Consider the following 54812-nt stretch of genomic DNA (forward strand, 5'->3'; position numbering starts at 1 on the left):
AAGGTCGTGGGTGGCTGGTGGCCCTCGCTGGGGGTGGCCAGGCCGAGCCTCGGCCCCGGGCCCCGCTGGGTGCTGGCGATCGGGTCGGACGCCCGCCCCGGGCAACCGCTCGAACGCACCCGCGCCGACGTGCTGCAGGTCATCGGCGTCGACGGCAAGGGCGGCGGAGGCGTGATGGGCATGGCCCGCGACCTCTACGTCCCGCTCTCGACCGGCGGCAGGGGAAAGATCAACTCCGCCATGGTGTTCGGTGGACCGAAGGCCGAGGTGCGCACCGTGCGCAACGTCACCGGCCTGCCGATCGAGGGCTACGTCGTCCTTGGGTTCACGGGCTTCACGAAGATCGTCGACGAGCAGGGCGGCATCCCCATCGTCGTCCCGAAGACCGTCGTCGCCTCGCACGCCCGCAACCTCGTCATCAAGGCCGGTCCTCAGACCCTCACCGGCAAGCAGGCACTGGCGTACGCCCGTGAGCGGAAGACCTTGCCCGACGGCGACTTCGGCCGGTCACGCCACCAGGGCGAGGTGATCCTGGCCGCCGCGGTGAAGGCCAAGCTCGCCGGGCCGATTGCGATCCCATCGGCGCTCACGAGCTTCAGCAAGGTCGGCACGAGCAACCTCACCGCCGAGCAGATCCTCACCTTCACGGCCGGCCTGCACCAGGTGAGCCCGCTCAAGGTGGGCCTGGGTGTGGCCAAGGGGTCCTTCGGCACGGCCGGCGCGCAGTCCATCGTCGTCCTCGGCAACGAGGCCCGACGCCTCTTCGCACAGTTCCGCGACGGGAACCTGTCATGAGCGACGCGACGAACGGGCAGAGGACGCACGCTGCCACGCCCGTCATCCGCCGGGCGCGCACCTCGGACGTACGCGACATCCGCGCTCTCGTGGCCCCGCTCGCCGAGCGTCGGGTGCTCGTCAGCAAGGAGGCCGTCACCTACTTCGAGAGCCTCCAGGAGTTCCGGGTCGCCGAGCTCGGGGGCCGCGTCGTCGGTTGCGGCGCACTCCACGTCATGTGGGAGGACCTCGCCGAGATCCGCACCCTCGCGGTCGCCCCCGAGATGCTCGGCACCGGACTAGGCGGCCGGTTGCTCGAGGCCCTCGTCGAGGACGCCCGCGAGATCGGGGTCGAGCGGCTCTTCTGCCTCACCTTCGAGACGGACTTCTTCGTGCGGCACGGGTTCGAGGCCATCGAGGGCCAGGCCGTGCCGATGGACGTCTACGCCGAGCTGCTGCGCTCCTACGACGAAGGTGTCGCCGAGTTCCTCGACCTCGAAAGGGTCAAGCCGAACACCCTCGGCAACACCCGGATGCTCCGCACGCTCTGACCACCGGTCGCCCGCAGCCCCGTCAGGTGCGGCCGGACGCGGCGTAGATGCGGCGCACGACGTCCTCGATGTCGGGCTCCTCGATGGTCAGGTCGCGCACCTCGTGCCGGGCCGAGACCTGCGCCAGCACCGCTGCGGCCGTCGTCGCCTCGGAGTCGAAGGCGAGCCGCTGGCGCAGCCCGTCGGACTCGCTGTCGAGCAGGCGCGTGCGAGCGATGTCGTCGAGGGCGGGCGTCGGTTGCGCCAGGTCGATGACGAGGACGCGCTGCGCGCCCACCGTGGCGGCCAGCCCGGTCAGGGTGCCGTCGAACGCGAGCCGCCCCCGGTCGACGACGAGCACGCGGTCGCACAGCCGCTCGATGTCGCCCATGTCGTGCGTCGTCAGCAGCAGCGTGGTGCCGCGCTCCCGCCGCTCGGCCACGAGGAACTCGCGCAGGCGCTGCTTGGAGAGCACGTCCAGGCCGATCGTCGGCTCGTCGAGGACGAGCAGGTCGGGCGAGTGCAGCAGTGCCGCGGCGATCTCGGCACGCATGCGCTGGCCCAGCGAGAGCGATCGCACGGGAGTGGCGAGCTGGGGCCCCATCTCGAGCTGCTCGACGAGCGTGTCGGTGCGCGCCCGGGTCGCCTGCTCGCCGAGGCCGTGGATGGCCGCGAGGATGGCGAACGAGTCGCGCAGGGGCAGGTCCCACCAGAGCTGCGACCGCTGTCCGAAGACGACGCCGACGCGTCGGGCGACGGCGACTCGCTCACGCATCGGGTCGAGGCCGCAGGTGCGCACGTGCCCCGAGGTCGGCTTGAGGATGCCGGTCAGCATCTTGATCGTCGTCGACTTGCCGGCGCCGTTCGCCCCGATGTAGCCGACCGACTCTCCGGGCTCGACCGAGAAGGTCATCCGGTCGACGGCCCGGGTCTTCTTGAAGTCGCGCACGAGGTCGCGGGTCTCGATGATGCTCATCCGCCGGCTCCTTGGTAGTGACGGGTCCCGGACCTCCAGCACAGCCCGGCGATACCCCACGCGAGCAGCGCGGCGAGGGGCGTGCACCAGGCGAGCCAGTGGGGCGCGAGGTGGTCTCCGGGCAGGTCGAGGATGGCGACCGCGGGGAGGTAGGCGACGAAAGCGGTCGGCACGACGAACGTCCAGAAGATCCGCAGCGGTCCCGGGAAGACCTGCTGGCTCTGCTGGGCGGCATACTGCCCGCCGTAGGTGAAGGCGTTGGTGAACTCAGAGCCGTCCACGAGGAAGAACTGGAGCCCGCCCGCGGCCGTGAAGAGCGCGGCGAAGATCGCGGTGCCACTCACGATCGTCACCGCGATGAGGAGCACCTTGGCCGGTGACCACTGGACGGTGCCGGTCGTCAGTGCGACCACGAGGGCGACGACGGCGACGGACAGTCGACCGATGCGGCGCATCGACAGCTCGCTCGTCATGAGCTGCGCCAGCAGCGGCAGCGGCCTGACGTAGAAGGCGTCGACCTGTCCCGCCCGGATGTAGACGGGCAGCTGGTCGAGGTGGCCGACGAACATGTCGGCCAGCGAGAAGGCGAGGTTGGACAGGGCGAAGACGAGCAGCGCCCCGTGGAAGTCGAGCCCGCCGAGCAGCTTGACGTTGTGGAAGATGACCCACACCTCGGCGAACTCGGCCAGGCCCACCCCGACGGTGCCGAGGATGTCGGTGACGAAGGACGCGCGGTACTGCATCTGCGCGCGGGCGCGGGAGGCGAGCAGCACCCGGTAGGGGCGCAGCCGCCGGCTCAGCGAGGACGTCGAGTCAGCCACCCTGCACCTCCAGCCGTCGACGGCCGGCCCGCAGCACGACCTGGCCGAGCACGATGAGCAGGGCCGCCCAGAAGGCCTGCACCGCAACGGCCGACGCGATGTCGATGCCGACGACGCGTCCGGCGAGGATGTCGATCGGGTTCTGCAGCATCGACGGGAAGGGCGACCACTGTGCGATCGTGCGCAGCCAGTCGGGGAACCACGGCACCGGGAGGTAGAGCCCGCACAGCAGTCCGCCCGTGATCATCCAGAGCAGCGTGATGCCGCGGATCTCGACGAGCCAGAACGCGAGCAGGTTGATGACGAAGTTGCCGGAGAAGGCGACGACGACGGCCAGTGCCACCGACACGGCACCGACGACCCAGCTGGTCACGGACGGCGGCCACGCCATGTCGAAGAGCAGGGCACCGAGCAGCAGTGCCGGGAGCCCCCGGCCGAGCAGGTTGATGCCCGCACGACCGAGGTCGCCTGCGAGATAGGTGAACTGGGGGTTGATGGGTCGCAGGAAGTCGACCGCGATGTCGCCCGACCGCACCCGGTCCTTGACCTCGGAGAACCCCCACAGGTTGACGGTGCCCAGAAGCGCCTGGCCCCACCACACGAAGGCGATCGTCGTCGGCTTGTCGTAGCCACCGATGGAGGCGTTCGCGGAGGTCAGGGCAGCCAGCAGGATCGAGGCCCGGATGACGCCGAAGACGGAGTTCGTCGTCATGCCGGCCAGCAGGGCCAGGCGGTAGGTCGAGTGCCTCCTGAAACCCGCCCGCACGAGCACCCAGAAGGTCCTCACGACGGTCTGGGGGCGGAGGGCACAAAGGGCGACACTACCCACGAGCCGACGCCTGATCAACGGGGCGTGCAGACCCCTGCCTCCTCGCCTGACAGACTCGCGCCATGGCAAACCCACCCGGCGACCTCTCCCCCGAGGCGCTCGAGTTCCTCACCGTCCGGCACCTGGCGACCCTGACGACCCTGCGGCCCGACGGCCGTCCGCACGTCGTGCCGGTGGGCTTCACGTGGGACCTTGCCACCTCGACCGCCCGCGTCATCACGAGCCGCGGCAGCCGCAAGGCCCGCAATGCGACCGCCGGCTGCCCCGCGGTGCTCTGCCAGGTCGACGGCAGGCACTGGCTCTCGCTCGAGGGCACGGCGCGGGTCGTCGACGACGCGGCCGCCGTCACCGACGCCGAGCAGCGGTATGCCGCCCGCTACCGTCAGCCGCGCCCCAACCCCGAGCGCGTGGTCCTCGCGATCGCCGTCGCGAGCGTCCTCGGCAACCTCTGAACGTCGTCAGGCCGGAAGTCGGTAACGGCTGCGCGACAGCGGCTCGACGAGGCCGTCGGCCACGAGCGAGTCGAGGCAGCGCATGACCTGCACCCGGTCGTCGGCGGAGTCCTCCAGGCCCGAGAGCGGCACCGCGTGGTGCGCCTCCCTCAGGCGCCGCAGCAGCTCGCCGCGGACCTGCCGGTCGGTGCCGTGCCAGGCCTGGCCCCGGCGCGGTGGCCCGTCGTAGGCCGGCCGGCCCGCGACGTTCCAGGCACACAGGTCGGCGACCGGGCAGTCGTCGCAGCGGGGGCCGCGGGCGACGCAGACGAGCGCGCCGAGCTCCATGACGGCGACGTTCCACGTGTTGGCGGTGTCGCGATCGGCCGGCATCGACTCGGCGGCAAGCACCATCTCGGCGCGGTTGAGGGTCGGGTTCGGGAACGCCTTGCCCTCGAGGGTGCGCGCGAGCACGCGCCGCACGTTCGTGTCGACGACGACCTCCGGAATGCCGAACGCGAAGCACGACACCGCGGCCGCCGTGTAGGCGCCGACCCCCGGCAGGGCGAGGAGCTCCTCGGGCGTGCTCGGCACCTCACCCCCGTGGCGCTGCACCATCACTGTCGCCGCCTCGTGGAGCCGCAGTGCCCGACGCGGGTAGCCGAGACGGCCCCAGGCCCGCACCGCGTCGCCCGGCGGTGCAGCGGCGAGGTCGGCCGGCGTGGGCCAGCGGCGCATCCACTCACGCCAGGCGGGTTCCACCCGGCTGAGCGGCGTCTGCTGCGACATCACCTCGGAGAGGAACACACCCCACGCGCTGCAGTCGGGCTCACGCCAGGGCAGGTGGGTGCGACCGGCCTCGGCGTACCAGCCGCTGACCCGCTCGTGCAGCAACGGGAGCGGTGGCAGGGAGACGGGGGCGGACGGCATACGCGAGGAGTGCAGGACGCGAGCGTCAGACGTAGCGCTCGAGGATGCTCGACTCGGCGAGGCGCGACAGGCCCTCGCGCACGGCGCGGGCACGGCCCTCGCCGACGCCGTCGACGAGCATGAGGTCCTCGATGCCGGCGGCCAGGAGGCGCTGCAGCGACTCGAAGTGGTTGACGAGGCGGTCGACGATCGCGGTGGGCAGGCGCGGCACCTTGGTGAGCAGCCGGTAGCCCAGCGGCGACACGGGCGCGTCGAGGCTGTCGCCGACGACCGAGAAACCGACGGCGCGAGCCCCGGCCGCGAGGTCGAGCAGCTCGACCGCGTTGAGCGTCTGGAGGTTGTCGAGGGCCTCGGGCAGGTCGAGCCCCGACTTCGTGGCCGGCAGGTAGTCGCGGATGACGAGCTCGCGGTCGTTGCCGAGCCCGCCGACGAGCTCCTCGAGCTGGAGGCTGAGGAGGCGGCCGTCGGTGCCGAGCTCGACGACGTAGTCCTGGATCTCGGCGGAGATGCGGCGCACCATCTCGAGGCGCTGCAGCACGGCCGTGACGTCACGGATCGTGACGAGGTCCTCGATCTCGAGGGCCGACAGCGTGCCAGTGACCTCGTCGAGGCGGGCCTTGTAGCGCTCGAGGGTCTGCAGCGCCTGGTCGGCCCGCGACAGCGTGGTCGGGGACCCCTCGATGACGTGCCGCAGGTCGCCGACGTAGAGCGCGACGACACCCATCGACTGGCTCACCGAGATGACGGGGTAGCCCGTCTGCTTGGCCACCCGCTCGGCGGTGCGGTGGCGCGTGCCGGACTCGGTGGTCTCGATGCTCGAGTCGGGCACGAGCTGGGTGGCGGCGCGCAGGATGCGGGTGCCCTCACGGTCGAGCACGACGGCGCCGTCCATCTTGGCCAGCTCGCGCAGGCGGGTGGCGGAGAACTCGACGTCGAGCGTGAACCCGCCGGTGCACAGCGACTCGACCACACGGTCGAAGCCGAGCACGATGAGCGCCCCGGTGCGACCGCGCAGGATGCGTTCGAGGCTGTCGCGCAGCTCCGTTCCCGGGGCTACCGCGGCGAGGGCCGCGCGCAGCAGCAGCTCGTCGTTCCGGTCCATCACTTCCCTGTTCGCAATGGGGGGCGCCGAGCGGGTCCGACCCGGTCGGTCGCAGTCTAGACGGTGCCGACGGCCGGCGCCGTCGATGGTCGGCCACCGGCGAGGCGGCCCATCGCCTCGATGGCCCTCGCGACGTCGGACACCTCGACCGCCCGGATGCCCTCGGGCACCGACGAGTCGGCGAGACTGCCCGCCGGCACGAGGGCATGGCGGAACCCCAGCCGCGCGGCCTCGGAGAGGCGCCGGTCGAGACCGGTCACCCGCCGCACCTCGCCCGCGAGCCCCACCTCGCCGAACGCGACGACGTCGGTGGCGAGCGGCTGGTCGACGACGGAGGACGCGAGCGCGCAGACGATCGCGAGGTCGGCGGCCGGCTCGGTGATGCGCACGCCGCCGACGGTGGCCGCGAAGATGTCGCGCGAGCCGACCGGGGCGCCCGCACGCTTGTCGAGGACGGCGATGACCATCGCGAGCCGTGAGGCGTCGAGCCCGCTCGACGTGCGCCGCGGCGAAGGCAGGGTGGACGGTGCGACGAGGGCCTGGACCTCGGCGACCAGCGGCCGGCGGCCCTCGAGCGTCACGGTCACGCAGGTGCCCGGCACCGCGTGGTCGCGGCTGGACAGGAAGAGCCCGCTGGGGTCGGGCAGGCCGGTGATGCCGACGTCGGACAGGTCGAAGCAGCCCACCTCGTCGGTGGGACCGAAGCGGTTCTTGACGGCGCGGACGAGGCGCAGCCGCGAGTGACGGTCGCCCTCGAACTGGATGACGACGTCGACGAGGTGCTCGAGGACGCGGGGCCCCGCGATGGAGCCGTCCTTGGTGACGTGTCCGACGAGCAGGACCGCGACCCCGCGTGCCTTCGCAGCCTGGATGAGGCTGCCCGCGACCTCGCGGACCTGCGAGACGTTGCCGGCCTGGCCCTCCACGTCGGCGCTGGCGATGGTCTGGACCGAGTCGACGACGAGCAGTGCGGGCGACCGGGACTCGACGTGGCCGAGAACGGTGGCGAGGTCGGTCTCGGCGGCGAGGTAGAGCGTGTCGGCCATCGCGGAGATGCGCTCGGCCCGGGTGCGTACCTGGGCCGCGGACTCCTCGCCGCTGACGTAGAGGACGTCGGCCCCCGAGCGGGCGGTGCGCGCGGCGACGTCGAGCAGCAGCGTGGACTTGCCGACACCGGGCTCGCCCGCGACGAGCACGACACCACCGGGCACGAGACCGCCGCCGAGCACCCGGTCGAACTCCGCGACGCCGGTCGGGCGGGCGGCCGCACGCGTCACGTCGACGTCGGCGATGCGCTGCGCGGGGGTGACCACGGAGGCCGCGGCGGTGCGCGCGGCTGTGGCTGCACCGGTCTCGGCGACGGTGCCCCACGCCTGGCACTCGCCGCACCGTCCGACCCACTTGACGGTGGTCCACCCGCACTCGCCGCAGCGGAATCCGGGAGTGCGGCGGGTCGTCGTCCTCGTAGCCATGGCATGACCGTACGGGCCGGGTCGGACAGCGCCCGGGACGGCCTGCCGCGACGACATGAGAAAATGGCACCCATGGAATCGGTTCTGCCCTATGTGCTCGCCATCGTGCCGACGATCGGTGTGGGCACGCTCTTCTACTTCGTGATCAAGAGCATCCTCGAGGGCGACCGACGCGAGCGGCTGGCGCAGGCGCGCTGGGAGGCCACGCACGACCGCGCCGACGCCGCGCACGACCATTCCGGTGACGCCGAGGACCCCGCCCGGGGCAGCTCGTCGAACGGCCGCTGAAAGCCGCCGACAAAGGCAGACGAACGGTCACGCGCCGGCAATTCACCGCACTCCGGCCGTGACCAAGATCAATTGCACACGGCCGTGCAGATGAATGTGTTTGGAGGAAATGCATTCCCGCGCGTTTACCTGTAAATTGATGCTGCCGCGGGGTCATGTATTCGCGGTTTTCCCCTCCCAGACCGACAACTTCAGATGGAGAAACATGGCTCAGCGTGTCGAAGTGGTACTGATCGACGACGTCGACGGCGGAAACGCCGAGGAGACCGTCACCTTCGCCCTCGATGGTGTGACCTACGAGATCGACCTGTCCGGCAAGAACGCCAAGAAGCTGCGTGACGACCTCGCGACCTGGACCGGGCACGCGCGTCGCGCCGGGGCCGCCAAGGCCGCCTCGCGTCGCCGGGCTGCCGGCTCCGCGAAGCGCGGCGACCTGACCGCCGTCCGCGAGTGGGCGCGCGCCAACGGTCACGCCGTCTCGGACCGCGGTCGCATCTCGGCCGAGATCCAGTCCGCCTACGACAAGGCGCACTGACAGCACGTCCCGAACCAAGGGCCCGGTATCCGCACGGATGCCGGGCCCTTCGTGGTGCGACAGTGCAGTCACGCCCCCGGGTCACCGACCGGTGATCCCGGCGGCCAGGTCACCGTCGCGGGCGACCCGGTCGAGCACCTCGTCGGCCGTCAGCTGGACGAGGTCCTCGTCACCCGACGCCCCTGCCTCGATCTCGTCCCACGACCTCGGCGCCGCCACGGTGGGCCGGTCGCGGCCACGCAGCGAGTACGGGCACACGGTCGTCTTTGCCGCGACGTTCTGGCTCCAGTCGAGGAAGATCTTGCCGGGCCGCAGCTCCTTCGCCATCTTCCAGACGATGAGGTCGGGATGCTGCTTCGTCAGCTCCTGCGCGAGCTGCTGCACCGTGTCGCGGATCTGGTCGCTCGTGTGGGTGCCGGGCAGGACGGCATACAGCTGGAGTCCCTTGCTACCACTGGTGACCGGCACGGTGTCGAGGCCGATGCCACCGAGCCGTTCGCGCACGATGAGCGCCACGCGGGCGCACTCGTGCAGGCCGGTGCCGGGCCCGGGGTCGAGGTCGATGACGAGGCGGTCCGGCCCGAGGGGCACGGCGTCGCGCCCGTCACCGTCGAAGCGCCACTGCGGCACGTGCAGCTCGAGCGAGTTGAGGTTGGCGAAGAAGGTGAGCCCGGCCAGGTCGTCGATGAACGGGAAGACGGGGTCGCGCCCCGCCCTCCGGATCCACGGTGGCGTGCCCGACGGGATGTTCTTCTCGAAGAACTGCATGTCACCGACCCCGTGCGGGAAGCGGATTCGTGTGACGGCCCGGTCGCGAAGGTGCGGCAGGATGACCGGTGCGATGCGCGCGTAGTAGTCGATGACCTGCGCCTTGGTGGTGCCCGCCCTCGGGTACATGACCTTCTCGAGGCTCGACAGCTTCATCCGTCGGCCGTCGACCTCGACGGTCACCTTCGGTGCCTCGTAGGGCATCACTCACCGTCCCCGTGGTCGTCGACATCACCCGGGGTGAGGTCGCTGCGCAGGCCCTTGTATGCCGGTTGGCGCAGCCTGCCCTGCCCGCTCAGTCCCAGCGACTGCACGTCGGCGACGAGCACGGGGTGCACCCACGTGGCACCGTTGGAGTCCTCTGCCGGAACGGCTGTGGCAAAAGGGGATTCGACCGAACTGAGCGCCTCGAGGTCTCGCATGAGCGCCTGCCCGGTCTTGCCTGCGAGACCTGAGCCGACGCGCCCGAGGTAGCGCAGGCCGCCGGGTCCCGGCACGCCGACGAGCACCGCACCGAGCCGACGGGACACGGTGCCGGTGGACTCGGGGCGCCACCCGCCGATGACGACCGAGACGGTGCCGCGGTGAGGAGACTTGAGCCAGTGGGGCGACCGCAGGCCGGGCACGTAGGTCGAGTCGACGCGTTTCGAGACGATGCCCTCGAGGCCCTGTTCCTTCGTCGCGGCGTGCAGCGTCGCGCCGTCGGAGAAGGTCGGCGGCGTCTGCCAGCGCGGCCCGGCGAGCTCGAGACGTTCGAGCGTGGACCGACGGTCGGTCCACTTGCGGCCCAGCAGGTCGACCCCGTAGAGGCGCAGCAGGTCGAACGTCATCAACGTCACCGGCGCCTGCTCGGCCAGCAGCGTCGCCCGCCGCGCGTCCGTGACGTGGAACCGCTCGGCCATCGCGGCGAAGGAGGGCACGCCGTCGCGCATCGACACGATCTCGCCGTCGAGCAGCATGTCGGCGTACTCGTCGACCAGGGCACGCAGCTCCGGGAACGCCACGGTGACGTCGCGCTCGGTGCGGGTGAACAGGCGCATCTCGCCGTCGCGCACGTCGGCCAGGACGCGCATGCCGTCCCACTTGACCTCGTGCTGCCAGCGGTCGTCGGCCGGAATGGTCGACGCGGGCGTCGCGAGCATGGGGCGCATGGGTGCATTCTTGTTCTCATGCGAGCCATCTGGAAAGGCGCCGTGTCGTTCGGCCTGGTCAATGTGCCGGTCCGACTCTTTTCGGCAACCGAGAACCACGACGTGCAGTTCCGCCAGGTCCACGAGAAGGACGGGGGCCGCATCAAGTACCAACGCGTGTGCTCGATCGACGGCGAGGAGGTGCCCTACTCCGACATCGCCAAGGGCTACGAGGCCGCCGACGGCCAGATGGTCGTGTTGACCGACGAGGACCTCAAGAGCCTGCCCTCGCGGTCGTCGAAGGAGATCTCGATCGAGAAGTTCGTGCCGTCGGAGCAGATCGACCCGCTCCTGTTCGACAAGAGCTACTACCTCGAGCCCGACAAGACCGGCCTCAAGCCGTACGTGCTGCTGCGCGACGCCCTGGAGAAGGCCGACCGGATGGCGCTGGTCACCGTGTCGGTGCGCACCCGCATGACGCTCGCCGTGCTCCGGGTGCGCGACGGCGTCATCGTGCTGCAGACGCTGCTCTGGGCGGACGAGGTGCGCACGCCCGAGTTCGAGTCGCTCTCGGAGGACACCCACGCAACGGCCAAGGAGCTCGCGATGGCGGCCTCGCTGGTCGACTCGCTGTCGGGTGACTACGAGCCCGACGAGTTCGAGGACGACTACTCCGAGGCCGTCACCCAGCTCGTCGCGACGAAGATCGAGGGCGGTGACATCACCGAGACGCCCGAGGCCAAGGGTGAGGAGACCGAGGTCGTCGACCTGCTCGCTGCGCTGCAGCGCAGCGTCGACAAGGCCAAGGCCGCCAAGTCGGGCGGCTCGAGCGGTTCGGCCGCAGCCGCGGGCGACGCCGACGACAGCGACGACAGCGACGACAGCGCCGAGAAGTCCACCGCCAAGAAGTCGACCACGAAGAAGGCGGCCACGAAGAAGGCCGCTGCGAAGTCCACCGCTGCGAAGTCCACCGCCAAGAAGTCGACGACCAAGAAGGCGGCCACGAAGAAGGCCAGCTGAGCGCTCCTCGTCACGTCACGAGCTCCACCGCGGCGCGACGGCAACGACGGCGTGCTCGAGGCTGTCGGGGGGCGTATGCCGTCGGGCCCGTCGGGCACGCCCCCCGCCGGCTCGTAGGGTGGCCCGCATGAGCGAGCATCGCCCCCAGCCCTCCCGCCCTGTGGCCGTGGTGACCGGCGCAACCCGCGGCATCGGCCTGGCCGTCGCCGAGGACCTCGCCGACACCCACCACGTCGTGGTCGGCGGTCGCAGTGCCGGGTCGGTCGCGTCGGTCGTCGACCGGCTGCCGTCCGCGGAAGGGTTGGTCGCCGACCTCGCCGACTGCTCCCCCGGCGGGTCTCTCGAGAGCGCGCTGGAGGCGCTCGTGCCGAGGCTGGACCGGGTCGACGTGCTCGTGCACTCGGCAGGGGTGCTGCGCAGCGGGACCGTCGCCGACTCGCCGGTGTCGGACTGGGCCGAGTCCCTGACGGTCAACGTCACCGCCGTCGCCGCCGTGACGAGGGCGCTGCTGCCGGCGCTGCGCCGGGCCCACGGTCTGGTGATCACGGTGAACTCCGGGTCGGGTCTCACGGCGTCGCCCGCGTCGGGCGCCTACTGCGCGTCGAAGTTCGCGCTTCGGGCCCTCACCGACTCGCTGCGCCAGGAGGAGCGCGAGCACGGTGTGCGGGTGACGTCGCTGCACCCGGGCCGTGTCGACACGGACATGCAGCACGAGCTCGTCGCGTTCGAGGGCGCCGAGTACGACGCCTCGGCCTACCTCGACGTGCGTTCCGTCGTGCGGGCCGCCCGCCTCGCCATCGACGCGGGTGAGGACGCGAGCGTCGACATGGTCTCGGTGCGTCCGCGCGGCTGGCGCCCGCGAACGTCCGCCTGAGACCCCGGCGTCCCGGTCGTCCGATCGGCGCCGGGTCAGATGCGGCTGGAGCCGCGCGTGGGCATGAGCGCCAGACGCGCGAACGCGAGCGAGGCCGCGAGGTCGACCTCGCGCTGCTCGCGGTCACCCTTGCGGGTCGAGACCTCGACGACGACCTCTCCCGACCAGTCGCTGTCGGCGAGGTGCTCGAGCACGTCTGCGCACGGCTGCGTGCCGCGCCCGGGCACGAGGTGCTCGTCGAGGAAGGACCCGAGCCCGTCGGCAAGGTGCAGGTGGGCCAGCCGCGAGCCCAGCCGGTGTGCCATCTCGAGCGCGTCGGAACCCGCGGTCGCCGTGTGCGACAGGTCGAGCGTCACGTGGTCGTAGGGCTGTTCGACGGGATCCCAGTGCGGCAGGTAGGCCATGACCTCGCGACGCGCGGTCCGCCACGGGTACATGTTCTCGACGGCGAGCCTGATGCCGTGGTCGTGCTCGCGGAGGGCGATCCCGTCGACGAACCCGGCGGCGTACTCCTTCTGCCAGCGGAACGGTGGGTGGAGCACGACCGTGCCCGCCCCCACCTCGAGCGCGAGCTCGATCGACCGGTCGACCTTGCCCCACGGGTCGGCGCCCCAGATGCGCTGGGTCAGCAGCAGCGTCGGGGCGTGGACCGACACGACGGGCAGCCCGTGCAGCTCGGACAGGGCACGCAGGGCCCCGGCCTCCTGGGTCACCGGGTCGGTCCAGACCATGACCTCGATCGCGTCGTAGCCGAGCCGCGCGGCGGTCGCGAAGGCGGTCGCCGCGTTGTCGGGGTAGAGCGAGGCGGTCGACAGGCCGACCCGGATCGTCATGCGGCCATTGTCCGGCACGGCGTCCGGGCGGTCGCACGGCGGTGCCCGGTCAGGAGCGTCACGAGGTCAGGTGGTCGAGTCTTCGGAGGATGAGCCCCTCGCGCAGTGCCCACGGGCAGATGTCGAGACGCTCGACCTGCAGGAGGTCGAGGGCGGCCTCGGCGACGAGGGCACCGGCGTACAGCTGGCGGGCACGACCCTCGGAGACCCCGGGGAGCTGCGCACGAGCCGCCGAGTCGAGGCCGGCGAGCCGCCGGACGATGCCGCGAAGGTCGTTGCGCGACAGGGTGCGTGGCACGAAGGGGCCATCGTCGCGCGGGGCGGCCCCGGCGATGCGGGCGAGCGACCGCATCGTCTTGGACGTTCCGACCGCACGGTCCGGTGCTCCGGCAGCCAGCAGCGGGCGTACGCGCTCGGCGAGGCTGGCACGCACGTGGGCGCGGAGGTCTCGGGCGTCGGACTCGCTGGGTGGGTCACCGGGAAGCCGCTCGCGCGTCAGGCGTCCCGCGCCGAGCGGCAGGCTGAACGCGACGTCGGGCTCCTCGTCGAGGCCGCCCGCGAGCTCGAGCGAGCCGCCCCCGATGTCGACGACGAGCAGCCGCCCGCTCGACCAGCCGAACCAGCGGCGCACGGCGAGGAACGTCATCCGCGACTCGTCGGTGCCACTGAGGGCCTCGAGCTCGACGCCGGTCTCGTGCCGCACCCGCTCGATGACGGCCTCGCCGTTCGGCGACTCCCGGAGCGCTGACGTGGCGAAGGCGAACAGGTCGCTGACGCCCTGGTCCTCGGCGACGACGAGGCACTCGCGGATGAACGACACGAGGCGGTCGGCCGTGGCGTCGCTGACGCGTCCGTCGGGGTCGAGGCTCTCGGAGAGGCGCAGCTCGGTCTTGTGCGAGAAGGCCGGGAGCGGCTGGGCGCCGGGGTGCGCGTCGACGACGAGGAGGTGGACCGTGTTGGACCCGATGTCGATGACGCCAAGGCGCATGCCCCGACCCTATCGCCCGCCTGCCAGCCGCTTGTCCCGCCGCCGTGTGCCGCCGCCGCGGCGTGCCGTCAGGCCTCCGGAGGCCGTCACGCCGAGCGGCGGCTCAGGGTGAGCGAGCCGAGGGCCAGGGCCCCGGCGATGAAGGCCGCCATGATGCCGAGGTCGGTGAGCACGGCGGTGACCGGGTCGGCATTGCGCGCGATCTCCTTCATCGCGTCGACGGCGTACGACAGGGGCAGCACGTCGGAGATCCACTGGAGGACGGTGGGCAGCTGGTCTCGCGCGATGAGCAGACCGCAGAGCAGGAACTGGGGCAGCACGAAGGCCGGCATGAACTGCACCGCCTGGAACTCGGTGCGCGCGAAGCCGCTGGCGAGCAGGCCCAGGGCGGTGCCGAGCACGGCGTCGAAGACGGCCACGACGATGAGCAGCCAGAGCGGTCCGGCGACGTCGAGGTCACACACCCAGACGGCGAATCCCGTTGCCACCAGGGCCTGCACGACGGCGAGCGCTCCGAAGGCGGCGGCATAGCCGAGCATGAAGTCGCCCTTGCCCATCGGGGTCGTGAGCAGCCGCTCCAGCGTGCCCGACTGCCGCTCGCGAAGCGTGGCGACCGAGGTGACGATGAACATGACGATCATCGGGAAGACGCCGAGCAGCGCGGGGCCGATGGCGTCGAAGACCGGCGTGCCGTCGTAGATCCAGGCGAGCAGCCCCAGCAGGACGCACGGGACGACGAGGATCAGTGCGATGGTGCGGTGGTCGGTGCGGACCTGGCGCAGCACGCGGCCCGAGGTGGCTGTGGTGAGTCCGGCGTTCACGATGCGCTCCTGTCGGAGGACGGCGACGATGCCCCGGCGCGGGCGGTCTCGGCGTCGATGAGGGCGAGGAAGGCGGCGTCGGCATCGGCCGCGCCGGTGCGGGCGAGCAGCTCGTCGGGTGTGACGTCGGCGAGCACCTGGCCCTCGCGGAGCAGCACCAGACGGTCGCAGCGGGCCGCCTCGTCCATGACGTGGCTCGACACGATGAGCGAGTGCCCCTGCTCGGCGAGGTGGCGGAAGAGGTCCCACAGGTCTCGGCGCAGCACCGGGTCGAGACCCACGGTGGGCTCGTCGAGGACGAGGAGGGTGGGCCTCCCGACGAGGGCGGCCGCGAGCGAGACCCGCGACTCCTGGCCGCCGGAGAGGTCCTGCACGAGCTGGTCTGCGTGCGACACGAGGTCGACCTCGGCGAGCGTGCGGTCGACGGCGTCGCGCAGGGCCTGGCCTCGGAGACCGACCGCACGCCCGAAGTAGGCGACGTTGTCGCGGACGGTGAGGTCGGCATACACGCTCGGGCTCTGGGTGACGTAGCCGACCTCGTCGCGCAGGACGGGCGAGCCGCCCGGGTGACCGAGCACGGTGACCGTGCCGGCCTCGATGATCTGGACGCCGACGATGCACCGGATCAGTGTCGACTTGCCCGAGCCCGAGGGCCCGAGCAGCCCGACGACCTGTCCGGCCGGGATCTCGAGGTCGAGGCCGGGGATGACCCGTCGCTTGCCGCGGATGACCTGCAGACCGCTCACGGCCACTGCCGGTCCACTGTTATTCATCATGTGATGAAATCTACTCCGGTCCAGGGCTCCTGTCCACGAGATGGTGCTGGAGAACCGGCCCGATCCGCTCGACGAGCTGCTCGCGCGTGGCCTCGGCCAGCGCGGGGACCTTGATCACGTAGCGCGCGACGACGAGGCCGATCATCTGGGAGGCCGCGAGCGCTCCGCGCAGCTGCGGGTCAGGTGCGCCGGTCGACGCCGCGATGCGCCCGAAGACCTCGCGGCCGAGGAACTCGCGCAGCATCCGGGCCGCCTCCTCGCTCGTCATGCTCGACCGGACGAGCGCGACGAGGGCGTCCCGCCGTTCGGCCGGCTCCCACACCCCGAGGAACGTCTCGACGATGCGCCAGCCGAGCCGGTCGACGTCGCCGGTCGTGATGCGCTCGATGAGCTCGGCAGGGTTGACGGGCACGTCGAGCGTCTCGGCGAAGAGCGCCGCCTTGCCGTCGAAGTAGTGGTGGACGAGAGCGGGGTCGACGCCGGCCTCGCGGGCGATACCGCGCAGGCTCGTCTTGTCATATCCCTTGGCAGCAAAGGACTTTCGTGCTGCGTCGATGATCGCCGAACGCGTGTCCTCACCGCCGGGTCGCCGCCCTCGCGCCCTCACGGCGTCGCGCGTCGTCATGGGGACACCGTATGCCGCCTCGACGGCCACAGCGTGCACCTCGGCCCCGTTGACCGGCCGCGACCGGCGTCCGACAATCGAGGTGTCCGGTCCGCCACAAGGATCGACGGACCCACGTGAAAGAGGGTCGATGCGACCATGAAGAGATGGACGCATCCGCAGGATGCCCTGCCGCTCGTCGCCGGCATCTATGCAGCGTTGTCACCCATCTGGACGACAACCACCACCCGGGCCACCACGACGATGATCGTGCTCGGCGCCATCTCGGCGCTCGCCGCGGTCGCCGAGCTGGTGCGGCCCGACCTGATCCCGCTGGAGGGCCTCACCGCCATCATCGGCGTGGCCTTCATCGTCGCACCGTGGGTCATGGGGTTCAGCGGCACCCGACCGATGGCGTGGACGGCCTGGATCGTCGGTGCGGTGACGTTCCTCGTCGGCGCCGCCGACCTCCAGGTGACCCGCATGCATCACCGCGACGGCACCGCCACGACGCCCTGACCGCGTGCGGAGCCCGGGCCGGCCCGTGAGAACCGGCCCGGGCATCCTCGTGCACGCCATCCCGGGATGCGCCGGTCACGCACCGACCTCGCCGTCGCGGGCCCCCACCAGGGGGGGCTGAGCCCCTTCCCGCGCACCGGAGGTGACCTGGACGCCACGACCAGCGTGCGTGGCTTCCACGACGTGGGCGCCTGCGACGCGTCCCGAAGCTGTGCGGCATAGGGTGAGCCGGTGGCTGAAGCACCTCTGGACCTCCCGCGCGTCTGGGTCGAGTTCACAGACCCCGCCGACGCGAACCAGCGCTACCGCTGCGACCTGACGTGGCTCACGAGCAGCTGGACGTGCATCTTCGGCAACGGCTGCCAGGGCATCTACGCCGGCCGGCCCGACGACGGGTGCTGCACGCTCGGCGCGCACTTCACCGAGAAGGCCGACTGGAAGCGCGTCGCCAAGGCCGTCGAGGAGCTCGGAGAGGACGAGTGGGAGTACCACTCGGTCGGCACCGCCACCGGCAGCAAGGACGACTGGACCGAGAAGGAGGACGGCGCCCGCAAGACCAAGGTCGTCGACGGCGCCTGCATCTTCCTCAACCGCCCGGGCTTCCCGGCCGGCGCCGGTTGCGCGCTGCACCAGCACGCCGTCCTCACCGGCGTGCAGCCGCACACCCTCAAGCCCGACGTGTGCTGGCAGCTGCCGATCCGGCGCACGTTCCGCACGGTCGAGCTGCCCGACGACACCAGCTACCTCGAGGTGACGATCACCGAGTACGACCGCCGCGGCTGGGGGCCCGGTGGCCACGACCTCGACTGGTACTGCTCGGGCAACCCCGAGGCGCACGTGGGGCGCGAGCCCGTGTACCGCTCCAACGCCCCCGAGCTGATCGAGCTGATGGGGCCCGAGGCGTACGCCGAGCTGGCGATCCGTGCCGAGGCGCACCTCGCGCAGGTCAAGGCGGTGCGCGCCCGTGGGGTGCGCAAGCTGCTGCCCCTGCTCGTGCACCCGGCCACCATTGAGGCGCAACGGACGAAGAGTTCGGAGTGAGTGGACTGAGTGGAGTGAGTGGAGTAGGTGCGGAGTGAGGTCGGCATGAGCGAGTCCACGAACGAGCGGCCCGAGATCATCCCGTCGCCCAACATCTGGGAGACGCCCGACGTCTACGAGATCGAGAACCGCGGCGTCGACCGCGACCACGTCATCGAGCAGGCGATGCGGTCGCTGCTCGACTGGGCCGGGCTCGACGTCGTCGACATCGGCTGCGGCACCGGCTTCCACCTGCCGCAGTTCGCCGCGACTGCCAGGTCGGTCACCGGTGTCGAGCCGCACCCACCGCTCGCCGCCCTTGCGGCACAACGTATTTCGGGTATGCCGTCCGTGTCGGTTCGCGAGGAGGGTGCGGCCGCGATCGGCGTGCCGGACGCGTCGTTCGACGTCGCGCATGCGCGGTGGTCCTACTTCTTCGGACCGGGCTCCGAGCCGGGTCTCGCCGAGCTGGACCGGGTGATGCGGCCCGGCGGCGCGGCGTTCGTCATCGACAACGACGCGACGCGTTCGACCTTCGGCACGTGGTTCCGTCGCGCGCTGCCGTCCTACGACCCGCGCGCGGTCGAGCGCTTCTGGGAGCGGCAGGGCTGGGAGCGCGAGCGCCTCGACATCCGGTGGGAGTTCGACTCGCGCGAGGACTTCGAGGCCGTCGTCGGCATCGAGTTCGCCCCGGAGCACGCCGACCTCATCCTCGCCGAGCACCCCGACGCGACCGGCGTCGACTACGCCGTCAACCTCTGGCACCGCCACTTCTGACCGTCGAGAGCCACACGTGGCCTCACGACGGCTGTCAGTCGGTGAGGTCGAGGGCGATGTCGACGATCGGTGAGCTGTGCGTGAGCCCGCCGACCGACACGAAGTCGACCCCGGTCGACGCGAAGTCGGCGACCACGTCGAGCGTGAGACCGCCGGTGGCCTCGATCTCGACCCGCTCGCCGGCCGACCGCAGCAGCTCGACGGTCTCGCGCAGCACCTCGACCGACATGTTGTCGCACATGATGAACCGGGCCCCCGCGTCGTAGGCCTCCTGCGCCTCGGCCGGCGTGGTCACCTCGACCTGGACGTCGACCGCCGGGAAGCGCTCGCGCACCAGTGTGTATGCCGCCGCCACCGACCCCGCTGCCAGCTTGTGGTTGTCCTTGATCATGGCGACGTCGTAGAGGCCCATGCGCTTGTTGGTCCCGCCGCCGCAGCGCACGGCGTACTTCTCCAGCCAGCGCATCCCCGGCGTGGTCTTGCGGGTGTCGAGGACCATCGTCGACGTGCCCTCCAAGGCGTCGGCCCAGCGACGGGTGTGGGTGGCGACTCCCGAGAGCCGGCTCAGGATGTTGAGGATGGTGCGCTCGGCCACGAGGATCACCTGGGTCGTACCGGTGAGGCGTGCGATGACGTCACCCCGGTCGAGCCGCGCCCCGTCGTCGTTGACGACCTCGATGGACGGCACGTCGGCGCCGACCTTCTCGGCCACTGCGGCCAGCACCAGAGCGATGACCGGCACGCCGGCGACGACGCCCGGCGCACGTGCCACGATCTCGGCGGTGCGCACCTGGTCGGCCGGGATCGTCGCGAGCGTCGTGACGTCGAGGCCGTCGGGACCGAGGTCCTCGCGCAGTGCGACCGTGACGAGCTCGTGAGCCCAGTCCAGCGGGAAGCCACTCAGGCCGTCGGCGGTCACCGGCGTCCCTCCATCCGTGAGTCGTCCTGTGCCACGGCCGTTTCGGCTGCTGCATCGTTGTCGAGGTCGAGCCCCTCGAGGTTCGTCCGCGGCACCGGGACCACCTCGGCGCCGAGCGTCCCCGACGCGTCGCGCCGCAGGTGCACGTGGTGCAGGAAGTGCTCGTCGTCGCGGGCCGGGAAGTCCTCGCGCACGTGCCCACCGCGGGTCTCCTCCCGCAGCGCGGCGGCATACGTGAGGGCTCGTCCGAGGTGCAGCAGGTTGGTGGTCTCCCAGCTCTTGGGGCCGCCCTGCTTGTCGGCGTCGCCGGTGACGGCGCGGGCGGCGAGCTCGGCGAGGGTCGACTGCGTCTTCGCGAGGGACTCTGCCGAGCGGACGGTGCCCGACCCTGCCGTCATGGCGCGCTGGACGTCGATGCGTCGCTTGCCGCGGATGAGCTCGGGCTCGCCCGCGGGCTCGACGGGCGTGGTCTCGGGGAGCTCGCCGGCTCCGAGCCTCGCCGTGAGGTCGTCGGCGATGCGGCGCGCGAAGACGAGGCCCTCGAGGAGCGAGTTCGAGGCCAGGCGGTTGGCGCCGTGGACGCCGGTGCAGGAGGTCTCGCCGCACGCGTACAGGCCCTCGACCGAGGTGCGACCTCGCAGGTCGGTGCGCACGCCGCCGGACGCGTAGTGCTGGGCGGGCGCGACCGGGAGCAGCTGCGTGGCCGGGTCGAAACCGAGCTCGCGGCACCGCTGGACGATCGACGGGAAGCGCTGCTCGAGGAACTCGGCGCCGAGGTGCCGGCAGTCCAGGTAGACGTGGTCGGTGCCGGTCTCGCGCATGCGCGCGATGATGGCGCGAGCGACGACGTCACGCGGCGCGAGGTCGGCGAGCGGGTGCTGGCCCTGCATGAACCGGTCGCCCGCCTCGTCGACGAGGAACGCCCCCTCGCCGCGCACGGCCTCGGAGATGAGCGGCTGCTGGCCGCGCGAGCCCTCACCGAGCCACAGCACCGTCGGGTGGAACTGGACGAACTCGAGGTCGGCCAGCACGGCTCCGGCCCGCAGCGCAGCCGCCATGCCGTCGCCGGTCGCGACGGACGGGTTGGTCGTCGACGCGTAGATCTGGCCCAGGCCACCCGTCGCGAGGACGACGGCCCGCGCGTGGGCGGCGCCGACGCCGTCGACCTGGCCCTCGCCGATGACGTGCAGCGTCACGCCGCAGACGCGCTGCTCCGCGTCGGTGAGCAGGTCGACGACGAGCGCGTGCTCGATGACCTCGATGCCCGGGTCGTCGCGCACGCGGTCGAGCGCCGCGATGAGGGCGCGGCTGATCTCGCGGCCCGTCGCGTCGCCACCGGCGTGCAGGATGCGGTCGCGGTGGTGGCCTCCCTCGCGGGTCAGCGACAGGCCGCCGGTGTCACCCCGGTCGAAGTCGGCGCCGAGCGCGATGAGGTCCCACACGGCGTCCGTGCCCTCTGTGACGAGCGCCTCGACCGCCCCCACGTCGCAGAGCCCGACACCGGCCACGAGGGTGTCGTGGATGTGCTCCTCGGGGCTGTCCTCGGGCGACATGACGGCAGCGATGCCACCCTGGGCCCACGCGGTCGACCCCTCGTCGAGCACCGTCTTCGTCACGAGCAGCACCCGGTCGACCCGGCGCCGCAGCCGTAGTGCCGTGGTGAGGCCGGCGATGCCGGAGCCGACGACGATGACGTCGGCCGTGGTCGTCCAGCCGGGCGCGGGCGCACGCAGCCGCCGCGACACGGTCACGTCGGGGAGCCCGCTCTGCGGCATACGGTGGCCTCTCAGTCCTGGTAGTCGTGGTGGCGCTCGGTGACGGCGGAGGTCAGCAGGCCGAAGCCGTCGGGGACGTCACCTGCATCGTGCCCCACCTCGACGACGCGGTTGTGGTCGTCCACGAAGACGACCTGGGGCTCGAACGTACGCGCCTCGGCGTCCTCCATGGCGGCGTACGCGATGATGATGACGGTGTCGCCGGGCGAGATGAGCCGGGCCGCAGCGCCGTTGATGCAGACGATGCCCGTCCCGCGCTCGCCCTCGATGGCGTACGTCGTCAGGCGGTTGCCGTTGTCGACGTCGACGACGTCGACCTGCTGGCCCGGCCACAGGTCGGCCGCGTCGAGCAGGTCGCGGTCGATGGTCAGCGACCCGACGTAGTGCAGGTCGGCCTGCGTGACCTTGGCTCGGTGGATCTTGGAGTGGAGCATGAAGCGCTGCACGGTGGGACTTCCTCGGAGGGGCTGGAGGCGCGATGTCGAGCGCCTGCGTCGTTGTGGGAGAAGGGGACTCAGGTCTGGGAGAAGATCTCGAGCGCGCCGCCGCCGGGCCCGACGAGCACCGGCAGGTTGTCGATGAGACGGGTCGTGCCGACGCGGCCGGCCACCGCGAGGAGGGCCTCGCCGCGGTACCACTCGGGCACGTCCTCGAGGGTGTCGGGGTGGACCAGCACGAGGTAGTCGATGAGCGCGAGAGGCTCTCGCACGAGCACCGCCCGCGCGGCACGACGCACGGCCGACGGCCCCTCGGCCGCCGCGCCGGCGCCCGCGCGCAGGGCCGCCGACAGGCAGAGCGCGGTCTCGCGGTCGGACTGCGTGAGGTAGGTGTTGCGGCTCGACATCGCCAGTCCGTCGGGCTCGCGGACGGTCGGCACCGACACGACCTGCACCGGGAAGTCGAGGTCGCGGCACATCCGGCGGATGAGCAGCAGCTGCTGGGCGTCCTTCTGACCGAAGTACGCCGCGCTGCACCGAGTCAGGTGCATGAGCTTGCCGACGACCGTGAGCATGCCGTCGAAGTGACCCGGCCGGGCCTGGCCTTCGAGCACGTCGCCGAGCGGTCCGGCCGAGACGCGCACGCCGGGGTCACCGTCGGGGTAGATGACGTCGGGCGTGGGCGCGAAGACGAGGTCGACGCCGGCGGCCGTGCAGATCTCGAGGTCGGCGTCGAAGGTCCGCGGGTAGCGGGAGAGGTCCTCCTTGGGCCCGAACTGGAGCGGGTTGAGGAAGATCGTCACGACGACGTGCCGGTGCGTCGCGCGCGCCCGGTGGATGAGCGTGGCGTGCCCCTCGTGCAGCGCGCCCATCGTCATGACGACCGCGACGTCGCCGTCGTCGAGGCCCGCGCGCGCCTCGCGCAGCTCGTCGCGGGTGCGGGCCACCACGGGCGCGGCCAGTGCGGCCGCACCGCCCTGCACGGGTGCGGTGGGATCGGTCACGGTTGGTCCTCCTCGTGCGCCAGCAGCTCGAGCAGCGGGTCTGCGGCCGACGCGCGAAGGCGCCCGCTGAGCAGGGCCCGCTGTGCCGTCGCTCGGGCGAGCGCGAGGTAGGTCGGCTGGATGTCCGGGGCGACCTTGCGCAGCATCGCGACGTGCCCGGCCACGGTACCGGCATCGCCTCTCGCCACCGGGCCGGTGAGGGCTGCGTCACCTCGCTGCAGGGTGTTGGCGAGCGCCGCCGTGAGGAGCGGCTCGAGCACGCGGGCGGGGTCCTCGATGCCCGTCTCGCCGAGCAGCTGCATCGCCTGGGCCACGAGGGTGACCAGGTGGTTGGCGCCGTGCGCCAGCGCGGCGTGGTAGGTGACGCGGTCGTCCTCGGCGACCCACACGGGCTCGCCGCCCATCTCGATGACGAGCGCCTCGCCGACGGGACGCGCGAGGTCGACGGTGGTGACGCCGAAGCAGCAGCCGCCGAGCCTCTCGAGGTCGACGGCGGTGCCGGTGAAGGTCATGGCCGGGTGCAGCGCGAGCGGGATGATGTCGCTCGCGGCCGCCGCCTCGAACACGGAGATGCCGTGGGCGCCGGACGTGTGCATGACGAGCTGGCCCTGCGTGAAGGTGCCGGTCGAGCTGAGACCCGCGACGAGCGGCTCCAGGGCGTCGTCGGGCACGGCGAGCACCACGAGGTGGGCGCCCGACACGACGTCCGGGATCGGCTTGACCGGCACTCCCGGCAGGAGGGCGGCCGCACGCTCCAGGCTCGCCTCGCTCACCGCCGAGACGCCGGTCACGACGTGGCCGGCCCGCACGAGCGCCGCACCGAGAACGGCGCCGACGCGCCCGGCCCCGACGATGCCGACGTCGAAGCGTGCGGGGCGGTCGTGCGGGGTGCTCACCCACGGCACGCTATCGCCTACAGTCCGGAGGCGTGGATCCCGTTCCGTGGCGCGAGGCGTGGCACGACGCCCTGTATGCCGCCGGGCGCGGTTTCTACCTCGAGCGCGGTGGCCCGGCGGCGCACTTCACGACGGCCGCGCACGGCCCGACGGGCCGGGTCCTGGCCGAGGCGCTGCTCCGCCTGTGGCAGGACGAGCACGGCGCCACCCTCCCTGCGGTCGTGGTCGACGTGGGTGCCGGCCGTGGCGAGCTGGCGACGCACCTCGTGGCTGCCCTCTCCGAGGCTGCTGGGCCCAGGTGTGCCGTCGCGCCGGGTCGCGAGCAACCACCTGGCCCCCAGGAGGGCGAGGCCGCGAGTCACCTGCACGTGCGGGTCGTGGCCGTCGACGTCGTGGGGCGTCCCGCCGGGCTCGACCCGCGCATCGAGTGGCTCCGCTCCCCCGGCGGGTCCGACCTCCCGGCCGAGCTGGCGGGGCTCGAGAACGCGCTGGTCGTCGCCCACGAGTGGCTCGACGTCGTGCCCTGCACCGTCGCCGAGGTCGACCCGGCCGGTCAGCTGCGCGAGGTGCTCGTCCACCCGGCGACGGGCGACGAGTCGCTCGGCGGTCCCGTCGCCGACGCCGACCGCGCCTGGGCGAGCGCCCAGTGGCCCGGCACCGAACCGGGAGACCGCGTCGAGGTGGGGCTCGCCCGGGACCGGGCCTGGGCCGGCCTGGCCGCGAGGGTCGGGTCCGGAACCGTCGTCGCCGTGGACTACGGCCACACGGCGACGGAGCGGCCACACCACGGGACGCTGACGGCATACGCGCGGGGCACCGTGACGCACCCCGTGCCCGACGGCTCGTGCGACGTCACCGCCCACGTGGCGATGGACTCGCTCGATGCCGACGAGCTGCACCGGCAGCGCGACCTGCTGCAGGGCCTCGGGTTCACGGGCGCACGGCCCGACCACGCGCTCGCGAGCAGCGACCCTCTCGGCTACCTGCGGGCCCTCGAGCGGGCCGGGGCCGAGGCCGAGCTCACGAGACGGGGCGGGTTCGGGGACTTCTGGTGGGCGGTCAAGCGCATCGGTCGGCCCGACGTACCCTGACGGCATGCGTCGTCTCGCGTCCCTGCTGCTGACCCTCGGACTCGGGAGCGGGCTGCTCCTGGCGGCGCCGCTGGCGGCGTCGGCGCACGACGTGCTCGAACGCACGAACCCGGCCGACGGCACGACTGTCTCGAGGATGCCGGCATCGGTGGTGCTCACCTTCTCCGAGGAGCCGCTCGACATCGGCTCGCAGGTCGTCGTCACGGGTCCCTCCGGGCCGGTCTCGTCGGGCGCGCCGACCATCAGCGGGCGTGACGTCACGCAGGCCGTCGCCCCGACCGCGCCGGGCGGCGACTACACCGTGACCTACCGCGTCACCTCCGACGACGGGCACCCGGTGACGGGCACGTTCTCCTTCCACGCGACGGTGGGCCTCGACGGATCCACCGCGACCGCGGGCGCCACCGTGCACGTGCGGCCGGTCGACACCGAGGAGCAGGCCGCTGCCCGCAGCTCGCTGCTCGTCCCGATCCTGCTCACCGTCGTCTCGACGATCCTGCTGCTCGGTCTCGCCGGCTACCTCGTGCTGCGCGGCCGCGAGGCGGACCGCCGCACGTGACCCGGCCGGCTACGACATCGGTTGGTTGAGGAACCAGCGGTGCCCGAACGGGTCGTGGAACACCGCGACCCTCCCCACGGGCGGGTTGTCCTCGGGACCGCGGTCGATGGTCGCGCCGCCCTCCCGCACGGCGGCACAGACGGCGTCGACGTCGTCGACGGTGAGGTGGAGCGAGACCGCGGTTCCGCGCGCCGGGTCAGGGGCCGCCACGCCGGCCGACTCGAACTCGTCCGACATCATCCAGCGCGCCCCGGCGACCTCGAGCTCGCAGTGCCCGACATGCCCGTCGTCCATGACGACGGGCTCGAACACCACCTCGGCACCGAGACGCTCGCGGTACCACTCGATCGCCGCACGCGAGTCCGCGACGCAGATGTACGGGGTCAGCTCGCTCACGTCGTCTCCGCTCCTCCGCGCCGGTCGGGTGCCGGCGAACGCGGCCTGCACCGCACCGCACCGTACCGACGCTACGCCGGGTGACGTGCGGAGCGGGGCTCACGGCATACTCGGGCGCATGAGCCACGTAGGGTCGACTCCGTGAGCGAGACGACGACGCCGACGACCCCGACGGCGTCCCCGCACGGCCGGGCCCTGACGGTCGGGGTCGGCGCGGGCGGCCTCGCGACGGCCGACATGGTGCTCAACATCGGCCCGCAGCACCCGGCCACCCACGGCGTGCTGCGCCTGCGCATCGTCGTCGACGGCGAGCGCATCGTCAGCGCCGAGCCGATCATCGGCTACATGCACCGGGGCGCCGAGAAGCTCTTCGAGGTGCGCGACTACCGGCAGATCATCGTGCTCGCCAACCGCCACGACTGGCTCAGCGCCTTCAGCAACGAGCTCGGCGTCGTGCTCGGCGTCGAGCAGATGCTCGGCATGGAGGTGCCCGAGCGGGCCGTCTGGGCGCGCACCGCGCTCGCCGAGCTCAACCGCGTGCTCAACCACCTGATGTTCCTCGGCAGCTACCCCCTCGAGCTCGGTGCGATCACGCCGGTGTTCCACGCGTTCCGTGAGCGCGAGGAGCTCCAGGCGGTCATGGAGGAGGTCTCGGGCGGGCGCATGCACTACATGTTCAACCGGGTCGGTGGCCTCAAGGAGGACCTCCCGGCCGGCTGGATGGGCCGCGTCGACAAGGCGATCGCCAACGTGCGCAAGCGGCTCCCCTCGCTCGAGCGTCTCGTCGTCGGCAACGAGATCCTCGAGGCCCGCACCCGCGGCGTCGGGGTGCTCTCGCGGGCGACCGTCGAGGCATACGGCGTCTCGGGACCGATCGCGCGGGCGAGCGGCCTCGACGTCGACCTGCGCCGCGACACGCCCTACCTCGCCTACGGCGAGCTCTTCGGCGATAAGGGCCCGGGGCGGGTCGTCACGCGCACGGCCGGCGACTGCCTCGCCCGGCTCGAGGTGCTCCTCGAGCAGGTGCACGTGTCGCTCGACCTCGCGCAGGCCTGCCTCGACCGGCTCGTCCAGCTCCCGCAGGGGCCGATCAACGTCAAGCTGCCGAAGGTGCTCAAGGTGCCGGAGGGCGAGATCTACTGCGCCACCGAGAACCCCCTCGGCTTCAACGGCTACTACCTCGTGTCGCGGGGTGAGAAGACGCCGTGGCGCCTCAAGCTTCGCTCGGCCTCGTTCAACAACATCTCGGTGCTCTCGGAGATGCTGCCCGGCCAGCTCATCGCCGACATGGTCGCCATCCTCGGCTCGATGTTCTTCGTCGTCGGCGACGTGGACAAGTGAGGTCGTCGTGACAGCGTCTTCCCGCGCGCGTATGCCGTCCGGCCCGCTCTCACGGGGCACCGTCCTCCGCGCCGCCGCCGTCACCGTCATCACAGCGACGATCACGCTCGCGGCAGCGTGTTCCAGCGAGGACACCGTCGACACGGTGCCGCCGCCGTGGCCGACCCGCACCACGAAGCCGGACGGCCCGCCCCAGCCGCCGACCTCGACGACGACGGCACCGGAGCCCACGTCGACGTCCACGGTGGCCGGCACCACCTGAGCAGCCCTGCATGGGGGCTGGTCCGCTCAGAAGGCCGGCACCCCGACCGCCCTCGGCCGACCCGACACGACGTCGATGACGGGGCGCGAACCGAGCGGCTCCGTCAGCTGCAGCCGCGCGGGGCGCGACACGTAGTCGGCCGTGCACGCGATGCCCTTCGGGACCGGCGGCGTGGTCCCGCCCACGACGACCATGTCGTCGAGCTCGACCACGTGCGCGACCAGGCCTCCGTCGCAGCCTCCGCCGGCGATGCCCACCTCGAGGCTGCGCCCCGAGACGGCCTTCAACGAGTCCATGGCGTGCATCCCTTCCGGCACGTTCGGCAGCCCCGGCAGCGGATCCTGCGGCTGCGGACGCATGAGGACACCGTCGGCGACCGCGATGACCGAGATGGTGTGCGACAGCCCGTCGATGCCGAGCCGCCAGACCGGCACGGTCGCCTCACCCTGGGTCGTGCTCACCTTCGCCTCGGTCAGCACGGCCCTTGACACGACGAGCCGGCACTTCGCCGCCGAGACCCCGTCGCAAGGTCTGGGCCTGCCGAGCGCGCCGTCGAGAGCGCGGTCCAGGGCCGGGCGGACGCCGACGAGGTCGACGGGTCGCGTCCCTCCGTCGGCAAGGCGGAGGGTGCCGGTGCCCGCCACGGCCCGGTCGACGCCCGCGTCGAACCTGACGTGGCCGTACATCCAGGCGATCTTCTGCTCGCTGGTGTCGAAGCCCTCGCCGATCGCCCAGCCCGACAGCAGCACCGGCTGGGTCGGGGGCACGGGCAGCCCGGCGCGCCGCACGGCGTCGGCGACCAGCCGTGCACGGTCGGCGAACTCCGCCGACGGGGCGCTCACCGGCAGCAGCCGCGTGCTGGGACCACGGGGCGCCGTGCCGACGCCGTCACGTGCGGGGACGCTCGTCACCGCATCGGATCCGGGAGGCGAGCCCGGCCCCGGGGCGGCGCAGCCTGCGAGCAGGCCGGCTCCCATCGCGAGCGTGACGGCCCACCGGCCGGTTCGCCGTGCCGTTCGTGCACGTGCCCCCTGAGCTCCCATGTCATGGATGACACCACAGGGCGCCGTTTCGTTGCCCGAGGTCAGGCGCGGTCGAGCTCGTCGTCCTCGTCGTCTCGCGGGCGCAGGCGGCACCAGGCCTGGACGAGCATGCCCGCGACAGCCAGCAGCAGCGCGACGAGGGCGTGCAGCAGGAAGGGCCAGATGCGCCCCCGCTGCGACTCGACGTCGGCGTCGGGCAGCAGCGCGAGGACGTTGCCGAGATACCAGCCGACCAGCACGGCGCCGGTGAGCGCGCCGGCCTGGCCCAGCACGAGCGTGCGGGCCGCGCGCAGCGGCGTGACGGCCGGGTTGGGCGAGCCGTCGCGGACCCTGCGCACCTGCCATCCCGCGACGAGCAGGCCCCCGCCGAGGAAGAGCATCGCGGCCGCCCCGACCCAGCCGGGCTCTGGCACCGAGCTGCCGCCCGACGCCAGGAGCCGCAGCACCAGCCAGGCCAGCATCGTCATGGCGACGGCCGCGAGCACGAGGGTCGTGGCGCGCACACCGGCGTGTGGTCTCACTGCTGCTCCCATCGGGGACCGGGGCGGACGCCCGATCGGTCGACGTCGGCGAGGAGGTCGACCACCGGGCGTATGCCGTCGCGCGCGGGATCGACGCGCAGCGTGGCTCGCGGGTCGGCATCGCTCCACGGCACGAGCACGAAGGCCCGCTCGCGTGCTCGAGGATGCGGCAGGGTCAGCTCGGGATCGTCGCTGACGACCTCGCGGTGACCGCCGGGCTGGCCGTACTGGATGAGGTCGAGATCGAGGGTCCTTGCGCCCCAACGGATCTCGCGAGTGCGCCCATGGTCGGACTCGATGCGGTGCAGCTCGGCCAGCAGGTCGTGGGGGTGCAGCAGCGAGCGCGCCACGACGACGGCATTGAGGTACTCGGGCTGCTCGGGGCCGCCGACCGGGTCGGTCGCGACGATGTCGGACACGGCGGTCACGGTCAGGCCCGGCAGCGCGGTGAGGGAGGCCACGGCGTCGACGAGGGTCTGCCCCCGGTCACCGAGGTTCGTGCCGAGGGCGATGACGACGTGGGCCGCGTTGCTTCGCTCGATGCGAACCTGCACGTCGGTGAACGGCTGGCCCACGGGCGCCTCGGGCTTGTGCACGACGACCTCGACGTGCTCGACGAGGTCGTGCCTCAGCACGTCGTCGGCGATGACCTCGGCGAGGCGCTCGATGAGGTCGAACGACGGCCCGGTGATGCGCTCGACGACATCGGCGGCCACCTCGGCGTAGTTGACGGTGGCGGCGAGGGCGTCGGTGCGCCCGGCCGGCTCGAGGTCGCAGACCATCGTGACGTCGACGACGAACGTCTGGCCGTCGCGCTTCTCGAAGTCGAGCACGCCGTGGTTGCCGCGGGCGGAGACGCCCTGCAGCACGATGCGGTCGGCCATCAGTCGGAGTCCTCCGCGTCGGACGGGGCGTGGTCGAGGGCGGCCTGCACGACCGACAGGGCGCGCACGGTGGAGCCGACGTCGTGCACCCGGACGCACCACAGCCCTGCCATCGCGGCCATCACCGAGGTCGCGGTCGTCTCGACGTCGCGCTCGGCAGCCGGCCGGGGGGCCTCGTCGGCGCCGCGTCCCAGGCGCCCGAGGAAGGTCTTGCGCGAGGCGCCGAGGAGGATCGGGTGACCCAGTCCGTGCAGCACCGGCAGCGCGGCCATGAGCTCCCAGTTGTGCTCGGCCGTCTTGGCGAAACCGAGGCCGGGGTCGAGGACGAGCCGCTCGGGGGCGATACCGGCCTCGAGCAGCTCGTCGCGCCGGGCGGACAGCTCGTCGAGCACCTCACCGACGACGTTGCCGTAGACGGCGCGCGACTGCATCTGGGTGCTGTGGCCGCGCCAGTGCATCGCGACGAAGGGCCGGCCTGCTCGGGCCACGAGCGGCACCATCTCGGGGTCGGCGAGGCCGCCGGACACGTCGTTGACGATGGCCGCACCGGCGTCGACGGCGGCACCGGCCACCTCGGCGCGCATGGTGTCGACGGACACGACGGCGCCCTGTCGGCTCAGCGCCTCGATGACCGGGATGACGCGTCGCAGCTCCTCTGCGACCGACGGTCGCTCGGCGCCCGGCCGGGTCGACTCGCCGCCGACATCGACGATGTCGGCACCAGCGGCGAGGACCTCCAGCCCGTGCGCGATCGCAGCCTCGGGCTCGAACCACTCGCCGCCGTCGGAGAAGGAGTCGGGCGTCACGTTGACGACGCCCATGACGAGCGTGCGGTCGGAGGCGGTCAGCAGCTGCTCGGCCGGCCTTCCGGCTGCGCGCCCTGCGTGGCTTCCGCTCACTTGTTGCCCTCGAGCATGAGCGCCATGGCCTCTGCTCGAGTGGCCCCGTCGCGCAGCTGGCCACGCACCGCCGAGGTGATCGTGCTGGCGCCCGGCTTGCGGATGCCGCGCATCGACATGCAGAGGTGCTCGGCCTGGATGACGACGATCACGCCGCGCACCGACAGGTGCTCGACGAGGGCGTCGGCGATCTGCGACGTGAGCCGCTCCTGCACCTGCGGCCGGCGTGCGTAGACCTCGACGAGGCGGGCGAGCTTGGACAGGCCCGTGACCCGACCTTCCTTGTCGGGGATGTAGCCGACGTGGGCGACCCCGTGGAAGGGGACCAGGTGGTGCTCGCACGTGCTGTAGAGCTCGATGTCGCGCACGATGACGAGCTCTTCGTGGTCGATCGAGAAGGTCGTGCTGAGGACGTCCTGGGCCGTCATCTCGAGGCCCGCGAAGATCTCGGAGTAGGACCGCGCGACACGAGCAGGCGTGTCGCGCAGTCCCTCACGGTCGGGGTCCTCGCCGATGGCGAGCAGCAGCTCGCGGACCGCGGCCTCGGCCCGCGCGTGGTCGATGGCCACCCTCAGCCCTTCTCACCGGGGTTGACGGGCTGGTCGTCCGGGACCTCGATGACCTGCTCGGCCGGGTGCTCCTCGGCGAGCGGGTGGGCACCGACCGATGCGGCCTCGTCGATCTGCTCCTCGATGACCTTGTCGGCCGGGACGGGCGGCGGAAGGTGGCCGTTCTGGCCGCCCGCGCCGTTCTGGCGCGCCGCGATCTCGGCCGGCGTCAGCACCGGCGGGCGGTCGCTCAGCTGGCGGGTCTGTGACGACAGCCAGGTCGGGCGGGCCGGCTGCTTGACGACCGGCTTGAACAGCTCGGCGAGCTCGTGGACGTTGAGCGTCTCCTTCTCGAGCAGCTCCAGCACGAGGTGGTCGAGCAGGTCGCGGTTGGCGTTGAGGGCGGCATACGCCTCGTCGTGCGCGGCGTCGATGAGGCTGCGGACCTCCTCGTCGACGATGCGGGCGACCTCCTCGGAGTAGTCGCGCTGGTGGCCCATGTCGCGACCGAGGAAGACCTCGCCCGTGCTCTGGCCGAGCTTGATGGCGCCCACGCGCTCTGACATGCCGAACTCGGTGACCATCTTGCGCGCCATCCCGGTCGCCTTCTCGATGTCGTTGCTGGCACCGGTGGTCGGCTCGTGGAAGACGATCTCCTCGGCGACGCGGCCACCGAGGGCGTACGCGAGCTGGTCGAGGATCTCGTTGCGCGTCGTGGAGTACTTGTCGTCGATCGGCATGACCATCGTGTAGCCGAGGGCGCGGCCGCGCGGCAGGATCGTCACCTTCGTCACCGGGTCGGTGTGGTTGAGCGCCGCGGCGACGAGCGCGTGGCCGCCCTCGTGGTACGCCGTGATCTTGCGTTCCTTGGCCGACATGATGCGGGTGCGCTTCTGCGGTCCGGCGATCACGCGGTCGATGGCCTCGTCGAGCGCGGCGTTGTCGATGACCTTCTTGTCGCTGCGGGCCGTGAGCAGGGCGGCCTCGTTGAGGACGTTGGCGAGGTCGGCACCGGTGAAGCCGGGCGTGCGGCGGGCAACGGCGAGCAGGTCGACGTCGGCCGTGACGGGCTTGCCCTGGGCGTGCACCTCGAGGATGCGGTGGCGGCCGATCATGTCGGGCGCGTCGACCGCGATCTGGCGGTCGAAGCGGCCGGGGCGCAGCAGTGCCGGGTCGAGGATGTCGGGACGGTTGGTGGCCGCGATGAGGATGACGTTGGTCTTGACGTCGAAGCCGTCCATCTCGACGAGCAGCTGGTTGAGCGTCTGCTCGCGCTCGTCGTGGCCGCCGCCCATGCCGGCGCCGCGGTGGCGACCGACGGCGTCGATCTCGTCGACGAAGACGATGGCCGGCGCGTTGGCCTTGGCCTGCTCGAAGAGGTCGCGGACGCGGCTCGCGCCGACACCGACGAACATCTCGACGAAGTCGGAGCCCGAGATCGAGTAGAACGGCACGCCCGCCTCACCCGCGACCGCGCGGGCCAGCAGCGTCTTGCCGGTGCCGGGCTGGCCGTAGAGCAGCACGCCCTTGGGGATCTTGGCGCCGACCGCGAGGAACTTCGCCGGCTCCTGGAGGAACTCCTTGATCTCCTGGAGCTCCTCGATGGCCTCGTCGCAGCCGGCGACGTCGGCGAAGGTGACCTTGGGGGTGTCCTTGGTGGCGAGCTTGGCGCGCGACTTGCCGAACTGCATGACGCGGTTGCCGCCGCCCTGCATCTGCCCCATGAGGAACCAGAAGAGGCCGAGGATGATGATGATCGGCAGGATCGAGAAGAGCAGCGAGCCGAACCAGCTGGGCTCGTCGATCTGGTCGTCGACGCCGTTCGTCGGGGGCTTGGCGTTGAGCGCCTCGACGACGTCGTTGCCGCGGGCGTCGACGTAGAAGGCGTAGACCGACTTGGCGTCCTTCACCCTGCCGTCGGACGAGGTGTACGGCGTCTTGAGGGTCAGCTCCATGCGCTCGTTGTTGAGCAGTTTGGCCGACTCGACGTTGCCGTCGGTGATCTGCTTCATCGCCGCGGACGTGTCGATCCGGGGCGGGCCGGACTCCGAGAACATCATGCCGAAGACGAGCGCGCTGATGAGGACCAGGATCCACAGCAGTGGTGTGCGCAGAATGCGTTTGGCGTCCATGTACGTGCGGGGCTGGAGCGCCCCGGTCCTCCTGCTCGTCCGGTGAGTCTTTCCACCGGCACAACGTCCGGCGGACTACCAGTGTTCCGCATGGCGGGGCGGCACGGCCAACCCGGTCATCGCCTTCTGTACCCGTCCGCGACGTGCGCGGACCGTCCCCGTGTCGCGAGGCCGGCGCCCGGGGTCGGCGTCCAGGTCAGGAGGTCGCGGCGCGGAGGGCCTCGAGGACCCGCCGGTCGATGCCGTCGGGGCTGAGGCGGGCCTCGTAGTTCGCGTTGCCCGCCCAGTCGGCGAGGGCCGTCGCGACGTCGTCGGCGACGAAGCCGGCGCGGGCCAGCCGGTCGCGCACCTCGCTGGCGAGTGCGCCCTCGAGCGGCTGGACGTCCTCCGGCTTGCCGAAGTACAGCTCCCAGTCGGCGTGCAGCCGGGCCAGCTCGGTGACGGGGTCGGTGTGGTCGTCGACGCGCAGGTCGGCGAGCACGCCGCACGCGTCGTAGCCGGAGCCCGGCTCGACGGCATACAGGGCCGCGCTCTGGCGACCGCGAGAGTCACCGCCCGCGGCGTCACCGGCCGCGAGGGCTGCCAGCAGGCGCCGCGCGAGGGGTTCGCGGACGCTCTCGTGCCAGGCCCGCTCCATGGCGTCGACGACCTCGGGCCCGGTCAGGATGTTGCCCTGGATGGCGTATGCCGTCTCGCCGTCGTCGCGCGCGACGCCACCGGCCCACGGGTTGCACTCCGAGCCCGTGAAGGTGGCAGCCGAGCCCACCCCGACGACTCCGACCTGGCGTGTCTCGCGACCGTCGTCGAGCGCCGTCGCGGCGGCGAGCGCCTCGTCGGCGGGCTCACCCGCGGCGAGGCGACCCAGCAGCTCGTCGAGGTAGGCGACGCGCGCGAACGACTGGGTGGCGACGGCGCCGACCCCGGTGCGGGCGGCCGGCACCACGGCGCCCACGGCGAGGAACTTCGAGGCGACCGCGACGCCGTAGGCCTCGCCCTGCCGGGCGACGATCGAGAAGGTCACGCGTAGACGTGCGGCGCGAGGGTGCCGACGCAGCGCAGGTTGCGGTACTTCTCGGCGTAGTCGAGGCCGTAGCCGACGACGAACTCGTTGGGGATGTCGAAGCCGACGTACCTCACCGGGATGTCGACCTTGACCACGTCGGGCTTGCGCAGCAGCGTGCAGATCTCGACCGAGGCCGGGCTGCGTGACTCGAGGTTCGACTTGATCCACGAGAGCGTCAGGCCCGAGTCGATGATGTCCTCGACGATGAGCACGTGGCGGCCGCTGATGTCGGTGTCGAGGTCCTTGAGGATGCGCACGACACCCGAGCTCTTCGTGCCCGAGCCGTAGGAGGAGACGGCCATCCAGTCCATCGGCGCGGTGCCGGGCAGGGCCCGCATGAGGTCGGCCATGACGACGACGGCGCCCTTGAGGACACCGACGAGCAGGAACTCCTTGCCCTCGTAGTCCTTCCAGATGTCGCCGGCGAGCTCGGAGAGGCGGGTCTGGATCTGCTCCTCGGTGAGCAGGACCTTGGCCAGGTCATCTCCCATGTGCTCGTGGTCCACGAAGGCTCCTCTGTGCGGTGGTGCAGGCGTCGTTCAGGGCGGGTCCATTCAACCGCACCGGCCGCCGCGCCGTCCCGGCCGGGGACGGGTCCGACGGCTCAGGCGATGGCGGACTCGCGCAGGGGGCTGAAGACGATCGCGCCGGCCGTCCGGGAGACCGCGATGCCGCCCGGGACGTGGAGCGGCCCCTGCCCGTGCCACGACGTGAGCAGCGCGTCGAGGGACTCGACGTGGGCGGCGCTGACGTCGGCGAGCGGGGCCCCCGCCTCGGCGGCCAGCAGCCGCCAGACACGGGTGCGGATGGCCCGCGGCAGCCCGGACAGGGCGTCGAGGTCGACCCCGTTGCCGCCCGGGCCGGTGGGAAGCTCGGCCCGCGCCTTGATCGCCAGGCTCTCGAGGTAGTCGGCGTCCTCGCGCAGCAGGTCGGCGCTGCGCGCGAGCGCCGCGCCGAAGCCCGGACCGAGGTCCGACTCGAGGGTCGCGAGCAGGCGGCGGGCGCGGACCCGCCGGAACGAGTCGTCGGTGTTGTGCGGGTCCGACCACGGCTCGATGCCGTATGCCGCGCAGGCGGCGAGCGTCGTGGCGCGCGGCAGGGCGAGGAGCGGGCGCACGAAGCGGTCGCGGCGCACCGGCATACCGCTGAGGGAGCGGGCACCCGAGCCACGCGACAGGCCCAGCAGCACCTGCTCGGCCTGGTCGTCGCGGGTGTGACCGATGAGGACCATCGCGGCGCCGGCGCGGTCGGCGGCCGCCTCGATGGCGACGTAGCGAGCCGAGCGGGCATCGGCCTCGAGGCCGGCCCCGCTCGTGCGCACGTCGGCGCGCACGACCTCGACGGGGTCGAGGCCCAGCTCGCGGCACAGGGCCGCGGCATCGTCGGCGACCTCGGCGGAGCGCTCCTGCAGGCCGTGGTCGACCACGACGGCGCCACCGCGTACGCCGGCCCGCGGGGCCTCGAACGCCAGAGCGGCCGCGAGCGCGACGGAGTCGGGGCCGCCCGAGCAGGCGACGAGGACCACGCAGCCCTCGGGGACGTCGGACAGGTGCTCGCGCACGGCGAGACGAGTGGCGGCGACGGCGGGGTCGGGACCGGGCATCTCGTGCAGGCTCCTCACCGACTCAGCCGTGGACCCGACGCACCCAGGCGTCCGGCTCGAGGATCTCGGACGCCCGCGGCAGCGACTCGGGCGAGCTCCACACGGCGTTGAACCCGTCGCGGCCCACCTGGTCGGTGACGGCCCGGACGAAGACGGCGCCGTCGCGGTACTGGCGCATCTTGGCCTCGAGGCCGAGCAGCTTGCGCAGGAGCCGGTCGACGCCGACCGCGCTGTTGCGCCGCTGGTCGAACTTGCGCCGGATCTCCTGCACGCTGGGGATGACGAGCGGGCCGACCGCGTCCATGACGACGTCGGCGTGGCCCTCGAGGAGCGACATCACCGCGGTGAGGTCGGCGATCTTCGCCTTCTGCTCGGGGGTCGCGAAGAGCTGGCCGAGGCCCTCGCCCGAGCTCAGCACCTCGGGGAGGTTCTTCGTCAGCTGCTCGAAGCGCTTGCTCAGGTCGTCGGGGGTGGGCGCGAGGTCGACGGCCAGCGCCTGGGTGCTCGTGACCATGTGGTCACGCAGCCACGGAACCGCGGTGAACTGCACGCGGTGGGTCTCCTCGTGCATCGCGACCCAGCGCCGGAAGTCGGTCGGGTCGACGGCGAGCTTGCGTTCGGTGGCGACGATGTTGGGCGCGACGAGCAGCAGCCGCGGCGTGCCCCCGGGCGCGAGGTCGTACTGTCCGAGCACCTTGCTGGAGAGGTAGGCGAGCAGGCCGCCCATCTCGGCGCCGGTGACCTTGCCGCCGATCGCGGCCGCCGCGGCGCTGGACTGGCCCTTCTTCGAGGCGTTGAGCTTGTCGACGACGGGGTCGAGCATGGCCTTGAACGAGTCGACGTTGGCGCTGATCCAGCTGGCACGGTCGACGACGAGGGGCGCCGGCGAGCCCTCGGGGGCCACCAGGCCGCTCGTCTCGGCGACGGGGGCGACCGCCGACGCCGCGGCATCGCGCAGGTCGGCGACGATCGCCGCCGCCTCCTGGCCGGACACCTGCGGGCCTGGGTTGACGATGGCGCGACCGGTCTTCTTGGCGAACTCGTAGTCGACGTAGGCGGCCGGCGCACCTCCCGGGCCGTCGGGACGACCTGCGTCCACAGGGAGGGTCGTGTCGGTCATGCCAGCCCTTTCGTGCCGTGACGTTGTCGTCGTTCGCGCGTGGTGTCTGGGGGCGCGGCCAACCGCGGACGAGCCCGAACGCCGTGGCGATCGCACTCTCCGAGCTGGCTCTCGGCCCGTCAGCGGCACCCGCACGAGGCGACTGTCGCTACCAGTCGGTCCAACGCCGCCCGGGCGTCGTTGGTTCCCGCTCCGGCGACCATACCCACGAAGACGAGGAGCCGACCGTCGTCGTCGACGACGCTGCCCGCGAGGGCGTTGGCGCCCGTGAGCGTGCCCGTCTTGGCGCGGGCCCGGCCGGCGGCCACGTGGTCGGACCCGGTGAGCCGCTGCTCGAGGGTGCCGGTCAGCCCGGCGATGGGCAGCCCGTCGAGGGCGCTGCGCAGCACGGGGTGGCTGCCGTCGTAGCCGAGCACGAGCACGTCGGCGAGCAGGTCGGCGCGCACCCGGTTCTCGCGGGAGAGCCCGCTCGCGTCGACGAGGCGTACGCCGTCGGTGGACGGGCCGAGGGCCGCGACCTGCTCGACGACCCAGCCGCCCACGGCGGCGAAGTCGGTGGCGGCACCGGAACGGTAGGCAGCCTGCCGGGCGAGGATCTCGGTGAGCGCGTTGTCGCTGTCGGTGAGCGCGAGGGCCAGCTGCTCGCGGACCGGCGCGGACTCGACGCTGCCGAGCACGGAGCCGCGCCCGCCGACCTGGGCGGTGGCGGTGGCCGTGGCGGTGGCGGTGGGGGTGGTGGGGGTGGTGGTGCCGGCGTCGTCGGTCGGGGACGTCGTGGGGCTGGCGCCGGGGGTGCCGGTGGCGGCCTTCGTGCCGGGGGTGGGCATGGGCGAGCCGGGGGTGCCGGGAGCGTCGCCGCGCGGCGCGACCCGCACGTCGACGCCGAGCGCCGCGAGCTGCTGGGCGAACCGCGTGCGCACGGCAGCCACAGGGTCGGCGGGCCCGGGGTGGCCACCGGTGGCCCGCTGGCTGGAGAGCCCGAGCATGGCGACGGCGCCGGTGATGCCGGAGCTGCGGAAACCGGGGCTCCAGGTGGGCGCCGTGGTGGGGCCGTCGGCGTACGTCTCGTCGACGTAGAGGGTGACGCTGCGGTTGCCGCTCCTCGCCAGGGCCGCCGCGACCTGGCCGGCGAGGTCGCGCAGGCCGGCATGACCGGCCACCGCCTCGGGGTCACCCTTGCCCGGTGCGAGCAGCGAGTCACCGCCCGCGACGAGCACGATCTGGTCGGGCCGGTCGCCCTCGCGCACGACCGTACGCAGGGTCTCGTCAGGCCCGAAGGCCTGGCCGATGGCGGCCGCAGACAGCAGCTTCGTCGTCGAGGCCGGGATGCGCAGCTCGTCGCCGCCCCGGTCGAGCAGCACCGCGCCGGTCTGCCCGTCGCGCACCACGACGGCCGAGTCGCGCAGGGCCGACATCGCCAGCACCGGCGCGAGCGCCTGGTCGACGCCCGCCGGTGTCGCGGCGGCGGTCTCGCCCGCGAGCGCCGGGAGCGGCACGTCGGCGGAGACGGGCAGGCTCGGCTGCGGCACGAGGGGCAGCGTGCGCCCGGCGACGTACTCGGTGGGCGGGGGTGGCGGCAGCGGTCGCAGCGTCAGCACGCCCGGGGCGGCGTCGGCGACGTCGAGGACGGCATACCCGAGCAGGACCGTCACGGCCGACCACGCGGCCGCGACGCCGTAGGTGAAGCGGGGCGCCCGCCGCGTCGCCCATCGCACCATGCCGCTCACCCCCCGTCCGCCGTCCGTCGTGTTTCGCGCGAGGACCGCCCTTGCTGACACACTGTCGCGGACGATTCTGTCAGCCGCCGCCGGGTGCCTCGGCACCCGAGCCGCCTACCGAAGACCGTGAAGAAGGGGAAGACGTGGAGTTCGACGTCACCATCGAGATCCCGCGCGGACAGCGCAACAAGTACGAGATCGACCACGAGACCGGCCGTGTCCGCCTCGACCGCTACCTCTTCACCCCGATGGCCTACCCCGCGGACTACGGCTACATCGAGGACTCCCTCGGTGAGGACGGCGACCCGCTGGACGCCCTCGTGCTGCTGCCTGAGCCGCTCTTCCCCGGCGTCGTCGTCGAGGCCCGTCCGGTCGGGATCTTCCACATGACCGACGAGGCCGGCGGCGACGACAAGGTGCTCTGCGTGCCGGTCGACCCGCGCACCGCCGACATCCAGGACATCACCGACATCAGCAAGTTCACCCTCGCCGAGATCCAGCACTTCTTCGAGCGCTACAAGGACCTCGAGCCGGGCAAGCACGTCGAGGCCTCCGACTGGGGCGACCGCGAGGCCGCCGAGAAGATCATCGGCGAGGCGCTCGAACGCGCCAAGGAGCAGGGCGTCTCCACGGCCCGCTGGGCGATGCCGCAGGGTCACTGACCTCCCCCGCTTCCGCGCCGGCCCTCCGTCACCTCACCCGAGGAGGCGGAGGGTCAGCCATGTCGCGGCCATGAAGACGGCGAACGTCGCGAGTCGCCGAGGCCGTGGGTGACGGCGGCCGGTCAGGACTGGGCGGAAACGACCTCGGACAGGGGGGCGCCGGCCCAGCGGTCGGTGAGCTCGACGCAGACCTGACCGACGAGGTCGACGAACTCGTCGACGAGCGGGGTGAGTCTGGTGTCCCGCGAGTGGACGGCCCACAGCTCGCGGTGCAGGCGGGGACGCTCGAGCTCACGGTGGGTCGTGCCGGGCATCGCGCGAGCAGCCATCTGCGAGATGACGGCGACCCCGAGCCCGGTGGCCACGAGGGCTTGCGCCACGTCGTACGACTCGGTCTCGAACTGGATGCTCGGCTCGATGCCGGCTGCCGACGCGGCGGCGTCGAACTGGTCGCGCGCCGCCTGGCCGGCGAGGATCACGATCCACCGGTCGCCGCGCAGCTGGCTCATCCGCACTCGCTGGTCCACTGACGTCCCCGCCAGCCGGTGGTCGCTCGGCAGGCACAGCACCAGCGGGTCACGGAAGAGGCGGGTGGCCGTGAGCCAGGCCGGCAGGGTCGGCGCCTCGCCGTAGGTGCCGATGACGGCGACGTCGAGCTCGCCGGCCGCGACCCGCTCGAGCAGGTCGGGGCTCGTGCCCTCGACGATGGACAGGTCCCCTTCGGGGTGCCGGTGGCGCAGGGCTGTGACCGCCTCCGGGAGCACGCGCAGGGCCGCGGACATGAAGGTGCCGATGCGCAGGCGCCGGGACGTACGCGTCAGGGTGCCGGACATCTGCGACTCGGCCAGCTCGCACACCGCGTCGATCTCGCGGCCGTGGGCCGCCAGCGCCTCCCCGGCATCGGTGAGCCGGGCGCCGCGCGAGCCACGCACGACGAGCGGGACGCCCCACTGGCGCTCGGCCCGGGCCACCTGACCGGTGACTGCGGCTGGCGTGACTCCGAGCTCGGCGGCCGCGCCGGCCAGGGAACCGTGAGCGCCGACGAGCGCGAGCATACGCAGCTGTTCCGGTTCGATCCGCATCAAGAAATCTTAATGCTGCACATCATCGATGTGACTTCTCTGACGTCTGGTTCCAGCGAAGACTCGGTGACGTGACCATCGCAGCCGCTCTCCTCGCCTTCCTGCCCGTCGCCGTGTCGCTCGTCCTCGTGCCCGGCGTCAACAACCTCGTCGTCCTGCGCGAGACCGTCGCGCACGGGCGACCGGGAGGGTATGCCGCGATCGCCGGCACGAGCATGGGCATCCTCGCCTGGTCGGCGGCCGTCGCCCTCGGCCTGGGAACGCTGGCCACCCGGCATCCCCAGGCCTTCACGGGGTTCCAGGTGGTGGGGGCCGTCCTGCTGGTCACGAACGGGCTGTTATCAGGGCTACGAGTGCTGAGGCAGGCGAAACCCACATCCGGCCACCTCATCGTCCAGTCGAGAGAGCACTCCGTCATGCCCCGGCGAACAGGCACTCCCCATGGAGGCGGACGGAGTGCTCTCTCGGTAGGAAGGCGGGACAGCTTCCGGACCGCGGCGACGACCTCGCTCGCCAACCCACGGTGCCCGGTGACGGCGGTCTCGGTGCTGCCACAGTTCGTCGCACCGGGGTCGGCCGCGGCGATGACGACGCTCGCCCTGGGCGCGCTGTGGACCCTCGTCGCGGGACTCTGGAACGTCGTCGGCGTGCAGCTCGCCCACCGGGGCCGGGGGCTGCTCTCGCAACCCCGGGCCAAACGCACGATCGAAGGCGTCAGCGCGGCCGCGCTCGTCGCCGTCGGCATCTCGGTCGCCTCGGCCGCTGCGTGACCTCTCGCCACGGAGCCGGCCGGACCAGCCGTTCGCCCACCCATGCGGGAACGCGGCGTTCGGTCGCGAGCTCGCTGTTGGATCAGCGAGCTCGAGACCGAACACCGCGTTCGGCGTGAAGAACGTGGGGGTTTCGAGGCTGGGTCTCGCGGGCGGGTGTGGTGGCGTAGGCCGAGGGTCAGCCGGCCTCGGCGCTGTCGGCTGCCGCCACTGCGACCCTCTCGGGTGTCGGCTCGGCCGCGGCCACCTCGGGCGCAGGCTCCCGACGCGGCCGGAGCACCACCGCGGCGACGAGCAGGGCCACGAGCGTGAAGCTCGCCGAGGTGTAGAAGGCCGGCTCGACGCCGGGGACGAACTGCCCCGGCACCGACTGCGACGCGTACACGCTGACGATGGCGGCCAGGCCGACCGCGCCGCCGAGCTGCTGCGCCGTCTGGAGCAGGCCCGAGACCGTGCCGGCCTGGGACCGCTCGACGCCGCCGAGCACGACCACCGTGACCGGCATGAAGACGAGCGCGGCCGAGACTCCGTTGAGCACCAGCGCACCCAGGAGGTGGCCGGCATACGTGCTCGTGGTCGAGATCGAGCTCAGCCACACGAAGCTCGCGGTGAGACCCAGCGTGCCGACGAGGAGCATCGGCCGGGGGCCGACCCTGGCGACGAGCCGGGCGCTGACCCGCGAGGTCGCGAAGATCGCGAGGCTGAGCGGGAGGAACGCCGCACCGGTGGCGACCGGGCTGAAGCCGAGCACGAGCTGGAGGTACTGCGTCACGAGGAAGAACGTCGAGAACTGCGCGCCGACGACGAGCGCCATGAGCACGAGGGCTCCGCCGCGGGTGCGGTTGCGCACGAGCGAGAGCGGCAGCAGGGGTGCGGGAACGCGGTTCTCGGTGCGGACGAACAGACCGATCAGGGCCACGCCGACGACGAACGAGGCGAGGGTGAGCGGCGCCGTCCACCCGCGGTCGGCGGCACTGATGAAGCCGTGCACGACCGCGACCGATCCGAGGGTGGCGGTGACCGCACCGACGACGTCGAAACGACCGCGGATGCGTGGCGTCTCGGAGACGAAGCGTCGCGCGAGGAGCAGCACACCGATGCCGATCGGGACGTTGACGAACAGGGTCCAGTGCCAGCTGACGAAGTCGGTGAGCGCGCCGCCGAGGAGCAGGCCGATGGACGCGCCGGCCGACGAGACGGCGGTGAAGAGGGCCAGGGCGCGGTTGCGGGCCGCCTCGTTCGGGGCGCTGGTCGTCACGAGGGCGAGCACTCCGGGAGCGGCCAGTGCGGCGCCGACGCCCTGCAGGGTGCGCGCGGCGATGAGCCAGGCGGGTGACGTCGCGAGTCCGCCGAGGAGGCTCGCGACGGTGAAGAGACCGAGGCCGAGCTCGAAGGTGCGCAGCCGCCCGAGCACGTCGCCGAGGCGGCCGCCGAGGAGCAGCAGGCCACCGAAGGCGAGGGTGTACGCGTTGAGCACCCACGACAGGCCGGCCGGCGAGAAGCCCAGGTCGGTCTGGATGTGCGGCAGGGCGACGTTCACGACGGTGGCGTCGAGCACGAGCATGAGCTGCGCCACGAGCACGACGCCGACTCCGATGGCGGCCCGGCGCGCGGCGCGGGGGCTCGAGGCATCGGCAGGGGCGGACGAGATGGATGGGTGGGACGAGGTGACGGGGGTGGCGCCGGTGGGCGCCTGTGTGGTGCTGGTCGACATCAGGGCCTCAGGATTCCTGGAGGGTCGGGTGGAACTGCGTCTGGATCTGCGTCTGGATCTGGGTGTGGACCTGCTGCCGCGGCTTCTCGTGCGTGCCGCCCTCCGGCGCCATCGGCGTGAACGCCGTGGCGCGGGTGCGGGCGGCGCCCGCGGTGCGGGCGGCGCCGTGGTTTCGGCTGACGAGCGGTGCGCGGTGGGTGGTCGCGAGGTGCGACATGTGCATGCGCACGGCCTGTCGGGTGGGACGGATGGTGGTTGTCATGGGTGCTCGACTCCTCTTTGACGACGGTCGGCGCTACGATTAGCGGAGAACCACTCCGGTTCTGCTTGACCCACAATACGGAGACAGTCTCCGTTTTAGCAAGGGAGTTTCTCGTGACGCCTGCCGACACCGGCAAGGCGACGCTCGACTCGTCGCCGGGATCCGTTGCCACGCAAACGAATCCGCCGGCCACGGACGCTCCGGAAACTCCTCAGGAATCTGCTCGCCCGATGCGGGCCGACGCCCGCCGCAACTACGAGAAGATCCTCGCGACGGCCCGCGTGGTCTTCACCGAGCGGGGCACGGACTCCTCCCTCGACGAGATCGCCAAGCGCGCCGGCGTCGGCCCCGGCACCCTCTACCGGCACTTCCCCACCCGCGAGGCGCTCGTCGACGCGCTCATGCAGGACTGGACCGACCGCGTGGCCTCCGACGCCGACGCCGCCATCGCGACCGACGCACCCGCCCCCGCGATGCTGCTCGACTGGTTCGAGCACTTCATCGAGCACATCACGCTCCACCGTGGCGCTGCCACGAAGATCTGCGCGGCCATGGACGACCCCGCCTCGCCGATGTACCGCAAGTGCCGCGTCATGGGCGAGGCCAACCGCCGCGTCATCGAGCACCTCGACGAGCGCGGTGAGCTGCGGCCCGGTGTCGACCCGGCCAACGTGATGCGCCTGGTCAGCGGCGTGGCGAGCGTCGCCGACACCAGCCGCGCCGCGATCGAGGTGCGGCCGATGCTCGAGGTCGTCGTCGACGGGATCGTCCGCGCCTGACCGGGTCGAACGGTCTGGCCGCGCATCTTCGACTTGATATACATAGGTTCTCTATGTAAATTGGATCGGGTGACCGTTCCGACAACCCTGGGCAACGACCTGCTGCGGTCGGCCGCGCGACTCTCGCGCTGGGCCAGCCGACACGCCTCGTTCGACGTGCCCTTCGCGCAGGCCCGGCTGCTCGCCCTGCTCGACGAGCTCGGCCCCTCGCGGGTCAGCACGCTCGCGGCTGCCGATCACAGCAGCCAGCCGACCATCACCACCCAGCTGCAGCGTCTCGAGGCCTCGGGCTGGGTGCACCGCGCATCCGACCCCGACGACGCACGAGCCACGGTGGTCTCGCTCAGCGACGAGGGCCAGGCCGCGCTCGAGAGCGTGCGCCGGGCCCGGCTGGCCGTCCTGTCCCCCGTCCTCGACCAGCTCGACGGCCCGGCCCTCGCCCGCGTCCAGGTCGCCATCGAGGTCATGAACGAGCTGCTGGCCCTGGCCTCGGGCACCACCGACCACCACCCCACCCGAAAGGACGGATGACCACCCCATGTGGCGTCAACCCAAGACCGTCTGGTCGATCGCCTTCGCCTGCGTGATCTCCTTCATGGGCATCGGCCTCGTCGACCCCATCCTCAAGCCGATCGCCGACGAGCTCGGCGCTGGCCCCTCGCAGGTCTCGCTCCTCTTCACGAGCTACCTCGCCGTCATGGGGGTCGCGATGCTCGGCACCGGCTGGGTGAGCAGCCGCGTCGGCGCCAAGCGCACCCTCCTGCTCGGCCTGGCCCTGATCATCGTCGGCTCCGCCCTGGCGGGCAGCCAGGACACCGTCGGCGGCATCGTCGCCTTCCGCGCCCTCTGGGGGCTCGGCAACGCGCTGTTCATCGCGACGGCACTCGCGACGATCGTCAACGCGGCATCCGGCTCGGTGAAGCAGGCGATCATCCTCTACGAGGCCGCCCTTGGTGTCGGCATCGCGACCGGCCCACTGCTCGGTGGCTGGCTCGGCGGCATCTCGTGGCGCTGGCCGTTCTACGGCGTCGCCGTCCTCATGGCCGTCGCCTTCATCGCGACCGTGACGACCCTGCCGGCTACGCCCCCGGCCGCGCGCCCGACGTCGATCACCGCGCCGCTCAAGGCCCTCGGCCACCGCGGCCTGCTCACCGTCGGCGTCACGGCGCTGCTCTACAACTTCGGCTTCTTCACGCTCCTCGCCTTCACACCGTTCCCCCTGGCGATGGGCGCCCACGAGATCGGCTTCATCTTCTTCGGCTGGGGCCTGCTGCTCGCCATCACCTCGGTGTTCGTGGCGCCGATGGTGCAGCGCCGGTTCGGCACCATGGCCGGAATCGTGGGAGCGCTGCTCGGCTTCGCCGTGATCCTCGCCGTCATGGCGGTCGCGACGGACCACAAGGCCGTCCTCGTCGTCGGCGTCATCCTTGCCGGCGCGTTCCTCGGCGTGAACAACACGCTCATCACCGAGACGGTCATGAAGGTCGCGCCCGTCGAGCGCGGCGTCGCGTCGGCGGCATACAGCTTCGTCCGCTTCAGTGGCGGTGCGGTCGCCCCGTGGCTCGCCGGAAACCTCGGTGAGCGGTCGATCCACCTGCCGTTCTGGGTCGGTTCGGTCGCCGTCGTGCTCGCCGTCGTCGTACTGTCGACCGCCCGCAGGGTCATCGGCGCTCTCGACGAAGCACCCGGCCACGGCGCAGAGCCGGTCGCCTCGCAGACCGAGGCAGAGGCCCTCACCGTCGGCGACGCCTGACCCCCTCGAACCACCCCCTCGAACCACCTCACCGAATGCGGCGTTCGGTGCCGAACTCGCCGGTACGACACGGCGTTCGGCATCGAACGCCGCGTTCGCGCGTCCGATGCTCAGCGGAGGAGGTGCTCGATGCCGGTGCCCCCGCGGCGGCGTCGGCCCCCGCGGATGTCGTAGGAGTCGAGCAGCAGCTCGGCGAGCTCACGATCGTCGAGCAGGTCCAGGCGCGCCCACATCGTGACGCGGTAGCGGAAGGTGTCGATGCGCACGAACGTGTCGCGTCTGCCGGCGAGCGCCCGACCGGTGTCCATCTCCCCGGTCCAGACCTGGACGAGCTCGTGCCCGTCGTCGTCCCGACGCAGGCGAGCGAACGTATGCCGTCCGGCGTACCAGGCGGGCGAGCCCGAGTGGGCGACCCCGCGCCCGGCCCCGGGCAGCCGCCCGGCCATCTCGTCCACGTCGGCCCACGTCGCCATCGCGCCTCCTCCCTCGGCACGCTAGCGCCGCGCCGACCTCCCGTGGCCACTCGACGTGCACGAAGCGCCCACGGGTGGCCACTCGACGGTGGCGGGGTCGTCAGTGGAAGGTGACGGAGCGGCCTGCCTGCATGGCGGCATACGCCTCCGGGTCGGCCTCGAGCATGGCGCGACGCGACCTGTGCCGGTAGCGCAGGACCTGCACGATGCCGAGGGCCCACACGGGGTACTGCACCGTCATCGCGATGCGGAACGAGTCGACGTCCCACGTCGACGGCCCTGCGGGGGCGACGTGGTCCAGCACGACACCGACGAGCGCCACTGCGGTGAGCGTCGCGACGAAGCCGCCGGTGTTGACGATGCCCGAGGCGCTGCCGAGGCGAGTCGGCGGGTTGAAGGTGCGCGCCAGGTCGAAACCGATCATGGAGCCCGGGCCGCCGACGGCGATCACCACGACGAGCGCGACCAGCAGCCACAGCGGCGCACGGCCGGGCCAGATCAGCACGACCGTCCACGCCACGACGGCGGCGGCCACGATCCACAGCACCAGCGTGCTGCGCGAGAACGGGTAGCGCATCGTCAGCGTGCCGATGACAGGGCTGGAGACGACCGTCGTGATCACCATGGCCATGAGCAGGATGCTGGCCGTTGCCGGTGAGAGTCCTTCTCCTGCAACGAGGAACGGGAAGCCCCACAGCATCGTGAACATGTTCGCGGCGAACTGCGACGTGAAGTGCGACCACAGGCCGAGGCGGGTGCCCGGCACCAGCCAGGCCGACCGCAGGGTGCGGGCGACGGCCCGCAGTCGCAGCTCGTCGCGGCGACGGTCGGCGTACGGGCTGTCCTTGACGAGGACCACCAGCGCGACGCCGGTGACCACCCCGAAGGAGGCGGCGACGGCATACGACGGCGTCCAGCCGAACCGGTCGAGCGCGGCAGCCAGCGGGCCCGCGGAGGCGAAGGCGCCGATCTGCCCGAGGACACCGGTCAGCTGGGTGACCATCGGCGTGCGACGAGGTGAGAACCAGAGCGCGACGAGTCGCAGCACCGAGATGAAGACCATCGCGTCGCCGATGCCGAGCAGCACCCGGCACACCAGTGCGGCCGGGAACGAGTGCACGAACGCGAAGCCGAGCTGGGCCGCCGTGAGCAGGGTGAGGCCGATGCCGAGCAGCTTCTTCGACCCGTAGCGGTCGAGCAGCGCCCCGACCGGCAGCTGCATCGCCGCGTAGACGAAGACCTGCACGATGGTGAACGTGGACAGCTGCGAGCTGCTGATGCCGAAGCGATCGGCGGCCTCGAGGCCGGCGACACCGAGCGAGGTGCGGTGGAAGACGGCGAGGACGTAGACGGCGATCGCCGCGGCCCACACGGCCCAGGCGCGCCGACCGTCGAGAGGATAGAGCTGTCCGGAGTGGGAGGTGCTCGTCATCCTGTCTTTCGTCCTCAGCTGGCCCCGGTCGTCGGGATGTTGCTGGAAGGCGCCTTGGGCACGCAGTCGACGATCGCCCTGGCGACCGTCTTGCTCATGTCGGGCTGGAAGACGCTGGGGATGATGTAGTTCGGGTTGAGCTGCTCGTCGGTGACGACGGACGCGATGGCGTCGGCGGCCTTGATGAGCATCTCGGTCGTGACGTCGGTGGCCCGGGCGTCGAGCAGCCCTCGGAAGACCCCGGGGAACGCCAGGACGTTGTTGATCTGGTTCGGGTAGTCGCTGCGCCCGGAGGCGACGACGGTGGCGCGCTGGGTCGCCTCGTGGATGTCGACCTCGGGGTCGGGGTTGGCGAGCGCGAACACGATGCGCTTGTCGGCCATCTCGTCGATCCAGTCGGGGTGCAGGATGCGCGGGGCGCTGACGCCGATGAAGACGTCGGCACCCTGCAGGCCGTCGCGGAGCGTGCCGGTGAGGCCACGCGGGTTGGTCTTCTCGGCGAGCTCGCGCCAGGCCGGCGTCAGCGAGTCGTCGGCCTTGTTGAGCAGGCCCGGCCGGTCGCTCACCGTGACGTCGGTCGCGCCGGCGGCGAGGAGCAGCTGGACGATCGCGGAGCCGGCCGCGCCACCGCCGGAGACGACGATGCGGGCGTCCGGCAGCTTCTTGTCGATGATGCGCAGCGCGTTCTTGAGCGCCGCGAGCACGACGATGGCGGTGCCGTGCTGGTCGTCGTGGAAGACGGGGATCGAGAGGCGCTCGCGCAGCTTGGCCTCGATCTCGAAGCACCGGGGCGCCGCGATGTCCTCGAGGTTGATGCCGCCGAAGCCCGGCGCGATGAGCTCGACCGTGCGCACGATCTCGTCGACGTCGGTGGTGTCGATGCAGATCGGCCAGGCGTCGATGTCGGCGAACCGCTTGAACAGGGCCGCCTTGCCCTCCATGACGGGCAGCGCCGCCATCGGCCCGATGTCGCCGAGCCCGAGGACGGCCGTGCCGTCGGTGACGACCGCCACCGAGTTGCCCTTGATGGTGAGGCGCGGGACGTCCTCGGGGTGCTCGAAGAGCGCCTGGCTCACGCGCCCGACACCGGGGGTGTAGGCCATCGCGAGGTCCTGGCGGTTGCGGAGGTTGACCTTGCTCTCGACGGAGATCTTGCCGCCGAGGTGGAGCAGGAAGACGCGGTCGGAGACCTTGTGCACCCGCACGCCCTCGAGCGTCTCGACGGCGGCGACGATCTCGGTCGAGTGCTCGGCGTTGCTCGCCGAGCAGGTGAGGTCGATGACGAGCCGGTCGGGGTGCGAGTCGACGATGTCGAGCGCGGTCGTGATGCCGCCGCTCTCGGCCACCTTGACCGCGAGCGTGCCGATGACGGCCGGGTCGGTGCCGGTGTGGATTCGCATCGTGATCGAGTAGGAGGCGGTGGTGGCGCGGGCACGTTGGATCGACTCAGTCACGGGCCAATCGTCCCACGATCCGAGAGCGCCCCCGCACTCGTCCGCAGACCGATCAGTAACAAAGGTCCGGGCCTGCCGGCCGGCGCAGGCACCGGGCGTATGCCGTCTCGCCGGCTGCATTGGCACCGTTGCCGTTCGGGGCCCTCACCGCACGAACACGAGGCGGCCTGCTCAGCGGCATACGACAATGGGCGCGTGACCACCGCCGAGGACACCCACCTGACGCGGGCGTCCGGGCTCACGGGCGCAGAGGTCGACGAGCGCGTCGCTCGAGGGGCCGTGAACCGGCTCGCGGAGCGCACGTCCCGCTCGGTGGGCGAGATCGTGCGGGCCAACGTGCTGACCCGCTTCAACGCGATCCTCGGGGCGCTCTTCGTCCTGGTCATGGTGACCGGGTCGTGGGCAGACGGGCTCTTCGGCCTGGTCCTCGTCGTCAACTCCGCGATCGGCATCACCCAGGAGTACCTCGCCAAACGCAAGCTCGACCGGATCGCGCTGCTCAACGCGCCCACGACCAGGGTCGTGCGCGACGGCGAGGTGCGCGTCGTGCCGACCACTGAGGTCGTGCAGGACGACCTCGTCGAGCTGCGGACGGGCGACGAGGTGCCGGCCGACGGGCCTCTCGTCCTGAGCGCCGGGCTCGAGCTCAACGAGGCCAACCTCACGGGCGAGTCCGATCCCGTGGCCCACGACGAGGGCGACGAGATCATGTCGGGCACGAGCGTCGTCGCCGGCTCCGGGCGCTACCACGCACGACACGTCGGGGCCGACGCCTACGTCAACCGGATCGCCGCGGACGCCCGCCGGTTCACCCGCACCCGATCGGAGATCCAGGAGTCGGTCAACACCCTCCTGCGCTACATCACGTGGGTCATCGCGGTCGCACTGCCCATCGCGGTCTGGTCGCAGTGGCGCACCGTCGGCGACCGCGGCTGGCAGCAGGTCGTCATCCGCTCCGCTGCCGGAGTGGTCGGGCTCGTGCCCGAGGGGCTCGTGCTGCTCACCTCGGTCGCCTTCCTCCTGTCGGCCGTGCAGCTGACCCGGCGCAACGTGCTCGTGCAGCAGCTCCCCGCCGTCGAGGGCCTCGCCCGCGTAGACGTCGTCTGCCTCGACAAGACCGGCACGCTCACCGCGGGTGAGATCGCCTACGAGGACGCCGAGTCGATCGAGGGACAGGACGTCGACGAGATCCGTTGTGCGCTGGGCGCGCTCGCCGACGACCCCAACGCCAACGGCACGCTGACGGCCGTCGCGGCCGTGCTCGCGTCGCCCGGCTGGGAGCGCACCCGCACCATCCCGTTCAACTCCGCACGCAAGTGGAGCGCCGCCTGCTTCACCGACCACGCGACGTGGGTGATCGGCGCCCCGGAGGTGCTGCTCGCCGCCGACCCGCAGCCGAGCCCACCGGAGGCCATCGAGGCGATCCGGGCCCGGGTGGCCGAGCTCGCGGCGTCCGGCCGACGCGTGGTCCTGCTCGCCCGCAGCGGCATCGACCTCACCGACCCGACCCTGCCGCGCGACATCACGCCCGCCGCGCTCGTCACCCTGAGCGAGCAGGTGCGCCCGGACGCCCGCGACACCCTCGCCTACTTCGCCGAGCAGCACGTCGCGATCAAGGTCATCTCGGGCGACAACCCCGTCACGGTGGCCGCCGTCGCCCGCGAGGTCGGACTCGACGTCGGCGAGCCGGTCGATGCGCGCACGCTCCCGGACGACGCCGACGCGCTCCGCGAGGTGCTCGCCCGCACCACCGTCTTCGGCCGTGTCACCCCTGAGCAGAAGCGCGCTTTCGTCCACGCCCTGCAGGCCGACGGGCACGTCGTCGCGATGACGGGCGACGGGGTCAACGACGCCCTGGCCCTCAAGGACGCCGACATCGGGGTGGCGATGGGCAACGGGGCGCAGGCGACGAAGGCCGTCGCCGAGCTCGTCCTGCTCGACGGCCGGTTCTCTCACCTGCCGGACGTCCTCGCCGAGGGCCGCCGGGTCATCGGCAACGTCGAGCGGGTCGCCAACCTCTTCGTCGCGAAGAACGCGATGAGCCTCGTCGCGATCCTCGCGGCGGCGCTCGCCTCCCTGCCCTTCCCGTTCCTGCCGCGCCACCTCACGCTGGTCTCCGCGGTGACGATCGGGATCCCCGCCTTCTTCCTCGCGCTGGGGCCGAACCGGCGCCGCTACCTGCCGGGGTTCCTCGGGCGCATCCTCCGGTTCGCCGTGCCGTCGGGGGCCGTCGCGGGACTGGCGGTGATCGCCTCGTACCTGCTCGCCGGCAGCGGCTACGGCGTGCCGCGCGAGCAGTTCGCAGCCCGGTGCGCCGTCGAGGAGGGTGGACGAACGGTGGCGGAGGTCGCCTGCTGGCAGCCCGGCAGCGGCGCGACGATCACGCTGCTCGCCGTCTTCTTCTGGATCCTGGCGGTGCTGGCGCGTCCCTTCCTGGCCTGGAAGGCCGGGCTCGTCGCTGCGATGGTCGTGCTCGCGGTGCTGGCCTTCGTCGTGCCGTTCGCCGCGCAGCTCTTCAACCTCGACGCACCGGGGGCTCTGCTGTGGCAGTCGCTGGCGACCGGCCTCGTCGGCGCGGCCATGGTCGAGGTCGTCTACCGCCTCTCGCCGTCCGTGCGGCATGCGCACCACGTCCGTGACTGAGGGGCGGCGGCCCGGTCCCGTGGACGCCGTACACTGGGGGCTGCACAGGGATCCGGCGTGACCTGATGGGCGGGTAGGCACGCACCCGCCGTCGCGCACCCCGCGACCAGATCCGGAGCAGCCCTGTGTCCCCGATCGACTCGTACCGCCACCTGTTCGGCCTCACCGGCCGCACGTACATCGTCGTCGCCTTCCTCGCCCGTATGCCGCTCGCCATGAGCCAGCTCGGCACCCTCCTGCTCGTGTCCGACGATACCGGCAGCTACGGCGCCGGTGGCTTCTGCGCGGGTGCGCTCGCCGTCGCCAACGCCGCCGGTGCACCGTTCTGGGGAGCCCGCGCGGACCGGCTCGGTCAGCGTCGCGTCGTCGCCGTCCAGTCCCTGTCCGGCGCGGCCGGGCTGCTCGCCCTCCTGCTCGTCGTGAACGCCGGGATGCCTTGGGGCGCAGCCGCCGTCGCGAGTGCGGCGACCGGACTGCTGCTCCCGCAGATCGGCCCGCTGGCCCGGGTCCGTTGGCGTCCGATCACGGCCGACACGGGCCCGCGGCAGCACCGGCTCGTCGACGCGGCCTTCTCCTACGAGGGGGCGGCTGACGAGGCGTCGTTCGTGCTGGGCCCGGCGCTCGTCGGCCTCGGCGTCTCGGTCGCGAGCCCCACGGCCGCGCTGGCCCTCGCCGCGCTGGGCCTCGCGGTCTTCGGCACGTGGTTCGCCCTGCACGAGACCGCGACGGTCACCCACGCTGCGACGTCGGGGGCGACCGCGGCTGTCGGGCGTCTCATGACCCCGGCTCTCGTCGTGCTCTGCGCCGCACAGGTGCTCGTGGGCAGCGTCTTCGGATCGGTCCAGACGGGCACGTCGGTCCTCGCCACCTCGGCCGGCAGCGCCGGTGCGACCGGCTACTTCCACGCCCTGCTCGGGGTCGGCAGCGTGCTCGCCGGCCTCGCCGTGGCGGCCCTGCCCGCGCGGTTCGGCCTGCCGGCGCGCCTGCGCTGGTTCGCCGTCGGCCTGCTCGTGCTGTCGGCGCCGCTCCTGCTCGTCGGCTCCCTGCCCGCGCTCGTCCCCGTGCTCCTCGTCCTCGGCTGCACGGTCGCGCCCTACATGATCACGACGTTCACCCTCGGCGAGCGGGTGACGCCCGCCTCGCGCACGGGCGCGGCGATGACGGCCCTGGCGGCGGCCACGGGGCTCGGCTACGCGATCGGGGCGGCTGCCGCCGGACGGCTCGCCGACTGGGGCGGTCACACCCCGGCGTATGCCGTCACCGTGGTCGCGGGTGCCGCCGCCGTCGCACTCACGTGGACGTGCGGTCGCGTCCTCACCGCCGCCGCCGCGGCACACACCGCCCCGACCGCCGCCGTCGACTGACCGCGCGCCGGTTCCGGCGCCACGGCCCCCAAACCTGCGCGGCCTGCAGCTCGCCCCGGCTGGGCCGGCGGAGCTGGTGGGTCGGGTCAGCGGTCGAGGCGCAGGCGCATGGCGGGCCAAGCCGTGCGAACGAAGCCGAGCTCCTCGTAGAGGCCGGCGCCCTCCCCGGTCGCGAACCGCTCGAAGACGCTCGCAGCCGTCTCGTCGCGCAGCCAGTCGAGCACCCCGACCACGCAGGCGCGGGCCAGTCCCTGCCGACGGGCCTCAGGTCGGGTCGCCACGTTGTTGACCAGTCCCCACACGCCGTTCGGGTTGACCGGCGAGGGCGTCTCCAAGCGCAGCGCCCCCATCGCCCCGGCCACGACCCTGCCCTCGCGGTCGTCCGCCACGACGACGCAGACGTGCGGTCCGCAGAGTTCGCGACCGAACCACTCCGTGGCAGCAGCCCGCCAGTCCGGGTCGTCGACGCCGGGCACACCCATGGCGGAGAACATCAGCGCCCGCAGCTCGACGACCGCTGCCACGTCGGCCACGGTCGCCCGCCGCACCCTGGGCTCGCTCACCGGAGCACACCAGCCGCGAAGGCCGGTGCCAGCGGGACGGGCCGAGCGGCATACGTGGTCGTGACGGTTTGGGCGAGGCGTCGGGCGACGTCGGCGAGCTCGGGGATGGCCCGCCCCGCTGCTGCGGTGCGGAGGAAACGGAGCGTCCGGTCAGGCATGCGCGGCATCGGCTTCACCGGGTTGGTCGGCGCGGGCTCGCCGTCGACGAGCGGTCCGAGGCACCAGCTGCCGGCCAGCCACGCCCAGGCCTCCGTGGCGAGGTCGAGGTCGTCGTCGAAGTCCGCGCCGGCCACCTCGGGCCAGGTATGCGAGACGGTCGCCCGCCACCGCGCGAGTGCCGCCTCGGCGGCTGCGGCATCGAGGGACCAGGCACACCAGCACGTCGGCCACGGAACCCGCAGGTAGGCGGCGTCCCAGGCGATCGGCCGCCAGAGCGCCCACTCGAAGTCGAGGAGCGCGAGCCCGGCGTCGGTGACGAGGTTGTTGTCGGGGCACATGTCGGCCGCCGAGAGGCTCGCGGCCTCGACCCGGAAGCGGGACGGCACCGACCCGAGCACCGCGAACGCGCCGGCCGGCACCTCGACTCCGAGGGCGGCAGCCAGGCGGTCCCACTCCGTGACGGCGTCGGTGAGCTGCCCGGGCAGGTAGTCGAGCACCAGCGCTTCGCCCGAGCGGTCACCGACCCCGGCCACGAAGGCCTCGCGGACGGTGCGGCCGGCCACGTGCAGACCCGCGACGGCATCCGCCCAGCCACCCAGCCCGGAAGCAGCGCGGTCGGCGTCGCCCCCGAGGAGGGCGTCGGCCAGGTGCGGGCCCTCGCCGAGGTCGTCCA

Annotated in this window: 59 protein-coding genes (2 of these 59 cut by a window edge); 21 read left to right on the forward strand and 38 right to left on the reverse strand. The window is 72.2% G+C overall.

What is annotated here, in order from left to right; all coding sequences use genetic code 11:
* Together ACFQ2V_RS05050 and ACFQ2V_RS05055 are read left to right on the forward strand one after the other, a co-directional pair.
* Window positions 1-795: the 3' portion of an LCP family protein gene (locus ACFQ2V_RS05050; RefSeq protein WP_386051320.1), read on the forward strand. 453 nt of this gene lie to the left of the window's left edge; the window shows 795 of its 1248 coding nt (coding positions 454-1248); its start codon lies off the left edge, out of view; the stop codon is at window positions 793-795.
* Window positions 792-1325, forward strand: coding sequence for an amino-acid N-acetyltransferase (locus ACFQ2V_RS05055; protein WP_386051323.1), 534 nt, complete (start codon window positions 792-794; stop codon window positions 1323-1325). Before ACFQ2V_RS05050 ends, ACFQ2V_RS05055 begins: the two co-directional genes overlap by 4 nt.
* A gap of 22 nt (window positions 1326-1347) precedes the next feature.
* Here ACFQ2V_RS05055 and ACFQ2V_RS05060 read toward each other — a convergent pair whose 3' ends face one another.
* The 3 genes from ACFQ2V_RS05060 to ACFQ2V_RS05070 are packed head-to-tail and all read right to left on the reverse strand — an operon-like array spanning window position 1348 to window position 3888.
* A complete protein-coding gene (locus ACFQ2V_RS05060) occupies window positions 1348-2280 on the reverse strand; it encodes an ABC transporter ATP-binding protein (RefSeq protein WP_386051324.1) in 933 nt (310 codons plus the stop codon).
* Complete coding sequence (locus ACFQ2V_RS05065) at window positions 2277-3101, reverse strand: ABC transporter permease (RefSeq protein ID WP_386051325.1); 825 nt, start codon at window positions 3099-3101, stop codon at window positions 2277-2279. The genes ACFQ2V_RS05060 and ACFQ2V_RS05065 overlap by 4 nt, the downstream gene beginning before the upstream one ends.
* Window positions 3094-3888 carry an ABC transporter permease gene (locus tag ACFQ2V_RS05070; RefSeq protein ID WP_386051327.1) on the reverse strand — a complete coding sequence of 265 codons (795 nt, stop codon included), beginning with the start codon at window positions 3886-3888 and terminating at the stop codon, window positions 3094-3096. The genes ACFQ2V_RS05065 and ACFQ2V_RS05070 overlap by 8 nt, the downstream gene beginning before the upstream one ends.
* Window positions 3889-3992: 104 nt before the next feature.
* Between ACFQ2V_RS05070 and ACFQ2V_RS05075 the strand changes: the two genes are divergently transcribed.
* Window positions 3993-4382 carry a PPOX class F420-dependent oxidoreductase gene (locus tag ACFQ2V_RS05075; protein ID WP_386051329.1) on the forward strand — a complete coding sequence of 130 codons (390 nt, stop codon included), beginning with the start codon at window positions 3993-3995 and terminating at the stop codon, window positions 4380-4382.
* Window positions 4383-4388: 6 nt separating this feature from the next.
* Here the strand turns inward: ACFQ2V_RS05075 and ACFQ2V_RS05080 are convergent, their stop codons facing one another.
* From ACFQ2V_RS05080 to radA, 3 genes are read right to left on the reverse strand one after another with little or no spacing between them, the layout of a single operon-like run.
* A complete protein-coding gene (locus ACFQ2V_RS05080; protein ID WP_386051331.1) occupies window positions 4389-5291 on the reverse strand; it encodes an A/G-specific adenine glycosylase in 903 nt (300 codons plus the stop codon).
* A gap of 25 nt (window positions 5292-5316) precedes the next feature.
* Window positions 5317-6393: a DNA integrity scanning diadenylate cyclase DisA gene (gene disA / locus ACFQ2V_RS05085; RefSeq protein WP_386051332.1), complete on the reverse strand. Its 1077-nt coding sequence runs from the start codon at window positions 6391-6393 to the stop codon at window positions 5317-5319.
* A gap of 56 nt (window positions 6394-6449) precedes the next feature.
* Entirely contained in the window at window positions 6450-7865 is a 1416-nt protein-coding gene (gene radA, locus ACFQ2V_RS05090; protein ID WP_386051334.1) for a DNA repair protein RadA, read from the reverse strand.
* A 72-nt stretch (window positions 7866-7937) separates the two neighbouring features.
* Between radA and ACFQ2V_RS05095 the strand changes: the two genes are divergently transcribed.
* Together ACFQ2V_RS05095 and ACFQ2V_RS05100 are read left to right on the forward strand one after the other, a co-directional pair.
* The gene (locus tag ACFQ2V_RS05095; RefSeq protein ID WP_386051336.1) at window positions 7938-8153 is read left to right on the forward strand and encodes a hypothetical protein; all 216 of its coding nucleotides are present in this window, start codon (window positions 7938-7940) and stop codon (window positions 8151-8153) included.
* Window positions 8154-8358: 205 nt separating this feature from the next.
* Entirely contained in the window at window positions 8359-8688 is a 330-nt protein-coding gene (locus ACFQ2V_RS05100; RefSeq protein ID WP_386051337.1) for a histone-like nucleoid-structuring protein Lsr2, read from the forward strand.
* 81 nt (window positions 8689-8769) lie between these two features.
* Here the strand turns inward: ACFQ2V_RS05100 and ligD (ACFQ2V_RS05105) are convergent, their stop codons facing one another.
* Window positions 8770-9660: a non-homologous end-joining DNA ligase gene (gene ligD / locus ACFQ2V_RS05105; RefSeq protein ID WP_386051339.1), complete on the reverse strand. Its 891-nt coding sequence runs from the start codon at window positions 9658-9660 to the stop codon at window positions 8770-8772.
* Window positions 9660-10607 (reverse strand): non-homologous end-joining DNA ligase, encoded by a 948-nt coding sequence (gene ligD / locus ACFQ2V_RS05110; RefSeq protein WP_386051341.1) that lies wholly within the window; start codon window positions 10605-10607, stop codon window positions 9660-9662. The genes ligD (ACFQ2V_RS05105) and ligD (ACFQ2V_RS05110) overlap by 1 nt, the downstream gene beginning before the upstream one ends.
* 18 nt (window positions 10608-10625) lie before the next feature.
* Here ligD (ACFQ2V_RS05110) and ku point away from each other — a divergent pair, with 18 nt between their 5' ends.
* On the forward strand, window positions 10626-11606 hold the full coding sequence (ku, locus tag ACFQ2V_RS05115) for a non-homologous end joining protein Ku (RefSeq protein ID WP_386051343.1): 981 nt from the start codon (window positions 10626-10628) through the stop codon (window positions 11604-11606).
* Window positions 11607-11733: 127 nt separating this feature from the next.
* Window positions 11734-12480: an SDR family oxidoreductase gene (locus tag ACFQ2V_RS05120; RefSeq protein ID WP_386051345.1), complete on the forward strand. Its 747-nt coding sequence runs from the start codon at window positions 11734-11736 to the stop codon at window positions 12478-12480.
* 35 nt (window positions 12481-12515) lie between these two features.
* On the opposite strand, the gene ACFQ2V_RS05125 is transcribed toward ACFQ2V_RS05120, so the two are convergent.
* From ACFQ2V_RS05125 to ACFQ2V_RS05145, 5 genes are all read right to left on the reverse strand, one after another.
* The gene (locus ACFQ2V_RS05125) at window positions 12516-13313 is read right to left on the reverse strand and encodes a sugar phosphate isomerase/epimerase family protein (RefSeq protein ID WP_386051346.1); all 798 of its coding nucleotides are present in this window, start codon (window positions 13311-13313) and stop codon (window positions 12516-12518) included.
* 58 nt (window positions 13314-13371) lie between these two features.
* A complete protein-coding gene (locus ACFQ2V_RS05130) occupies window positions 13372-14301 on the reverse strand; it encodes a Ppx/GppA phosphatase family protein (protein WP_386051348.1) in 930 nt (309 codons plus the stop codon).
* 86 nt (window positions 14302-14387) lie between these two features.
* Window positions 14388-15122, reverse strand: coding sequence for an ABC transporter permease (locus ACFQ2V_RS05135; RefSeq protein ID WP_386051350.1), 735 nt, complete (start codon window positions 15120-15122; stop codon window positions 14388-14390).
* Entirely contained in the window at window positions 15119-15898 is a 780-nt protein-coding gene (locus ACFQ2V_RS05140; protein WP_386051351.1) for an ABC transporter ATP-binding protein, read from the reverse strand. The genes ACFQ2V_RS05135 and ACFQ2V_RS05140 overlap by 4 nt, the downstream gene beginning before the upstream one ends.
* Window positions 15899-15908: 10 nt before the next feature.
* Entirely contained in the window at window positions 15909-16523 is a 615-nt protein-coding gene (locus tag ACFQ2V_RS05145; RefSeq protein ID WP_386051353.1) for a TetR/AcrR family transcriptional regulator, read from the reverse strand.
* 138 nt (window positions 16524-16661) lie between these two features.
* On the opposite strand from ACFQ2V_RS05145, the gene ACFQ2V_RS05150 reads away from it, so the two are divergent.
* From ACFQ2V_RS05150 to ACFQ2V_RS05160, 3 genes are all read left to right on the forward strand, one after another.
* Window positions 16662-17021 carry an SPW repeat protein gene (locus ACFQ2V_RS05150; RefSeq protein ID WP_386051355.1) on the forward strand — a complete coding sequence of 120 codons (360 nt, stop codon included), beginning with the start codon at window positions 16662-16664 and terminating at the stop codon, window positions 17019-17021.
* 231 nt (window positions 17022-17252) lie between these two features.
* Complete coding sequence (locus ACFQ2V_RS05155) at window positions 17253-18062, forward strand: hypothetical protein (protein WP_386051357.1); 810 nt, start codon at window positions 17253-17255, stop codon at window positions 18060-18062.
* 45 nt (window positions 18063-18107) lie between these two features.
* Window positions 18108-18818, forward strand: coding sequence for a class I SAM-dependent methyltransferase (locus ACFQ2V_RS05160; protein WP_386051359.1), 711 nt, complete (start codon window positions 18108-18110; stop codon window positions 18816-18818).
* 34 nt (window positions 18819-18852) lie between these two features.
* On the opposite strand, the gene nadC is transcribed toward ACFQ2V_RS05160, so the two are convergent.
* The 5 genes from nadC to ACFQ2V_RS05185 all read right to left on the reverse strand — a co-directional run bounded on the left by nadC (window position 18853) and on the right by ACFQ2V_RS05185 (window position 23858).
* Window positions 18853-19737, reverse strand: coding sequence for a carboxylating nicotinate-nucleotide diphosphorylase (nadC, locus tag ACFQ2V_RS05165; protein ID WP_386051361.1), 885 nt, complete (start codon window positions 19735-19737; stop codon window positions 18853-18855).
* Window positions 19734-21512, reverse strand: coding sequence for an L-aspartate oxidase (locus ACFQ2V_RS05170; protein ID WP_386051362.1), 1779 nt, complete (start codon window positions 21510-21512; stop codon window positions 19734-19736). Before ACFQ2V_RS05170 ends, nadC begins: the two co-directional genes overlap by 4 nt.
* An 11-nt stretch (window positions 21513-21523) precedes the next feature.
* Window positions 21524-21958, reverse strand: coding sequence for an aspartate 1-decarboxylase (gene panD / locus ACFQ2V_RS05175; RefSeq protein WP_386051364.1), 435 nt, complete (start codon window positions 21956-21958; stop codon window positions 21524-21526).
* 68 nt (window positions 21959-22026) lie between these two features.
* Window positions 22027-22953 carry a pantoate--beta-alanine ligase gene (gene panC / locus ACFQ2V_RS05180; RefSeq protein ID WP_386051366.1) on the reverse strand — a complete coding sequence of 309 codons (927 nt, stop codon included), beginning with the start codon at window positions 22951-22953 and terminating at the stop codon, window positions 22027-22029.
* Window positions 22950-23858 carry a Rossmann-like and DUF2520 domain-containing protein gene (locus ACFQ2V_RS05185; protein WP_386051368.1) on the reverse strand — a complete coding sequence of 303 codons (909 nt, stop codon included), beginning with the start codon at window positions 23856-23858 and terminating at the stop codon, window positions 22950-22952. The genes panC and ACFQ2V_RS05185 overlap by 4 nt, the downstream gene beginning before the upstream one ends.
* Window positions 23859-23881: 23 nt before the next feature.
* On the opposite strand from ACFQ2V_RS05185, the gene ACFQ2V_RS05190 reads away from it, so the two are divergent.
* Together ACFQ2V_RS05190 and ACFQ2V_RS05195 are read left to right on the forward strand one after the other, a co-directional pair.
* The gene (locus ACFQ2V_RS05190) at window positions 23882-24940 is read left to right on the forward strand and encodes an SAM-dependent methyltransferase (RefSeq protein ID WP_386051370.1); all 1059 of its coding nucleotides are present in this window, start codon (window positions 23882-23884) and stop codon (window positions 24938-24940) included.
* Window positions 24941-24944: 4 nt separating this feature from the next.
* On the forward strand, window positions 24945-25499 hold the full coding sequence (locus ACFQ2V_RS05195) for a copper resistance CopC family protein (RefSeq protein ID WP_386051371.1): 555 nt from the start codon (window positions 24945-24947) through the stop codon (window positions 25497-25499).
* 9 nt (window positions 25500-25508) lie between these two features.
* On the opposite strand, the gene ACFQ2V_RS05200 is transcribed toward ACFQ2V_RS05195, so the two are convergent.
* Window positions 25509-25895 carry a VOC family protein gene (locus ACFQ2V_RS05200; protein WP_386051373.1) on the reverse strand — a complete coding sequence of 129 codons (387 nt, stop codon included), beginning with the start codon at window positions 25893-25895 and terminating at the stop codon, window positions 25509-25511.
* A 237-nt stretch (window positions 25896-26132) separates the two neighbouring features.
* Between ACFQ2V_RS05200 and ACFQ2V_RS05205 the strand changes: the two genes are divergently transcribed.
* Window positions 26133-27236, forward strand: a complete 1104-nt coding sequence (locus ACFQ2V_RS05205) for an NADH-quinone oxidoreductase subunit D (protein ID WP_386051620.1) — start codon at window positions 26133-26135, stop codon at window positions 27234-27236.
* Between the two features lie 7 nt (window positions 27237-27243).
* Window positions 27244-27498 carry a hypothetical protein gene (locus ACFQ2V_RS05210; protein ID WP_386051375.1) on the forward strand — a complete coding sequence of 85 codons (255 nt, stop codon included), beginning with the start codon at window positions 27244-27246 and terminating at the stop codon, window positions 27496-27498.
* A gap of 26 nt (window positions 27499-27524) precedes the next feature.
* On the opposite strand, the gene ACFQ2V_RS05215 is transcribed toward ACFQ2V_RS05210, so the two are convergent.
* The 11 genes from ACFQ2V_RS05215 to ACFQ2V_RS05265 all read right to left on the reverse strand — a co-directional run bounded on the left by ACFQ2V_RS05215 (window position 27525) and on the right by ACFQ2V_RS05265 (window position 39029).
* Window positions 27525-28409, reverse strand: a complete 885-nt coding sequence (locus ACFQ2V_RS05215) for a hypothetical protein (protein WP_386051377.1) — start codon at window positions 28407-28409, stop codon at window positions 27525-27527.
* Between the two features lie 173 nt (window positions 28410-28582).
* A complete protein-coding gene (locus ACFQ2V_RS05220) occupies window positions 28583-29062 on the reverse strand; it encodes a DUF3180 domain-containing protein (protein ID WP_386051379.1) in 480 nt (159 codons plus the stop codon).
* Window positions 29059-29946, reverse strand: a complete 888-nt coding sequence (gene folK / locus ACFQ2V_RS05225) for a 2-amino-4-hydroxy-6-hydroxymethyldihydropteridine diphosphokinase (RefSeq protein ID WP_386051381.1) — start codon at window positions 29944-29946, stop codon at window positions 29059-29061. The genes ACFQ2V_RS05220 and folK overlap by 4 nt, the downstream gene beginning before the upstream one ends.
* Complete coding sequence (folP, locus tag ACFQ2V_RS05230) at window positions 29946-30767, reverse strand: dihydropteroate synthase (protein WP_386051622.1); 822 nt, start codon at window positions 30765-30767, stop codon at window positions 29946-29948. Before folP ends, folK begins: the two co-directional genes overlap by 1 nt.
* A gap of 74 nt (window positions 30768-30841) precedes the next feature.
* Window positions 30842-31414, reverse strand: a complete 573-nt coding sequence (folE, locus tag ACFQ2V_RS05235) for a GTP cyclohydrolase I FolE (RefSeq protein WP_386051383.1) — start codon at window positions 31412-31414, stop codon at window positions 30842-30844.
* 2 nt (window positions 31415-31416) lie between these two features.
* The gene (gene ftsH / locus ACFQ2V_RS05240; protein ID WP_386051386.1) at window positions 31417-33525 is read right to left on the reverse strand and encodes an ATP-dependent zinc metalloprotease FtsH; all 2109 of its coding nucleotides are present in this window, start codon (window positions 33523-33525) and stop codon (window positions 31417-31419) included.
* A gap of 196 nt (window positions 33526-33721) precedes the next feature.
* Complete coding sequence (locus ACFQ2V_RS05245) at window positions 33722-34546, reverse strand: DUF1028 domain-containing protein (RefSeq protein WP_386051388.1); 825 nt, start codon at window positions 34544-34546, stop codon at window positions 33722-33724.
* On the reverse strand, window positions 34543-35094 hold the full coding sequence (gene hpt / locus ACFQ2V_RS05250; RefSeq protein WP_386051390.1) for a hypoxanthine phosphoribosyltransferase: 552 nt from the start codon (window positions 35092-35094) through the stop codon (window positions 34543-34545). The genes ACFQ2V_RS05245 and hpt overlap by 4 nt, the downstream gene beginning before the upstream one ends.
* 98 nt (window positions 35095-35192) lie before the next feature.
* Window positions 35193-36191, reverse strand: a complete 999-nt coding sequence (tilS, locus tag ACFQ2V_RS05255; protein ID WP_386051391.1) for a tRNA lysidine(34) synthetase TilS — start codon at window positions 36189-36191, stop codon at window positions 35193-35195.
* A gap of 22 nt (window positions 36192-36213) precedes the next feature.
* A complete protein-coding gene (locus ACFQ2V_RS05260) occupies window positions 36214-37311 on the reverse strand; it encodes a zinc-dependent metalloprotease (protein WP_386051393.1) in 1098 nt (365 codons plus the stop codon).
* A 119-nt stretch (window positions 37312-37430) separates the two neighbouring features.
* The gene (locus ACFQ2V_RS05265; protein ID WP_386051395.1) at window positions 37431-39029 is read right to left on the reverse strand and encodes a D-alanyl-D-alanine carboxypeptidase/D-alanyl-D-alanine-endopeptidase; all 1599 of its coding nucleotides are present in this window, start codon (window positions 39027-39029) and stop codon (window positions 37431-37433) included.
* Window positions 39030-39172: 143 nt separating this feature from the next.
* Here ACFQ2V_RS05265 and ACFQ2V_RS05270 point away from each other — a divergent pair, with 143 nt between their 5' ends.
* Complete coding sequence (locus ACFQ2V_RS05270) at window positions 39173-39691, forward strand: inorganic diphosphatase (RefSeq protein ID WP_386051398.1); 519 nt, start codon at window positions 39173-39175, stop codon at window positions 39689-39691.
* A 122-nt stretch (window positions 39692-39813) separates the two neighbouring features.
* Here ACFQ2V_RS05270 and ACFQ2V_RS05275 read toward each other — a convergent pair whose 3' ends face one another.
* On the reverse strand, window positions 39814-40773 hold the full coding sequence (locus tag ACFQ2V_RS05275; protein WP_386051400.1) for a LysR family transcriptional regulator: 960 nt from the start codon (window positions 40771-40773) through the stop codon (window positions 39814-39816).
* Between the two features lie 71 nt (window positions 40774-40844).
* On the opposite strand from ACFQ2V_RS05275, the gene ACFQ2V_RS05280 reads away from it, so the two are divergent.
* Window positions 40845-41543 carry a LysE family translocator gene (locus ACFQ2V_RS05280; protein WP_386051402.1) on the forward strand — a complete coding sequence of 233 codons (699 nt, stop codon included), beginning with the start codon at window positions 40845-40847 and terminating at the stop codon, window positions 41541-41543.
* Window positions 41544-41721: 178 nt separating this feature from the next.
* Here the strand turns inward: ACFQ2V_RS05280 and ACFQ2V_RS05285 are convergent, their stop codons facing one another.
* A complete protein-coding gene (locus ACFQ2V_RS05285) occupies window positions 41722-43257 on the reverse strand; it encodes an MFS transporter (RefSeq protein WP_386051404.1) in 1536 nt (511 codons plus the stop codon).
* Between the two features lie 7 nt (window positions 43258-43264).
* Window positions 43265-43519, reverse strand: a complete 255-nt coding sequence (locus tag ACFQ2V_RS05290; protein WP_386051405.1) for a hypothetical protein — start codon at window positions 43517-43519, stop codon at window positions 43265-43267.
* A 230-nt stretch (window positions 43520-43749) separates the two neighbouring features.
* On the opposite strand from ACFQ2V_RS05290, the gene ACFQ2V_RS05295 reads away from it, so the two are divergent.
* The 3 genes from ACFQ2V_RS05295 (at window position 43750) to ACFQ2V_RS05305 (ending at window position 46051) form a co-directional block, all read left to right on the forward strand.
* Window positions 43750-44298 (forward strand): TetR/AcrR family transcriptional regulator, encoded by a 549-nt coding sequence (locus ACFQ2V_RS05295; protein ID WP_386051406.1) that lies wholly within the window; start codon window positions 43750-43752, stop codon window positions 44296-44298.
* A gap of 69 nt (window positions 44299-44367) precedes the next feature.
* Window positions 44368-44829, forward strand: coding sequence for a MarR family winged helix-turn-helix transcriptional regulator (locus ACFQ2V_RS05300; RefSeq protein WP_386051408.1), 462 nt, complete (start codon window positions 44368-44370; stop codon window positions 44827-44829).
* Window positions 44830-44836: 7 nt separating this feature from the next.
* Entirely contained in the window at window positions 44837-46051 is a 1215-nt protein-coding gene (locus ACFQ2V_RS05305; protein WP_386051409.1) for an MFS transporter, read from the forward strand.
* A gap of 110 nt (window positions 46052-46161) precedes the next feature.
* Here the strand turns inward: ACFQ2V_RS05305 and ACFQ2V_RS05310 are convergent, their stop codons facing one another.
* The 3 genes from ACFQ2V_RS05310 to ACFQ2V_RS05320 all read right to left on the reverse strand — a co-directional run bounded on the left by ACFQ2V_RS05310 (window position 46162) and on the right by ACFQ2V_RS05320 (window position 49356).
* Window positions 46162-46524, reverse strand: a complete 363-nt coding sequence (locus tag ACFQ2V_RS05310; protein WP_386051411.1) for a hypothetical protein — start codon at window positions 46522-46524, stop codon at window positions 46162-46164.
* Window positions 46525-46624: 100 nt separating this feature from the next.
* Window positions 46625-47956, reverse strand: a complete 1332-nt coding sequence (locus ACFQ2V_RS05315) for an MFS transporter (RefSeq protein WP_386051413.1) — start codon at window positions 47954-47956, stop codon at window positions 46625-46627.
* A 14-nt stretch (window positions 47957-47970) separates the two neighbouring features.
* Window positions 47971-49356: an NAD-dependent malic enzyme gene (locus ACFQ2V_RS05320; protein WP_386051624.1), complete on the reverse strand. Its 1386-nt coding sequence runs from the start codon at window positions 49354-49356 to the stop codon at window positions 47971-47973.
* A 249-nt stretch (window positions 49357-49605) separates the two neighbouring features.
* Between ACFQ2V_RS05320 and ACFQ2V_RS05325 the strand changes: the two genes are divergently transcribed.
* Together ACFQ2V_RS05325 and ACFQ2V_RS05330 are read left to right on the forward strand one after the other, a co-directional pair.
* Window positions 49606-52053, forward strand: a complete 2448-nt coding sequence (locus tag ACFQ2V_RS05325) for an HAD-IC family P-type ATPase (protein WP_386051415.1) — start codon at window positions 49606-49608, stop codon at window positions 52051-52053.
* Window positions 52054-52178: 125 nt separating this feature from the next.
* Window positions 52179-53417, forward strand: coding sequence for an MFS transporter (locus ACFQ2V_RS05330; protein WP_386051417.1), 1239 nt, complete (start codon window positions 52179-52181; stop codon window positions 53415-53417).
* Between the two features lie 86 nt (window positions 53418-53503).
* Here ACFQ2V_RS05330 and ACFQ2V_RS05335 read toward each other — a convergent pair whose 3' ends face one another.
* Complete coding sequence (locus tag ACFQ2V_RS05335; RefSeq protein WP_386051420.1) at window positions 53504-53980, reverse strand: GNAT family N-acetyltransferase; 477 nt, start codon at window positions 53978-53980, stop codon at window positions 53504-53506.
* Window positions 53977-54812 carry the 3' portion of a hypothetical protein gene (locus ACFQ2V_RS05340; RefSeq protein WP_386051422.1) on the reverse strand. It continues 298 nt past the right edge of the window, so 836 of the gene's 1134 nt are visible here — the last part of the coding sequence; the start codon falls outside the window, past its right edge — the gene reads right to left on this strand; it ends in the stop codon at window positions 53977-53979. Before ACFQ2V_RS05340 ends, ACFQ2V_RS05335 begins: the two co-directional genes overlap by 4 nt.

It is taken from the genome of Terrabacter terrigena, from assembly GCF_042676085.1.
Lineage (GTDB): Bacteria > Actinomycetota > Actinomycetes > Actinomycetales > Dermatophilaceae > Terrabacter > Terrabacter terrigena.

Coding starts and splice junctions, on each gene's coding strand:
- ACFQ2V_RS05055 (WP_386051323.1), top strand. CDS start 792: ATGAGCGACGCGACGAACGGGCAGAGGACGCACGCTGCCACGCCCGTC.
- ACFQ2V_RS05060 (WP_386051324.1), bottom strand. CDS start 2,280: ATGAGCATCATCGAGACCCGCGACCTCGTGCGCGACTTCAAGAAGACC.
- ACFQ2V_RS05075 (WP_386051329.1), top strand. CDS start 3,993: ATGGCAAACCCACCCGGCGACCTCTCCCCCGAGGCGCTCGAGTTCCTC.
- ACFQ2V_RS05080 (WP_386051331.1), bottom strand. CDS start 5,291: ATGCCGTCCGCCCCCGTCTCCCTGCCACCGCTCCCGTTGCTGCACGAG.
- disA (WP_386051332.1), bottom strand. CDS start 6,393: ATGGACCGGAACGACGAGCTGCTGCTGCGCGCGGCCCTCGCCGCGGTA.
- radA (WP_386051334.1), bottom strand. CDS start 7,865: ATGGCTACGAGGACGACGACCCGCCGCACTCCCGGATTCCGCTGCGGC.
- ACFQ2V_RS05095 (WP_386051336.1), top strand. CDS start 7,938: ATGGAATCGGTTCTGCCCTATGTGCTCGCCATCGTGCCGACGATCGGT.
- ACFQ2V_RS05100 (WP_386051337.1), top strand. CDS start 8,359: ATGGCTCAGCGTGTCGAAGTGGTACTGATCGACGACGTCGACGGCGGA.
- ligD (WP_386051339.1), bottom strand. CDS start 9,660: ATGCCCTACGAGGCACCGAAGGTGACCGTCGAGGTCGACGGCCGACGG.
- ligD (WP_386051341.1), bottom strand. CDS start 10,607: ATGCGCCCCATGCTCGCGACGCCCGCGTCGACCATTCCGGCCGACGAC.
- ku (WP_386051343.1), top strand. CDS start 10,626: ATGCGAGCCATCTGGAAAGGCGCCGTGTCGTTCGGCCTGGTCAATGTG.
- ACFQ2V_RS05120 (WP_386051345.1), top strand. CDS start 11,734: ATGAGCGAGCATCGCCCCCAGCCCTCCCGCCCTGTGGCCGTGGTGACC.
- ACFQ2V_RS05125 (WP_386051346.1), bottom strand. CDS start 13,313: ATGACGATCCGGGTCGGCCTGTCGACCGCCTCGCTCTACCCCGACAAC.
- ACFQ2V_RS05130 (WP_386051348.1), bottom strand. CDS start 14,301: ATGCGCCTTGGCGTCATCGACATCGGGTCCAACACGGTCCACCTCCTC.
- ACFQ2V_RS05140 (WP_386051351.1), bottom strand. CDS start 15,898: ATGATGAATAACAGTGGACCGGCAGTGGCCGTGAGCGGTCTGCAGGTC.
- ACFQ2V_RS05145 (WP_386051353.1), bottom strand. CDS start 16,523: ATGACGACGCGCGACGCCGTGAGGGCGCGAGGGCGGCGACCCGGCGGT.
- ACFQ2V_RS05150 (WP_386051355.1), top strand. CDS start 16,662: ATGAAGAGATGGACGCATCCGCAGGATGCCCTGCCGCTCGTCGCCGGC.
- ACFQ2V_RS05160 (WP_386051359.1), top strand. CDS start 18,108: ATGAGCGAGTCCACGAACGAGCGGCCCGAGATCATCCCGTCGCCCAAC.
- ACFQ2V_RS05170 (WP_386051362.1), bottom strand. CDS start 21,512: ATGCCGCAGAGCGGGCTCCCCGACGTGACCGTGTCGCGGCGGCTGCGT.
- ACFQ2V_RS05195 (WP_386051371.1), top strand. CDS start 24,945: ATGCGTCGTCTCGCGTCCCTGCTGCTGACCCTCGGACTCGGGAGCGGG.
- ACFQ2V_RS05205 (WP_386051620.1), top strand. CDS start 26,133: ATGGTGCTCAACATCGGCCCGCAGCACCCGGCCACCCACGGCGTGCTG.
- folK (WP_386051381.1), bottom strand. CDS start 29,946: ATGGCCGACCGCATCGTGCTGCAGGGCGTCTCCGCCCGCGGCAACCAC.
- folP (WP_386051622.1), bottom strand. CDS start 30,767: ATGGGCGTCGTCAACGTGACGCCCGACTCCTTCTCCGACGGCGGCGAG.
- ftsH (WP_386051386.1), bottom strand. CDS start 33,525: ATGGACGCCAAACGCATTCTGCGCACACCACTGCTGTGGATCCTGGTC.
- tilS (WP_386051391.1), bottom strand. CDS start 36,191: ATGCCCGGTCCCGACCCCGCCGTCGCCGCCACTCGTCTCGCCGTGCGC.
- ACFQ2V_RS05260 (WP_386051393.1), bottom strand. CDS start 37,311: ATGACCGACACGACCCTCCCTGTGGACGCAGGTCGTCCCGACGGCCCG.
- ACFQ2V_RS05265 (WP_386051395.1), bottom strand. CDS start 39,029: ATGGTGCGATGGGCGACGCGGCGGGCGCCCCGCTTCACCTACGGCGTC.
- ACFQ2V_RS05275 (WP_386051400.1), bottom strand. CDS start 40,773: ATGCGGATCGAACCGGAACAGCTGCGTATGCTCGCGCTCGTCGGCGCT.
- ACFQ2V_RS05285 (WP_386051404.1), bottom strand. CDS start 43,257: ATGTCGACCAGCACCACACAGGCGCCCACCGGCGCCACCCCCGTCACC.
- ACFQ2V_RS05290 (WP_386051405.1), bottom strand. CDS start 43,519: ATGACAACCACCATCCGTCCCACCCGACAGGCCGTGCGCATGCACATG.
- ACFQ2V_RS05295 (WP_386051406.1), top strand. CDS start 43,750: ATGCGGGCCGACGCCCGCCGCAACTACGAGAAGATCCTCGCGACGGCC.
- ACFQ2V_RS05305 (WP_386051409.1), top strand. CDS start 44,837: ATGTGGCGTCAACCCAAGACCGTCTGGTCGATCGCCTTCGCCTGCGTG.
- ACFQ2V_RS05310 (WP_386051411.1), bottom strand. CDS start 46,524: ATGGCGACGTGGGCCGACGTGGACGAGATGGCCGGGCGGCTGCCCGGG.
- ACFQ2V_RS05315 (WP_386051413.1), bottom strand. CDS start 47,956: ATGACGAGCACCTCCCACTCCGGACAGCTCTATCCTCTCGACGGTCGG.
- ACFQ2V_RS05320 (WP_386051624.1), bottom strand. CDS start 49,356: ATGCGAATCCACACCGGCACCGACCCGGCCGTCATCGGCACGCTCGCG.